56 protein-coding genes and 1 tRNA gene (2 of these 57 cut by a window edge) are annotated in these 56,758 nt (G+C 59.6%); 34 read left to right on the top strand and 23 right to left on the bottom strand.

What is annotated here, in order from left to right:
- The 8 genes from trbE to K408_RS37530 all read left to right on the top strand — a co-directional run.
- Window positions 1-877, top strand: the 3' portion of a protein-coding gene (gene trbE / locus K408_RS0103005; RefSeq protein ID WP_006018731.1) for a conjugal transfer protein TrbE. Its footprint begins 1,565 nt before the window's first position; 877 of the gene's 2,442 nt are visible here — the last part of the coding sequence; its start codon lies beyond the left edge, outside the window; the stop codon is at window positions 875-877.
- Window positions 874-1,602 carry a P-type conjugative transfer protein TrbJ gene (gene trbJ, locus K408_RS0103000; RefSeq protein ID WP_006018732.1) on the top strand — a complete coding sequence of 243 codons (729 nt, stop codon included), beginning with the start codon at window positions 874-876 and terminating at the stop codon, window positions 1,600-1,602. The genes trbE and trbJ overlap by 4 nt, the downstream gene beginning before the upstream one ends.
- 26 nt (window positions 1,603-1,628) lie before the next feature.
- Complete coding sequence (gene trbK-alt / locus K408_RS0102995) at window positions 1,629-1,973, top strand: putative entry exclusion protein TrbK-alt (protein WP_338076544.1); 345 nt, start codon at window positions 1,629-1,631, stop codon at window positions 1,971-1,973.
- The gene (gene trbL / locus K408_RS0102990; protein WP_006018734.1) at window positions 1,970-3,193 is read left to right on the top strand and encodes a P-type conjugative transfer protein TrbL; all 1,224 of its coding nucleotides are present in this window, start codon (window positions 1,970-1,972) and stop codon (window positions 3,191-3,193) included. Before trbK-alt ends, trbL begins: the two co-directional genes overlap by 4 nt.
- 100 nt (window positions 3,194-3,293) lie before the next feature.
- The gene (gene trbF, locus K408_RS0102985) at window positions 3,294-3,977 is read left to right on the top strand and encodes a conjugal transfer protein TrbF (RefSeq protein ID WP_006018735.1); all 684 of its coding nucleotides are present in this window, start codon (window positions 3,294-3,296) and stop codon (window positions 3,975-3,977) included.
- A complete protein-coding gene (gene trbG / locus K408_RS0102980; protein ID WP_006018736.1) occupies window positions 3,974-5,008 on the top strand; it encodes a P-type conjugative transfer protein TrbG in 1,035 nt (344 codons plus the stop codon). Before trbF ends, trbG begins: the two co-directional genes overlap by 4 nt.
- A complete protein-coding gene (locus K408_RS0102975; RefSeq protein WP_006018737.1) occupies window positions 5,005-6,216 on the top strand; it encodes a TraB/TrbI/VirB10 family type IV secretion system protein in 1,212 nt (403 codons plus the stop codon). Before trbG ends, K408_RS0102975 begins: the two co-directional genes overlap by 4 nt.
- 8 nt (window positions 6,217-6,224) lie before the next feature.
- Entirely contained in the window at window positions 6,225-6,464 is a 240-nt protein-coding gene (locus K408_RS37530) for a DUF2274 domain-containing protein (RefSeq protein ID WP_006018738.1), read from the top strand.
- On the opposite strand, the gene K408_RS0102970 is transcribed toward K408_RS37530, so the two are convergent.
- The 5 genes from K408_RS0102970 to K408_RS0102945 all read right to left on the bottom strand — a co-directional run bounded on the left by K408_RS0102970 (window position 6,437) and on the right by K408_RS0102945 (window position 12,371).
- Complete coding sequence (locus K408_RS0102970; RefSeq protein WP_013500405.1) at window positions 6,437-7,393, bottom strand: LysR family transcriptional regulator; 957 nt, start codon at window positions 7,391-7,393, stop codon at window positions 6,437-6,439. The genes K408_RS37530 and K408_RS0102970 overlap by 28 nt on opposite strands.
- A gap of 59 nt (window positions 7,394-7,452) precedes the next feature.
- Window positions 7,453-8,082: an acyl-homoserine-lactone synthase gene (locus tag K408_RS0102965; protein ID WP_006018740.1), complete on the bottom strand. Its 630-nt coding sequence runs from the start codon at window positions 8,080-8,082 to the stop codon at window positions 7,453-7,455.
- A gap of 81 nt (window positions 8,083-8,163) precedes the next feature.
- Window positions 8,164-8,892 (bottom strand): LuxR family transcriptional regulator, encoded by a 729-nt coding sequence (locus K408_RS0102960; protein WP_013500406.1) that lies wholly within the window; start codon window positions 8,890-8,892, stop codon window positions 8,164-8,166.
- A gap of 330 nt (window positions 8,893-9,222) precedes the next feature.
- Window positions 9,223-10,815, bottom strand: a complete 1,593-nt coding sequence (locus K408_RS0102955; protein ID WP_006018742.1) for a GMC family oxidoreductase — start codon at window positions 10,813-10,815, stop codon at window positions 9,223-9,225.
- A 308-nt stretch (window positions 10,816-11,123) separates the two neighbouring features.
- Window positions 11,124-12,371 carry a CaiB/BaiF CoA transferase family protein gene (locus tag K408_RS0102945; protein ID WP_006018744.1) on the bottom strand — a complete coding sequence of 416 codons (1,248 nt, stop codon included), beginning with the start codon at window positions 12,369-12,371 and terminating at the stop codon, window positions 11,124-11,126.
- A gap of 187 nt (window positions 12,372-12,558) precedes the next feature.
- Between K408_RS0102945 and K408_RS0102940 the strand changes: the two genes are divergently transcribed.
- From K408_RS0102940 to K408_RS0102925, 4 genes are read left to right on the top strand one after another with little or no spacing between them, the layout of a single operon-like run.
- On the top strand, window positions 12,559-13,719 hold the full coding sequence (locus K408_RS0102940; RefSeq protein WP_006018745.1) for an ABC transporter ATP-binding protein: 1,161 nt from the start codon (window positions 12,559-12,561) through the stop codon (window positions 13,717-13,719).
- Entirely contained in the window at window positions 13,679-15,040 is a 1,362-nt protein-coding gene (locus K408_RS0102935; protein ID WP_006018746.1) for an ABC transporter substrate-binding protein, read from the top strand. The genes K408_RS0102940 and K408_RS0102935 overlap by 41 nt, the downstream gene beginning before the upstream one ends.
- Window positions 15,041-15,072: 32 nt before the next feature.
- On the top strand, window positions 15,073-15,945 hold the full coding sequence (locus K408_RS0102930) for a carbohydrate ABC transporter permease (protein ID WP_006018747.1): 873 nt from the start codon (window positions 15,073-15,075) through the stop codon (window positions 15,943-15,945).
- Complete coding sequence (locus tag K408_RS0102925; RefSeq protein ID WP_013500408.1) at window positions 15,942-16,928, top strand: carbohydrate ABC transporter permease; 987 nt, start codon at window positions 15,942-15,944, stop codon at window positions 16,926-16,928. The genes K408_RS0102930 and K408_RS0102925 overlap by 4 nt, the downstream gene beginning before the upstream one ends.
- An 87-nt stretch (window positions 16,929-17,015) precedes the next feature.
- Here the strand turns inward: K408_RS0102925 and K408_RS0102920 are convergent, their stop codons facing one another.
- Window positions 17,016-17,744 (bottom strand): FadR/GntR family transcriptional regulator, encoded by a 729-nt coding sequence (locus K408_RS0102920; RefSeq protein ID WP_006018749.1) that lies wholly within the window; start codon window positions 17,742-17,744, stop codon window positions 17,016-17,018.
- Window positions 17,745-17,946: 202 nt separating this feature from the next.
- Here K408_RS0102920 and gor point away from each other — a divergent pair, with 202 nt between their 5' ends.
- From gor to glcF, 7 genes are all read left to right on the top strand, one after another.
- Window positions 17,947-19,332 (top strand): glutathione-disulfide reductase, encoded by a 1,386-nt coding sequence (gene gor, locus K408_RS0102915; RefSeq protein WP_006018750.1) that lies wholly within the window; start codon window positions 17,947-17,949, stop codon window positions 19,330-19,332.
- 215 nt (window positions 19,333-19,547) lie between these two features.
- On the top strand, window positions 19,548-21,104 hold the full coding sequence (locus tag K408_RS0102910; protein ID WP_024337243.1) for a class I adenylate-forming enzyme family protein: 1,557 nt from the start codon (window positions 19,548-19,550) through the stop codon (window positions 21,102-21,104).
- Between the two features lie 25 nt (window positions 21,105-21,129).
- Window positions 21,130-22,584, top strand: a complete 1,455-nt coding sequence (locus tag K408_RS0102905; protein WP_006018752.1) for an NAD-dependent succinate-semialdehyde dehydrogenase — start codon at window positions 21,130-21,132, stop codon at window positions 22,582-22,584.
- Between the two features lie 127 nt (window positions 22,585-22,711).
- Entirely contained in the window at window positions 22,712-23,581 is an 870-nt protein-coding gene (locus K408_RS0102900) for a VOC family protein (RefSeq protein ID WP_006018753.1), read from the top strand.
- An 87-nt stretch (window positions 23,582-23,668) separates the two neighbouring features.
- The gene (locus tag K408_RS0102895; RefSeq protein ID WP_006018754.1) at window positions 23,669-25,105 is read left to right on the top strand and encodes an FAD-linked oxidase C-terminal domain-containing protein; all 1,437 of its coding nucleotides are present in this window, start codon (window positions 23,669-23,671) and stop codon (window positions 25,103-25,105) included.
- Window positions 25,106-25,120: 15 nt separating this feature from the next.
- On the top strand, window positions 25,121-26,311 hold the full coding sequence (gene glcE, locus K408_RS0102890; protein ID WP_006018755.1) for a glycolate oxidase subunit GlcE: 1,191 nt from the start codon (window positions 25,121-25,123) through the stop codon (window positions 26,309-26,311).
- A gap of 16 nt (window positions 26,312-26,327) precedes the next feature.
- On the top strand, window positions 26,328-27,635 hold the full coding sequence (gene glcF / locus K408_RS0102885; protein WP_006018756.1) for a glycolate oxidase subunit GlcF: 1,308 nt from the start codon (window positions 26,328-26,330) through the stop codon (window positions 27,633-27,635).
- A gap of 27 nt (window positions 27,636-27,662) precedes the next feature.
- Here glcF and K408_RS0102880 read toward each other — a convergent pair whose 3' ends face one another.
- From K408_RS0102880 to K408_RS0102860, 5 genes are read right to left on the bottom strand one after another with little or no spacing between them, the layout of a single operon-like run.
- Complete coding sequence (locus K408_RS0102880; RefSeq protein WP_006018757.1) at window positions 27,663-28,703, bottom strand: ABC transporter ATP-binding protein; 1,041 nt, start codon at window positions 28,701-28,703, stop codon at window positions 27,663-27,665.
- Window positions 28,700-29,641: an ABC transporter ATP-binding protein gene (locus K408_RS0102875; RefSeq protein ID WP_024337244.1), complete on the bottom strand. Its 942-nt coding sequence runs from the start codon at window positions 29,639-29,641 to the stop codon at window positions 28,700-28,702. The genes K408_RS0102880 and K408_RS0102875 overlap by 4 nt, the downstream gene beginning before the upstream one ends.
- Window positions 29,642-29,701: 60 nt before the next feature.
- A complete protein-coding gene (locus tag K408_RS0102870) occupies window positions 29,702-31,399 on the bottom strand; it encodes an ABC transporter substrate-binding protein (RefSeq protein ID WP_024337245.1) in 1,698 nt (565 codons plus the stop codon).
- Between the two features lie 33 nt (window positions 31,400-31,432).
- Entirely contained in the window at window positions 31,433-32,335 is a 903-nt protein-coding gene (locus K408_RS0102865) for an ABC transporter permease (RefSeq protein WP_024337246.1), read from the bottom strand.
- Between the two features lie 3 nt (window positions 32,336-32,338).
- Window positions 32,339-33,307, bottom strand: a complete 969-nt coding sequence (locus tag K408_RS0102860; protein ID WP_245265867.1) for an ABC transporter permease — start codon at window positions 33,305-33,307, stop codon at window positions 32,339-32,341.
- A gap of 360 nt (window positions 33,308-33,667) precedes the next feature.
- On the opposite strand from K408_RS0102860, the gene K408_RS0102855 reads away from it, so the two are divergent.
- The 7 genes from K408_RS0102855 to K408_RS44065 all read left to right on the top strand — a co-directional run bounded on the left by K408_RS0102855 (window position 33,668) and on the right by K408_RS44065 (window position 39,892).
- Window positions 33,668-35,320, top strand: coding sequence for an FAD-binding oxidoreductase (locus K408_RS0102855; RefSeq protein WP_024337247.1), 1,653 nt, complete (start codon window positions 33,668-33,670; stop codon window positions 35,318-35,320).
- A gap of 12 nt (window positions 35,321-35,332) precedes the next feature.
- Window positions 35,333-36,013, top strand: a complete 681-nt coding sequence (locus K408_RS0102850; protein WP_006018763.1) for a glutathione S-transferase N-terminal domain-containing protein — start codon at window positions 35,333-35,335, stop codon at window positions 36,011-36,013.
- Between the two features lie 35 nt (window positions 36,014-36,048).
- On the top strand, window positions 36,049-36,390 hold the full coding sequence (locus K408_RS40890) for a non-heme iron oxygenase ferredoxin subunit (RefSeq protein WP_006018764.1): 342 nt from the start codon (window positions 36,049-36,051) through the stop codon (window positions 36,388-36,390).
- 184 nt (window positions 36,391-36,574) lie between these two features.
- Window positions 36,575-37,909 (top strand): aromatic ring-hydroxylating oxygenase subunit alpha, encoded by a 1,335-nt coding sequence (locus tag K408_RS0102845; RefSeq protein ID WP_237863165.1) that lies wholly within the window; start codon window positions 36,575-36,577, stop codon window positions 37,907-37,909.
- A gap of 9 nt (window positions 37,910-37,918) precedes the next feature.
- Entirely contained in the window at window positions 37,919-38,419 is a 501-nt protein-coding gene (locus tag K408_RS0102840; protein ID WP_006018766.1) for an aromatic-ring-hydroxylating dioxygenase subunit beta, read from the top strand.
- Between the two features lie 146 nt (window positions 38,420-38,565).
- Window positions 38,566-39,747, top strand: coding sequence for an NAD(P)/FAD-dependent oxidoreductase (locus tag K408_RS0102835; RefSeq protein ID WP_006018767.1), 1,182 nt, complete (start codon window positions 38,566-38,568; stop codon window positions 39,745-39,747).
- Window positions 39,748-39,823: 76 nt separating this feature from the next.
- Window positions 39,824-39,892 carry a DUF2274 domain-containing protein gene (locus tag K408_RS44065; RefSeq protein WP_244438006.1) on the top strand — a complete coding sequence of 23 codons (69 nt, stop codon included), beginning with the start codon at window positions 39,824-39,826 and terminating at the stop codon, window positions 39,890-39,892.
- Window positions 39,893-40,205: 313 nt separating this feature from the next.
- On the opposite strand, the gene K408_RS0102830 is transcribed toward K408_RS44065, so the two are convergent.
- The 4 genes from K408_RS0102830 to K408_RS0102815 are packed head-to-tail and all read right to left on the bottom strand — an operon-like array spanning window position 40,206 to window position 43,125.
- A complete protein-coding gene (locus K408_RS0102830) occupies window positions 40,206-40,637 on the bottom strand; it encodes a type II CBASS E2 protein (protein ID WP_006018768.1) in 432 nt (143 codons plus the stop codon).
- A gap of 45 nt (window positions 40,638-40,682) precedes the next feature.
- Window positions 40,683-41,882 (bottom strand): nucleotidyltransferase domain-containing protein, encoded by a 1,200-nt coding sequence (locus K408_RS0102825; protein WP_006018769.1) that lies wholly within the window; start codon window positions 41,880-41,882, stop codon window positions 40,683-40,685.
- Entirely contained in the window at window positions 41,879-42,895 is a 1,017-nt protein-coding gene (locus K408_RS0102820; RefSeq protein ID WP_006018770.1) for a CBASS cGAMP-activated phospholipase, read from the bottom strand. The genes K408_RS0102825 and K408_RS0102820 overlap by 4 nt, the downstream gene beginning before the upstream one ends.
- Before the next feature lie 5 nt (window positions 42,896-42,900).
- The gene (locus tag K408_RS0102815) at window positions 42,901-43,125 is read right to left on the bottom strand and encodes a DUF2188 domain-containing protein (RefSeq protein WP_006018771.1); all 225 of its coding nucleotides are present in this window, start codon (window positions 43,123-43,125) and stop codon (window positions 42,901-42,903) included.
- Between the two features lie 134 nt (window positions 43,126-43,259).
- Between K408_RS0102815 and K408_RS0102810 the strand changes: the two genes are divergently transcribed.
- Both K408_RS0102810 and K408_RS0102805 read left to right on the top strand, forming a co-directional pair.
- The gene (locus K408_RS0102810) at window positions 43,260-43,574 is read left to right on the top strand and encodes a helix-turn-helix domain-containing protein (RefSeq protein WP_013500416.1); all 315 of its coding nucleotides are present in this window, start codon (window positions 43,260-43,262) and stop codon (window positions 43,572-43,574) included.
- A 10-nt stretch (window positions 43,575-43,584) separates the two neighbouring features.
- On the top strand, window positions 43,585-44,466 hold the full coding sequence (locus tag K408_RS0102805) for an ImmA/IrrE family metallo-endopeptidase (RefSeq protein ID WP_006018773.1): 882 nt from the start codon (window positions 43,585-43,587) through the stop codon (window positions 44,464-44,466).
- A 445-nt stretch (window positions 44,467-44,911) separates the two neighbouring features.
- Here the strand turns inward: K408_RS0102805 and K408_RS0102800 are convergent, their stop codons facing one another.
- Complete coding sequence (locus K408_RS0102800; protein WP_006018774.1) at window positions 44,912-46,282, bottom strand: tyrosine-type recombinase/integrase; 1,371 nt, start codon at window positions 46,280-46,282, stop codon at window positions 44,912-44,914.
- A gap of 211 nt (window positions 46,283-46,493) precedes the next feature.
- Window positions 46,494-46,578, bottom strand: a tRNA-Leu gene (locus K408_RS0102795).
- A gap of 154 nt (window positions 46,579-46,732) precedes the next feature.
- Between K408_RS0102795 and K408_RS0102790 the strand changes: the two genes are divergently transcribed.
- Window positions 46,733-47,272 carry a disulfide bond formation protein B gene (locus K408_RS0102790; protein ID WP_024337248.1) on the top strand — a complete coding sequence of 180 codons (540 nt, stop codon included), beginning with the start codon at window positions 46,733-46,735 and terminating at the stop codon, window positions 47,270-47,272.
- A gap of 3 nt (window positions 47,273-47,275) precedes the next feature.
- On the opposite strand, the gene K408_RS0102785 is transcribed toward K408_RS0102790, so the two are convergent.
- Window positions 47,276-48,361 carry an AbrB family transcriptional regulator gene (locus tag K408_RS0102785; RefSeq protein WP_024337249.1) on the bottom strand — a complete coding sequence of 362 codons (1,086 nt, stop codon included), beginning with the start codon at window positions 48,359-48,361 and terminating at the stop codon, window positions 47,276-47,278.
- A 95-nt stretch (window positions 48,362-48,456) separates the two neighbouring features.
- Window positions 48,457-48,738, bottom strand: a complete 282-nt coding sequence (locus K408_RS0102780; RefSeq protein ID WP_024337250.1) for a PsiF family protein — start codon at window positions 48,736-48,738, stop codon at window positions 48,457-48,459.
- A 200-nt stretch (window positions 48,739-48,938) separates the two neighbouring features.
- Here K408_RS0102780 and K408_RS0102775 point away from each other — a divergent pair, with 200 nt between their 5' ends.
- On the top strand, window positions 48,939-49,409 hold the full coding sequence (locus K408_RS0102775; RefSeq protein ID WP_024337251.1) for a hypothetical protein: 471 nt from the start codon (window positions 48,939-48,941) through the stop codon (window positions 49,407-49,409).
- 81 nt (window positions 49,410-49,490) lie between these two features.
- Here K408_RS0102775 and K408_RS0102770 read toward each other — a convergent pair whose 3' ends face one another.
- Complete coding sequence (locus K408_RS0102770) at window positions 49,491-50,039, bottom strand: TetR/AcrR family transcriptional regulator (RefSeq protein WP_024337252.1); 549 nt, start codon at window positions 50,037-50,039, stop codon at window positions 49,491-49,493.
- A 103-nt stretch (window positions 50,040-50,142) separates the two neighbouring features.
- Between K408_RS0102770 and K408_RS0102765 the strand changes: the two genes are divergently transcribed.
- Both K408_RS0102765 and K408_RS0102760 read left to right on the top strand, forming a co-directional pair.
- Entirely contained in the window at window positions 50,143-50,592 is a 450-nt protein-coding gene (locus K408_RS0102765; protein WP_024337253.1) for a PaaI family thioesterase, read from the top strand.
- Between the two features lie 112 nt (window positions 50,593-50,704).
- Entirely contained in the window at window positions 50,705-51,361 is a 657-nt protein-coding gene (locus K408_RS0102760; RefSeq protein ID WP_024337254.1) for a DsbA family protein, read from the top strand.
- Between the two features lie 79 nt (window positions 51,362-51,440).
- Here K408_RS0102760 and K408_RS0102755 read toward each other — a convergent pair whose 3' ends face one another.
- The 3 genes from K408_RS0102755 to K408_RS0102745 form a co-directional block, all read right to left on the bottom strand.
- Complete coding sequence (locus K408_RS0102755; RefSeq protein WP_024337255.1) at window positions 51,441-51,647, bottom strand: hypothetical protein; 207 nt, start codon at window positions 51,645-51,647, stop codon at window positions 51,441-51,443.
- 81 nt (window positions 51,648-51,728) lie between these two features.
- Complete coding sequence (locus tag K408_RS0102750; RefSeq protein ID WP_024337256.1) at window positions 51,729-52,799, bottom strand: carboxylesterase family protein; 1,071 nt, start codon at window positions 52,797-52,799, stop codon at window positions 51,729-51,731.
- 24 nt (window positions 52,800-52,823) lie between these two features.
- Window positions 52,824-53,795, bottom strand: coding sequence for a S1C family serine protease (locus K408_RS0102745; RefSeq protein ID WP_024337257.1), 972 nt, complete (start codon window positions 53,793-53,795; stop codon window positions 52,824-52,826).
- 289 nt (window positions 53,796-54,084) lie between these two features.
- Between K408_RS0102745 and K408_RS0102740 the strand changes: the two genes are divergently transcribed.
- On the top strand, window positions 54,085-55,503 hold the full coding sequence (locus K408_RS0102740; protein WP_024337258.1) for a M20 family metallopeptidase: 1,419 nt from the start codon (window positions 54,085-54,087) through the stop codon (window positions 55,501-55,503).
- 288 nt (window positions 55,504-55,791) lie between these two features.
- Window positions 55,792-56,758, top strand: partial view of a peptide ABC transporter substrate-binding protein gene (locus K408_RS0102735; RefSeq protein WP_024337259.1) — the 5' portion only. 824 nt of this gene lie beyond the right edge of the window; only the first 967 of its 1,791 coding nucleotides appear in the window; its start codon is at window positions 55,792-55,794; its stop codon lies off the right edge, out of view.

Here is a 56,758-nt window from a genome sequence, read left to right as displayed (position 1 = left end):
GCGCGGATGGGCGACGGAATGGATCGGCGCGATCCTGGCACGGGAAAAGGTCGAGATCACCCCGGAGGTCAAGGATCATCTGTGGTCGGCACTGACATCTCTCGCTTCGGCGCCGAGGGAGGAGCGGACCCTGACGGGCTTGTCAGTCCTGCTCCAATCGAACTCTCTGAAACGCGCCTTGCAACCTTATTGCCTCGGCGGACCTTCCGGGCGCTTGCTCGACGCCGAATTCGAGCGCCTTGGCGAAGCCTCGGTCCAGGCGTTTGAGACCGAAGGTTTGATTGGAACGGGTGCTGCGCCGGCCGTGCTGTCGTACCTCTTCCATCGCATCGGGGGCCGTCTCGACGGCCGGCCTACACTCCTTATTGTCGATGAAGGTTGGCTTGCCCTCGATGACGAGGATTTTGCGGGGCAACTCCGGGAATGGCTGAAGACGCTTCGGAAGAAGAACGCGTCCGTCATCTTCGCCACACAGTCGCTTTCTGACATTGATGGCTCCGCGATAGCACCGGCGATCATCGAAAGCTGCCCGACGCGCCTGTTGCTGCCGAACGAACGGGCGATCGAACCGCAGATCACCGCCATCTACCGCCGCTTCGGACTCAACGATCGCCAGATCGAACTTCTGAGCCGGGCAACGCCAAAGCGCGACTACTATTGCCAGTCTCGTCGCGGCAACCGGATGTTCGAACTTGGCCTTGGTGAGGTTGCGCTCGCCTTCACCGCAGCCTCTTCCAAGACAGACCAGGCAGCCATCGCGCAGCTCCTTGCCGAACATGGACCTGACGGCTTCGTGCCCGCCTGGCTCCAGCACCGCGGCGTCGCCTGGGCCCTCGACCTGATCCCCAACCTCGTCAATCTGGAGAAATCGCAATGAGACCTCTTGGCCTATTGGCGACCACGGCCGCCTTCGCGCTGCTGCTTGGCGTCACGGTGCCTGCACGGGCGCTGATCGTCTTTGACCCCACCAACTACGTCCAGAATGTCCTGACGGCCGCGCGGGAGCTCCAGCAGGTTAATAATCAGATCACCTCGTTGCAGAACGAGGCACAGATGCTGATCAATCAGGCAAGGAATTTGGCAAGCCTGCCGTATTCATCGCTGCAGCAACTGCAATCATCGATCCAGCGGACCCAGCAATTGCTGGCCCAGGCCCAGCGGATCGCCTACGACGTTCAGCAGATTGATCATGCCTTCTCGACAAGTTACGCGCCAGCGACCAGCAGCCAATCGAACCAGTTGCTGATCTCCAACGCTCAGTCACGTTGGCAGAATTCCTATGCCGCAACGCAAGACGCGCTTCGCGTCCAGGCGGGCATTGTTGGCAACCTCGACACCAATCGCATCCAGACATCCGCGCTCGTAACGTCAAGCCAGGGTGCCAGCGGCGCGCTGCAGGCAACGCAGGCTGGCAATCAGATTCTCGCGCTGAACGCGCAGCAGCTCGCCGACCTCACCGCCGTCGTGACGGCGCAAGGTCGGGCGCAGAGCCTTGAAGCGGCTCAGCGCGCCTCGGCCCAGGATCAGGGACGAGAACAGCTTCGTCGGTTCCTGACTCCGGGACAGGGCTATCAGTCATCCAACGTACAGATGTTCCACTGATGACGGACATAAGGGCATTCAAGGCGTTGTCGCTGCTTACGACAATCGGCGTGTTGGTCGTCACTGCCTGCACGATTCAGCTTCGCGGTGGTGACGAGCAGCCCGCGCTGCCGAAGGCCGCGCAGACGACAGATGCAACCAGCTCTGACCTCGCACGCTGCCGCAGCGTCACTGCGGAGGAAACGGCAGGTTATCAGCATTGCAGGCAGGTCTGGGCCGAAAACCGGCGACGCTTCTTGGCCAAGAAATCTGGTGCCGCGGTTCGTGGCCAAGAAGAACCCGCCGCTGCGTTGGCGCCGGCCCCAAAGGATCAGAGCCGGATCCCGCAGGGATATCTGCTACCGGCGACACCTGAGGCGAGCAAGCCATGACGGGTACGGGGATTATCGACCAATTCCTGGAAACGTTCACGCGATATATCGACAACGGCTTCGGCCTGCTCGGTAGCGACGTCGGCTATCTCGCAACGACCCTTGCCGCGATCGACATCACGCTTGCTGCGTTGTTCTGGAGTTGGGGGCCGGACGAAGACATCGTCGCGCGCCTCGTCAAGAAGACGCTCTTTGTAGGCGTCTTTGCCTATCTAATCGGTAATTGGAACAGTCTGGCACGCATCGTTTTCGAGAGCTTTGCCGGCCTTGGGCTAAAAGCATCAGGCGCAAGTCTCTCCGCGTCGGACTTCCTTCGGCCGGGAAAGATCGCTCAAGTCGGACTTGACGCTGGCCGACCGCTGCTCGATTCGATCTCCAATCTGATGGGCTACATCAGTTTCTTCGAGAATTTCGTCCAGATCGTCGTTCTCCTGTTTGCCTGGATCGTGGTGCTGCTCGCCTTCTTCATTCTGGCGATCCAACTCTTCGTCACCCTGATCGAGTTCAAACTCACGACGCTGGCCGGCTTCGTGCTCATTCCCTTTGGGTTGTTTGGCAAGACAGCCTTCGCGGCAGAGCGGGTCTTGGGCAACGTCATCTCTTCAGGGATCAAGGTCTTGGTCCTGGCCGCCATCGTCGGCATCGGCTCGACTTTGTTCTCGCAGTTCACCGCTGGCTTTGGTGGCAATCAGCCGACCATAGAAGACGCGATGACCCTGGTCCTTGCGGCGCTCTCCTTGCTTGGCCTGGGCATCTTCGGTCCTGGAATCGCCAACGGCCTGGTGTCGGGTGGGCCTCAGCTCGGTGCCGGTGCCGCGGTTGGAACAGGCCTTGCTGCCGGTGGCATTGTTGCGGCGGGCGCGGGTCTTGCCGCCGGCGGTGTTGGTCTCGCTGGCGGCGCGATTGCGGGCGCCGCGCGCGGTGGTGGCGCTGTCATAAGGGGAGCGTCAGCCGCCTATCGAAGCGGCGGCCTTGCTGGCGTCGCTGAGGCGGGCAGCTCGGCTGCCATGAGTCCATTGCGTCGTGCAGCGGCTGCCTTCGGGGGCGAGCAAGCTGGCGAGCAGGCCGCAAGCGCTTCGGCCGAAGGGCTGCCCGATTGGGCGCGCCGCATGAAGCGCGCCGAGACTATTCGGCATGGTGCCTCGGCTGCTGGTCACGTCCGCTCGGGCGATCATGGTGGCAGCGGCTCCTCCGTCGATTTGTCCGAAGGAGAGCGCTGAGACGCATCACCGCACTTTCGCCACCCGCCACGCGGCAGCGCCTCAAACCCAGACACTACACGGCTCAAAGCCGATCACTTGATCTCAGGGGCAATCATCAATGATCAAACGACCATTAGTTCACTACGGGCGCATGCCCGAACCGATCACGCCTTATCAAAAAGCAGCCCAAGTTTGGGACGAACGCATTGGATCCGCCCGCGTGCAAGCCAAAAACTGGCGGCTGATGGCGTTCGGTTGTCTCATACTGTCAGCCGGTCTCGCTGGTGGGTTGGTCTGGCAATCAAGCCATGGGTCGATCACGCCCTGGGTGGTCGAAGTCGACCATCTTGGCCAAGCCCAGAGGGTTGCGCCGGCCAACTTCGACTATCAACCGACTGATGCGCAGATCGCCTACCATCTGGCGCGCTTTATCGAGGATGTCAGAGGTCTGCCGGCCGACGGCATCGTTCTACGCCAAAACTGGCTCCGGGCCTATGATTTTACGACCGATCGCGGCGCCGCTGCGCTCAACGACTACGCGCGGAACAATGACCCCTTTGCCAAGCTCGGTAAGGCGCAAATCTCCGTCGACGTCTCGAGCGTCATTCGCGCGTCGTCGGAAAGCTTTCGGGTCGCATGGACCCAGCGCACCTATGACAACGGTTCGCTGAGCTCGACCGAACGCTGGACCGCAATTCTCACCATCGTGATCGAGATGCCCCGCGATGCCGAACGCCTGCGCAAGAATCCCCTTGGCGTTTACGTCCGCGCCATCAACTGGTCAAAGGAGTTGAGTCAGTGACCAAGACGCCGTTTGACGTTTATTCGAAGCGCCCCGCCCCGGACTGCGGGATCGGTCCCACTTGGCCCGCGTTCTTGACCGCGAAGCGAGCAGTTTTGTTTGCTCTCCTGCTTGGTTCCTCGGCGCTCGGTGGGTGCGCGACCTACATTCCTCCGGAGATCAGCTATGACGCCGAAGTGCCTCCGTTACCGGCTACGCCGGTGGCTCTCGACGACAGATCGCGACCGCTTCACATTCCACCCCTCTGGAAGCCGGCTCTCGGCGGCAAGTCGGGAGGGAAGGAAGACGCTGAACCTGTGAGCCGGGTTGAGACAGCAAATAGCGCGGCCCGGGTCGAACCGCGCAAGCGAGGGTATTTCAACGCAGCGCAAATCTACGCCTACAGTCCTGGGGCGCTCTATCAGATTTACGCCGCGCCGGGGCAGATCACGGATATCGCGCTCGAGGAAGGAGAACTTTTGACGGGATCAGGGCCGATCGCGGCCGGAGATACCGTACGCTGGGTCGTGGGCGATACCGAGAGCGGGAGCGGCGACACACGGCGCGTCCATATCCTGGTCAAGCCGACCCGAGCCTCGATCGAGACCAACCTGGTGGTCAATACTGACCGGCGCACCTACCTGATTGAGCTCCGCTCTCGCGAGCGGCCGTACATGCCATCCGTTGCTTGGTACTATCCTGAGACGGTACGCGAACGGTCGCGTTCAGCTGCTCTGAAGCCCGTTCTTCCGGACCCAGCGCAGCGTATCTCCCGCTATTCCATCGAAGGCGACAGTCCTCCCTGGCGGCCGCTAGCCGCATATGACGATGGCCGCAAGGTCTACGTCGAATTCCCGCTCGGCATCGTGCAGGGCGAAATGCCTCCGCTCTTTGTCATCGGCCCAGACGGCAAGACAGAACTCGTCAACTATCGCGCCTACGGCAATGTGTTGATCGTCGATCGGCTGTTTGCGGCCGCCGAACTCCGGCTCGGCGGTGAGCACCAGCAGAAGGTCAGGATTGTCAGGACCGACGGGAGACCGTCGTCATGAACACCCGGAATGAAAACGATCACGAGCAAGCAGTTCCGCCGGAGACACAAGCGGAGCAGTCCGAAAGTTTCCGCTTGAGAGCGGAGCATCCGCGCGTGACGCGGTTGTCGCGGAAGGTCTTGGCTGGCGGGAGCGCGGTTGCCCTGCTTGTTATCGGCGGAGCAGTGTTGTGGTCACTTCAGAGCAATCGTGCTCGAAATCAGGCGGCCGATGAGCTTTACAGCACCGACCATCACAATGTTGCCGACGGCATTACGACCCTGCCGAAGGACTATGCTGGCGTTCCGCGCCAGCCAATCCCGCAGCTTGGTCCGCCGCTCCCCGGTGACCTCGGTCGACCGATCCTTGCCGCTCAAGGCCAGTCGCCGACGAGCGGCGCTGATCCGGACCAGCAGCGCCGGGATCAGGAGACCGAAGCAGCCCGCATCAGTCATCTGTTCGCTTCGACCAATGGACGAGAAGTGCGTCCGTCCGCGACTGCGGCTGTTGGAAGCGAGCGGGTCGTGCCACCGAACGCAACGAGCACCGGCGACGATGGATCTGTGCAAAACGGTCAGGACCGGAAGCTTGCCTTCGTCAACGCCTCTGTGGACCGTCGCACGGTAAGCCCTGACCGCATCACCAGGCCGGCCTCACCGTATGTCGTGCAGGCTGGGACGGTCATTCCGGGTGCCCTGATCACCGGGATCCGATCAGACCTTCCGGGCCAGGTTACAGCGCAGGTAACCGAAAATGTTTTTGATACCCCGACCGGCCGCTTTCTGCTTGTGCCTCAGGGAGCGCGTCTGATCGGCATCTACGATAGCCAGGTCACTTTCGGCCAGTCCCGCGTCCTGCTCGTCTGGACCCGGCTGATCATGCCGAACGGACGTTCTATCGTTCTCGAGCGGCAGCCTGGCGTTGACGCTGCCGGGTATGCAGGCCTCGAAGACCAGGTCGACAATCACTGGGGTGAGCTGTTCAAGGCTGCGGCCCTATCGACGTTTCTGGCGGTCGGGACCGAACTGGGTGCCGGCTCGGACACCAACAGCAACGACAGCGCAATTATCCAGGCCTTGCGACACGGCGCCTCGGACTCACTGAATCAAACCGGACAACAGGTGGTTCGGCGCAGTCTCAACATCCAGCCGACCCTGACGATCCGCCCGGGTTTTCCGGTTCGTGTCATCGTCAACCGGGATCTCCGCCTCGAGCCTTACACAGGATGACAACCTCAATGACGAAGCTGAAGATCGCCGCCGTCCCAGACGACAAGCCGGTGAAGGTGACCGCGGAGTTGCCTGCATCCGTCCACCGGGACCTTGCTGCGTACGCGGAGGCAATCGCGCGTGAAACGGGTCAGCGCGCCGATCCAACAAAATTGATCGCGCCGATGCTGGCGCGGTTCATGGCGGCTGACCGAGGATTCGCCCGTCTACGACGCGCGTGTCAATCGCCGAGAGATGGGGAGGAATAGCGCTCCGCCAGCATTTCGAGAAAGCGGTTGAGGGCTGGATTCTCGTTGTCAGCGCACCAGTGTGCAGAAAAGCCGATATGGCTTGATCCTGTCCCGTCCCGTAGTTCGCGATATTTCAGTCCGGCGAAACTCGCGCCCATATCGGACTCCATGACGAGGCTAATGCCTAGTTTCATACTGACGAGACCCTTGATCATGCTTCGGCTGACGTCGTGTCGGTCGATCTTGGGCCGATCGTCCGTAGATACAAATTTCGATATGATGAGATCTTCAAACTCGCGGCTGGAATCGTGATGGCTTAGTAGTACGGTTTCGTCGCGAAGATCGGTCCAATAAACCGCGTCGCGCGCCGCCAAAGGGTGATCCTCAGGCAATGCAACGAGGACGCGTTCGCTCCAGACCCTGAGCGTCTTGTTGTCCGATGATGGCGTGTCGCTCGTAACGATGAGAACGTCGAGTGTTCCGCTCCGGAGCGCGTTCATAAGCAAAGTGCGCGGCCGTTCGGCTATAGCGAGTTCGATCCGAGGAAATCTCGTTCTAAAGTCGAGGAGGGTAGTCCGCAGATTGCCTGCTGAAATCGACGTGCAGAAGCCGACCGAAAGGTGGCCAGTTTCGCCACGACCAATTGATCTGCCGGTTGCAACGAGTGTATCAACCTGCTCCAGCACCATTCTTGCGATCCGCACGACTACTTTACCAGCAAGTGTTGGCTGGACTCCCGCGGTCGACCGCTCAAACAAGCTGGTCCCGACTAGGCGCTCGAGTTGGCCAATGGAGCGGCTCACGACAGAATGTGGAATGGAAAGTAATTCAGCGGCTTGCCGAAGACTTCCACAGTCGTTGGCAACGACTGCAAACCGAAGCAGGCGCAGGCCGATGACGGGCATTCCGGTCGTGCGCTGCTGGTTGTCAATGTTGTTGATTTCCATCATGCCTGTAGCCCGTCAGTAGGCGAAACTGCGTCCCAGGGGTCCGCTGTGCGACCGTTCTAGGCGACGCGCAATACAGGCGCCCAGAGCACTGGCCCGGAAAGTCCGCCTGCCCCACGGAGTTTCGCGAGCGCCGCACTGGAGATATCCAGATATCCAGCGACGGCGAGAGTGTTCCCAATCTTAGAGGGAGCGCCGATTCGACGTAGCGGCCACCCAGCGCGCCGCAGGATCCTTTCCATTCGGGCGTCGGTAACGGTAACAATATCGCTCAGATGCCGCGAAAGCCCAAATTCCACCATGCCAGCAAACAACTCGTAGGTGGCACAAGCTATTCCGTGTTCTCCTTTTGGTGTGTCGAGTCTAGCGTCGATCGCAAAGCGGCTGCTTTCCCATATCTGCGGACTCATGGGCATCGGCTGACCATTCAGAAGCGCGGGAAATGTGTCGCGGAGCATCGTCGGTCCCTTGGTTGGAAGCAGGCGGACGCAGCCTTGTACCCGGCCGTCGTCCGAGAGTTGGGCGAGGTATGCCGGATGCAACGAGTCGAACTTGTCAACTTCCATGTCGCCGCTAATTTGAACGTCCCAGTCCATCCGGACCTTGAAGACGCGATGTCGTAGTTGGTGTATTGCAAAGAGCGTATGGGAGAATTCGCCGTACCAAGGCTCCGTGATGAGCTGAATCATGACATCCTCCAAGGTTGCCATGATTCTTTGAGGCGAAGTTACGCTAAGAAGCATCACCCCTAGTTGTGGGAGGAGTTCGCCTTAGTTTTGCTGTTCTCGTTTGGCAGCGGCCACGCGTAGTGCCGCTTGAACAACGGTTCGCACTCCCAATTTTGCTTTCGCGTTGTTCAGGTAAGAGATAGCAGTGTGATGCGATATTCCCAGAATGCGTCCGATGTCCCAAGCGCTCTTGCCGCGGGCGGCCCACTCCAGACATTCGAACTCGCGGGCGGACAAAGCTGCTCCATCAACACGAAGATCGCTCGCGAGTTTGCGGCGAACGTGTGAGTGGAAGAACATCGCCATCAACTGAAGCATTCGAGGGTTCGACGTGACGAAGCGTTCGAATTGAGCTTCCCGTTGGTTGCCGGCAAAGGTGACGGCGGCAACGGGGCCGTGTCCGTCATGGATAGGAACGGTGAATCCTAGCCGAATGCCATATTGGGAGGCTTCGTCCAGCAACCGCTTCTGTGCCGGCGAAAGATATCGTTCGGTCGATCCGATTCCCCAGCGAAACGGCTCGGTGTCCCGTAGCGCCTGCATGATAACCGGATCGATCCGTTCGTAGTGGCTCCTTAGGTAGTGTGAAGTCCACTCCTTTGGGTATGTCGACATAAGACGGGGTGTCCCATCGAGCTTTTGCGGTAGCGCGAGGTACGCAAAGCAAGACAGGTCGAGAGCCGCGGCTGTGACGGCCATGGCTCCCGAAAGCTCTGCTTGATCTTCAGCGCTCGAAAGATGATCAATGAAGTCTTGAAATATGCGATGCATGTCGAGCTAGGTTAGGTGGCGTCGGTACTTGATCTCCGGCACGGCTGTCCCGGTTAAACCTTCCTTATCGAACGGTCAGAGCAGCACGGACATCGTTGACGATTGCGGGTGATGTCCAAAAGGGTACTCAAATCCATAAAAGAAGCCCGGGACCCGTCATCGGACCCCGGGCAGTCTAGGGAGGACGCCCTCAGGCGCTTGCTGCCATTTACTGACACCTTCGCGTCAGACCGCCGACAACGAGCGGGACCACGGGAAATCAAGCGATGGCCTGTGCGATGAAAGGCAGGGTTTCAGATTGTTCCTGCCATTGAGGGAGAGAACATTGGGTCACTTCCCGGCAATCAACTCTGCAGCTTTCTCCGCCATAGCCATGATCGGCAGATTGGTGTTTCCGCTGATCACGGTCGGCATAAGTGAACCGTCGATAACGCGTAGATTGTCGATGCCCCGAACCCGAAGCTTGCTATCGACCACGGCGTCGCGATCCTCACCCATGCGACATGTTCCGACCGGGTGGTAGATCGTTTCTGCGCGGGCTCGTATCCACTTTTTGCGGGATTCCGTGCTGGTAAACGGATCGATATCGAGTTTGCGCTTAATGTGTTTTCGGAGCGCCGGCTGATCGATGATCTCGCACATCTGCCGAACGCCTTCTTGCATGCTGACGAAATCACTTTCATCGGATAGAAAGCGGGGGTCGATCGCCGGCGCGACGAAGGGATCGGCCGACCGCAGGCGCAGCGTTCCACGACTCTTCGGACGAAGCTGGCATACGCGAATGGCAAAGCCGTGCGGGACGCGCTCGCCCTGCGGCGGGTTTCGCAGCGCGACGATGAGATGAGCCTGCCACTCAGGCCACGATGAGGTTTTATCGGGCCCCCAGAAGGCTCCGGCTTCGACCCCCTGTGAGGTGCCGGGCCCCGTGCCTCGGAGCATATATTGTGCGCCGGCCAAGGCACCTCTGAACAATCCGATGTACGGCGTCAGTGTGATCGGCTGCGACGCCTCCAATCGAATTGCGCAATCCAAATGATCTTGCAGATTGCTTCCAACGCCGGCGGAATCGAGCACCGGCTTGATGCCGAGTGAACGGAGGTGATCGGCCGGTCCAATTCCTGACAGCATCAGTAATTGCGGCGAACCAATGGCCCCGGAAGTCAGCAAGACTTCTCGTTCGGCCGAAACGGTGACCTCACGCCCGTTGTGGTCAATGACAACACCCCGAACGCGCGTGCCTTCGACCGCGAGGCGCCGAACCTGAGTGTTGGCCATGATGGTCAGATTGCTTCGTCCTTTCCCCTGGTCGAGAAACTTGAAAGCACCTGAACGCTTGCCGTCTGAAATCGTAAGTTCGTAGAAGCCTGCGCCCATCTGAGACGGACCATTGAAGCCGTTGTTCTCGGGGAGGCCTGCCGACTTGGCGCTCTCAATAAATGCCTTCGAGATTGGATGCTGCAACACGCCATAAGAAAGTCGGATCGGACCCGAATAACCTCGGTCCTGATCGGGCTGGGACGTTACCTGGGCGGCGTCCTCGATTTTTCTAAGGTAGGGGCGGAGGTTTTCGTACCCCCACCCACGACAGCCTTGCGCTTCCCATGAGTCGTAATCCTGAGGATTTCCCCGGATCGCAATCATGGAGTTGATGGCGGACGACCCTCCCACCACCTTGCCACGGGGAATATAGATCTTGCGATTGTTGAGTTCGGTCTGCGGTTCGGTCCAAAATTGCCAGTTATGCTTCGGACTCGTGTAGAGCACGCGAATGCCCGCCGGCATGTGAACGAAGATTGAAGAAGAGGGACGTCCGGCCTCGAGCAGCAACACCTTGACGTTGGGATCTTCGCTCAATCGAGCGGCGAGCACGCATCCTGCCGATCCTGCGCCGACAACGATATAATCGTATTTCGAGAGCTTCATCCTCCGTCCCCTATTTCAAAAGCCGACGATCGGTTCGTTTTTGCGACCAGTTTCGCCAAGGTCAGGCCTTCCCGACTTGCAAAAGCCATCGCCAAACTATAATTGGTCCTACCAATCAGGTCGATCCAATTATAGCGACGAAGGCCTGGTAGTCAACGGAGAGCTCGTCTCATGTTTCAATACCGGAGGATCGTGGCCGCGTTCCTGCTCCTCGGCGCAGGGCTCGCCGTTTTGCTGCTCGCTCCTGCCAAACCTGCCATCCAGCCGGACCAAGAGACGATTCGACGAGTGATATGGGCTCTTGGCCCCTAGCCGACTTCGGGACGTCCGATATCGATGATCCGTCGCTCACTTAGATCTTGGATGGCCGCCGAGTCGTACTTCAGTATCGACTTGAGGATGTTTGCAGTATCCTCGCCTCGCCGCGGCGGTCCTTTGGCATATTCGATCTTCGTTCCGGAAAACTTTATCGGATTGGCGACGAGAGGGGCTGTTGTTCCGGAAGAATGAGGAAGATTGACCTGCATCTCCCGATGGATAACCTGAGGGTGAGCGAACACCTGATCCAGCCGGTTGATCGGTGCGCAAGGCACGCCCACGGGCTCCAGAATGGAAATCCAATGCTGGGTCGTCTGCTGTATCAGATGCGCATCGAGTAGGGGGATGAGTTGATCACGATTCTTAAGCCGGTCGGTGTTAGTGACGAAACGGCTATCGGTTGCCAGGCCGCTTAAACCAGTAGCTGCACAGAACTTCCGGAATTGCTGATCATTACCAACGGCGAGCACGAAGGAACCGTCGCTGGTTCTGAAGACCTGATATGGAACGATGTTTGGATGCGCGTTGCCGAACCGTTTCGGCGGCGTGCCGGTCGTGAGGAAATTCAAATTTTGGTTGGCGAGAACCGCGACCTGGACGTCCAGCAGTGCCATGTCGATATGCTGTCCTTCTCCGGTGCGTTCGCGATGCAGTAATGCGGAGATGACGCCGGCGGCGCTATACATGCCAGTGAGAATATCGACGATCGGAACCCCGACCTTCTGCGGACCCCCGCCTGGCTTGTCATCACTCTCTCCGGTAATGCTCATCAGGCCGCCGATGGCCTGAATGGCCATATCGTATCCTGCGACGTCCTTCATCGGGCCGGTCTGGCCATAGCCGGTGATGGAACAGTAAATGATGTCAGGCTTGACCCTTTTAAGCGCCTCGTAGTCGAGGCCGTAACGCGCCATGTCGCCGACCTTGTAGTTCTCGATCACGAGATCGGCTTGCTGGGCAAGTGCGCGCACAATGGCGCTACCCTCGTCAGTCGATATATCGACGCATATCGAATGCTTGCCGCGATTGGCGCTCAGGAAATACGCGCTTTCGGTCGTATCAATTCCACCGTCTTTCCGCAGAAAGGGCGGGCCCCACTGCCGCGTATCGTCGCCGGTGCCAGGGCGTTCGATCTTCCAAACCTCGGCTCCTAGATCAGACAGCAACTGCGCTAACCAAGGCCCCGCGAGGATTCTCGAAAGATCCAGCACTCGATAACCTGCCAACGGTCCAGCCATCACGCTTCCTTGAAGTCTGCGGGTCAAATAGCCGCGCGCCGTGCGAGGCCGCACTAACTATATGTGGAGCGACCAGATTGGTCAAACCAAATGCTGCTTGACACCGCGCATCACGCGACATTTGGTCCTGCCAAATTGGTTTAACCAATTAATGAAAATACCGGGAAGAACGTGAAGGTCTGGCTGTATGGCGCGAGTAACTCTCCAGAATGTCGCGAAATCCTTTGGAGGAGATCGAGGGCCATGGGCCGTTCAGGACTTTTCGTTGGATATTGCCGATGGCGAACTGGTCGTGTTCGTCGGCCCGTCCGGCTGCGGCAAGTCCACGACGTTGCGAATGCTCGCCGGTCTAGATGACGTCACATTCGGCAAGATTCTGATCGACGGAAGGGACGTCACCGCGCTTCCGCCGAAAGATCGCAACATTGCGATGGTTTTTCAGAACTACGCTCTCTATCCACAGAAGACGGTCTTCGAAAACATGGCCTTCGGCCTTCGGGTCCGTAGGACGCCACAGCAGGAGATCGATCGTCGGGTGCGCAGCGCGGCATCAAGTCTCGGATTGGAGGCCCTGCTGGAGCGCAAGCCACGCCAATTGTCGGGTGGTCAGATGCAGCGCGTAGCGCTTGGTCGCGCGTTAGTCAGAGATCCCGACGTATTCCTCCTCGACGAACCCCTCTCGAACCTTGATGCGAAGCTGCGGGTCCGGACGCGAGAAGAGATTGCGACGCTACACGCCCGATTGGGCGCGACGATGATATTTGTTACCCACGATCAGGTCGAGGCCATGACGCTCGGCGATCGTATCGTGATCATGCGTGACGGATTCATCCAACAGGCGGGCAGTCCGCTTGACCTTTATGATCGGCCCGCGAACGCCTTCGTGGCGACTTTCATCGGGTCTCCAGAGATGAACCTGATTGATGGCGGGTTGATGCGCGACGGGGGCGCGCTCGTAATGCGCTCCGGCGGTTTGAGCGTCAACTTGCCTGCCCAGTCATTCTCCGAAGCGGAAAGGGATGTCACGCTTGGCATTAGGCCCGAGCACATCGAGCGCGCGGAAACCTCCACGGCTTTTGAGCTGGTAGTCGGCTTGGTCGAGCAAATCGGCGCGCAAACCTATGTGCTGGGTAAGATCGATGGCAACAAAATCCGCGCGGTATTTGCTCGGGACGATGCGCTGAGGGCGGGCGACCGAATTTTTGTGAATTTGTCTCAAGAGAAGTTGCACCTGTTCTCGCGCGAGAGCGGCAAGACACTGAGGCGGACCTCGACGAAAGGCGAAAATGGCAACGGGAGAGAACTTCATGGACAAGCTCAGCTTAGGCGCGCCGAGTTCCAAGGCTAACGTGAGCGACATCGATCGGCGGCGTTTTCTCAAAACGACGGCTGGTGCAGCGGCTGGCATCGCGGGCTCACTTTCCGCGCCCTATGTCAACGCACAGTCCGGGGTAACGCTTCGCATTTTGAACGCTGAAACGACTGCTGCGAGCCAATCGGCCTTGCGCGATGCGTGCAATGAATACGAGAGCAAGTTCGGCGTAAAAATCGTCGTCGACTCGACGCCGATTAGTGGTGGTTATGCGAAGTCGATGGCGGCCATCAATGCTGGCGCTCCTTACGATATCGCCACGGCGGGATACATTGCGCACATCTTGCAATACGCGATGGCGGGTCACATCGTGCCGTTGACGGATCTTGTCAAAAAATATTCGTGGGGGAAGCAGGGAACCTGGTCATATAAGGGAGAAAATTGGTTCTATCCCTATGACTACAATTTGGTGACGGTTTTCTACAGAAAAGATCTGTATCAGGAGAAGGGCCTGAAGGTTCCCAACACATGGGCCGAGTTCCTTGAGAATTGCCGGGCGCTGACTGTCGCGAAGGATGGCAACATAGAGCGAGGGGGGTGCGTCATACCGCTCGCGAGTGACAGTGCCACCAACTGGGCGAGCTTCGGCAACTTGTTTGCAGACGCGCCGAAGTTTTATGACGACAAGTGGAACGTCGTTCTCGATGCGCCGGGGAATGCCGGACCGACCGGCCGTTTTCTCGATCTATATGCCGATCTTTATAAAACGATGCCGGCTGGCATGAACACGGTCAGCTATGCTGAGCTGATGAGTCTTTTCGCGACGGGAAAGGTTGCGCATACCGTCTATTCGGGCCGCGTAGTCGAGGCGCTGGAAGCTCGCAATCCGGACCTCGCAAACAAGTATGGTATTTTCGCTTCTCCAGACAGTGCTGGTAAGCAGAACGCACTGTCCTTCGCCTTCGATGGCTTTATTCTTTACAAGACTAAGCAGACTGAGGCGGCCTTTAAGTTTCTACAATGGTTTATTGACGCGCACTATATTCGCTGGCTGCACTCCGCCTGGATGAATTTCCAACCGGCGCGATTGGACATTTACGAAGATCCACGGTGGAAAAATCATCCGATGATTCAGAAGCATTGGGCGACGATGGAGCAGATGAAGTCGTTCATTGATGAAGACAGCAAGACGGTTCTTAACTCAATAGATATGACGGGTCCGTCGTTTGATCTGCGACCGTGCAAGGTCTTTGATGCGAACATTATGCCGGAGATGCTGCAAAATCGGGTTCTTAAGAACATGTCGTCAAGCGACTGCGTGAAAGCCGCCGCCGATCGAATCCGAAAAATTGGCTGAGCATCGGAACTGGTGAATAGAGGCCCGAGGCTATGCGACAGGACTGGCGAATCATCGGTTTGTTCATCGGGGGTGTACTGGTACTCGGTACAATTGTTGGCGGACCTCTCCTCTATTCGATAAAGCTCTCCTTCTACACAGCGGCGTCGTTCATCGACCCGCCGCAGTGGGTGGGACTTGGCAATTACGTGAAGGTTCTTAGTGAGCCGCTGTTCTGGGGCTCGCTGTTAAACGGTGTCACGATCGCCATCTCGGCGATCGTGCTGCAAGTCGTTCTCGGCGTCACCATTGCGCTCGTCCTCAATAGGCAGTTTGTGGGGCAGACTGTCGTGCGGGCGCTGTCAATCGTGCCGTATTTTCTTCCGACGGTCGTCGCCTGCCTCATCACGCAGTGGATTCTTGATCCCAACTACGGCCTTCTCAAGAGTGTCTTCGCGTCATTCGGATATGGGATGTTCGATTGGGGAGGTAATTCAACGAGCGCGAAGGCGACTATTGTCCTTGTTAGCGTTTGGATCTGGACGCCGTTTGTCGTGACCTGTGTTCTTGCCGGCCTTCAATCCATTCCGGCTCAACTGTATGAAGCGGCCCGGGTCGATGGAGCAGGGGTTATGAAGCAATTCTGGCATGTCACGCTGCCAGGATTGAGGTCAGTGTTGATCGTGGTCATCCTCCTGAGAGGGATCTGGATGTTCAACAAGTTCGACGTGATCTGGCTTCTAACGAAGGGCGGACCGCTCAACGAAACCGAGACGCTTCCCACGTTGGCCTACCGAAAAGCGTTTCTCGAGTTCGACTTGGGAGGGGGGGCCGCTGTCGCCACCATCTCGTTCTTGATGTTGGCGAGCATTATCTTGATTTACCTCAGGGTTTTTCCGATCGACGAGGCCAAGCAGGGACGATGACGATGTCGACTCAAAATCAAGCCCGCTCTGCTGCCGCTGTCGTCGTTGGTTCACGAGCGGTGCGGATGTTGCATAGCTCTAGCGGCTCAGGAAGAGAAATCTCAGACTCCACACCTTCAGTCTCGCACGGGAAAACGACGCGGTATTACGGCAAGTCGCTGAAGCAGATTGCCGGCCGCGTCGGTTTGTATGCCGCGGTTGCGCTAATCTGCATCTATTCCTTCTTCCCGATCTACTGGATGATCCTCTCCAGTCTGAGGTCGCCCGAAAAGCTATTTCTGGATTCATCCTTGGTTTTCTGGCCACCCGATCTAAGCTCTTACAAGTCACTCTTGCAGCTTACGAACTATCCGGCGAATTTCGTTAATAGCGTCATGATGGCTATGGCTACGATTGCCGTGGCGACGACGCTGTCATCATTCATTGCTTATGGAGCGACGCGTTTACGGTTTCGGGGCAAAACGACGTTGGTCGCGTCCATGCTGTTCGCCTACATGTTTCCGCCATTGATGTTGGTTATTCCGATGTCCGCCTTGTTCCGAATAGCTGGCTTAGCCGATAGCTTGTGGGGCCTGCTAATCGCTCACCTGGCGATTTCGCTGCCGCTGGCGGTGTGGCTGCTATGGGGCTTTTTCAAATCGATGCCGTTCGATCTGGAGGAAGCGGCAATGGTGGACGGCTGTTCCCAATTCGGCGCCTTCATCAAGGTGGTCCTTCCGCTTTCGGCCCCCGGCTTGATTACGGTCGGCATCTTCTCGTTTTTGCTGTCCTGGGCGGACTACGTATTCGCGCTCATCCTCATCATGAGTGATGATCGCAAGACATTGCCCGTGGGCTTGGCATCAATGCTTGGCGCGCAAGATCTGCGTTGGGGTGAGATACTCGCCGGCGCAACCCTTATTGCTCTGCCGTTGTTCGTTATCTTTATGTTCTGCTATCGATATTTCGTCGCAGGGCTGACGGCGGGTGCGCTCAAAGGTTAGGCACTGTTCGAGCGAAGCACGTCCTCGTGCTTCGCGCTAGACCGTGGGTATTTCGCGTAGAGATGGCGGACGGGGTGCCCGGCAAGACTAACGTTTTGTGACTTTGGTTTCCCCTAGAAGCGATTGCCATGCCTCCACTGTTCGCGAGAGGTGAGCGTTCATCTGTTGTTCGGCTAGGCCTACCCGCCGCTCTTCGATCGCTTCCAAGATGGTGCAATGGTCCTCATAAGATTGTCGACCTCGATTTTGGTCGGCAAAGTAGACCTTCCGTCGATGCCTGGACAGTTCGTAGAACGATCTCGCCACGCGCAGCAAAATGTCGTTCTTGGTTGCAGCAAAAATCGCAAGATGGAACGCCTCGTCCTCGCGCTCTATGCTTTGCTTTTTGGATAGGCGCTTGTTGGTCTCTTCAAGTATGGCGGTGATCTCGCGAATGTTGTCCGCGGTCCTGCGTGTGCAGGCCAACCTGACCGCCTGCCCTTCGAGCATGCGCCGGACCTCCATGACGTCGGCGATTTCCTTGGCCTCGAATGGAACTCCGGATTCAGCATAAAGCACTAGAGCATCGATGCTGCTCTCTTCGATCTTTCGCAGATAGATTCCAGAATTTGGGCGCCGTTCTATCACTCGCATGGTTTCAAGTGCGGCCAGAGCCTCTCGAACCGCGCCGCGACTGGTGTCGAACTTTTCCGCAAAGTCGCGTTCTGATGGCAACCGTTCGGAGGGCTGATAGCGGCGCTCACGGATGAAGGAAAGGATCTTTCCGATGGCGTTCGAAGGAGCCTCAAGCTTGTCGGTTCGATTTCGCTCAGTCATCTAAAATATCCTGCCTGGTCCTGCCGACCACTTGATTTCGATTTCCTCGGTAGCTAATCATGGCCGACCAAATTGGTCGACCAGTACTTTGGAGGAACCTTGAGGATCTCGGTCGAATCCGCCCTGCTTCAGTAGATATCAGGTTGAGGAAATTGAAGCATCTGAAACGCGCCAAATCCACCTAAAGAATTGATTTCCCAGCATGGATAGCTTTGAGACGGATCTGTTTGTCATAGGTGGCGGCTCGGGCGGCGTGCGCGCCGCGCGGATCGCCGCTGGCCATGGCGCCCGCGTCATGATCGCCGAGGAATATCGGATGGGCGGCACTTGCGTCATTCGCGGGTGCGTACCGAAGAAGCTATTCGCCTACGCCTCGCATTTCAGCCACGACATCGCGGATGCCGCGGGCTTCGGCTGGACCGTTCCGCCGGCGACGTTCGACTGGGCCACCCTGATCGCCAACAAAGACAAGGAGATCGCCCGGCTGGAAGCGGCCTACACCACCAACGTGGAGAAATCTGGCGTGCAGGTGATCAAGTCGCGCGCCGTGTTCGAGGACCCGCATACGCTGGTGCTCGACGGCGGCAGGAGGGTGCGCTCGAAGTATATCCTGATCGCCACGGGCGGCGCACCGAACCACGGCAAGGCCATTCCCGGCATCGAGCATGTCATCTCATCGAACGAAGCATTTCATCTACCCGAATTGCCGAAGCGTATCCTGATCCAGGGCGGTGGCTATATCGCGCTGGAGTTTGCGTGCATCTTCTCGGGCCTGGGTTCCCTCGTGACTGTGGTCTATCGCGGCGACAACATCCTGCGTGGCTTCGACGACGACGTCCGCGCCCATGTCCGCGATGAGATGGAGAAGAACGGCATTACCATCCTGACCGGTTGCACGGTCGACGGGATTGAGAAGCACGACGATTGGTACACGTCGCACCTGTCGAATGGCTCCAGCATCGCGTCCGACAAGGTGATGTTCGCCATCGGCCGTCACCCCGCCGTCGCAAATCTCGGGCTGGAGAAAGCCGGCGTCGCCATCAACCCGGATAACGGAGGCATCGTCGTCAACGAAGCCTCGCAGAGCTCGGTGCCACATATCTATGCGGTCGGCGACGTCACCCATCGCTTCAATCTGACGCCGGTAGCGATCCGTGAGGGCCACGCTTTCGCCGATACGGTTTTCGGCAAGCGGGCGGTCAAGGTCGATCACATCGATATTCCGACCGCCGTGTTCACGCAGCCCCAGGTCGGCACCGTGGGCCTCACCGAGGCGCAGGCGCGGGCGCAGTTCGCTATCGTTGATGTCTACAAGGCGGCGTTCCGCCCGTTGAAGGCGACGCTGTCCGGCAGCGAGTCGCGGGTGTTGATGAAACTGGTGGTTGACGCGGGGAGCGACCGCGTCGTGGGTTGCCATATCGTTGGATCGGACGCGGCCGAATTGGTTCAGGTCATCGCCATTGCCGTAAAGATGAAGGCTACCAAGGCGGACTTCGACGCCACTATGGCGCTGCACCCGACCTCCGCCGAGGAACTGGTGACTATGCGTACCCGCACTGCACGTTACGTGCGCGACGCGGCGGCTTAGAAAGCTCAATTTCGATCGATTGTGCAAATTCAGGCCGTTGGCGCGCGCGTTATGCGGCGCCGCTCAAAACGCACTTGACAATACGATTGTGATCATACCAAACTGGTCCTACCAGTATCGGTGAAAATCCAGCAACAGACTAACCTCGCCATCCGCAGCCGCTTGTAGTCGAGGAGCTGGATGCGGAAGTTCTGGCGAAGAAGATTGGGCCCACCATGGAAGTGGATTATTTGACTAGCCTGCCGCGACGCATCCACCTCATTGTGGATGAGGGGGCCAAAGCAGGAGCATCCCGGCCGGCTCTTACTGACGAGCGGGGCATCGTTTGGTCCTATCGGAGACTGATCGATACGATCGAGGCCGTTGCAGGTGACTTGGCGCGTCTAGGGATCCGTCCCGGTGATCGGGTCATGGTGGTGGGCGAGAACTCAATCGGCGCCATCGTCCTGATGTATGCGGCGAGCCGGCTTGATGCATGGGCAGTGATGACGAGCGCACGGCTCGGCCCGCACGAACTGGACGCCATTGAGGGTGATTGCAAGCCCAGACGCGTATTCTATACGCATGGAATATCGGCGGAAGCAGATGCTGCGGCGTGCCGGCGCGGCGCGGAAGCCGAAGCGTTCACGGGGATTGGAGCGATCAAGGTCGGTAAGTTGGAGGCGAGCGCCGTTCCCGAGGAGGTCTATGAGGATCCCGCCCGTCAGGTTGCAGTTCTCATCTACACGACGGGGACTACCGGTCGCCCGAAGGGAGTGATGCTCAGTCATCGCAACCTCGCTTACGTGGCGGGCCGGGGCAAAAGAACCAACACGCTCTTTCCCGAGGACGTCACGCTTTGCGTTATGCCGATCTCTCATTCGTACGGGTTGACGTTGCTGCAAAGTATGTTGTTTGTCGGCGCACACCTGCGGATCATGCCGAGGTTCTCTCTCACGCAAGCAATCGACGCCGTCGTGAATGGTTCGTTGACCGCCTTCAATGCCGTCCCTGCGATGTTGTCGCGGATCATCGCTTACGTCGATCAGAACAATATCAAGCTCACGCCCAATAACCTTCGTTATGTCTATACCGGAACGGCACCGCTCGATCTGTCTCTGCGACAGAGCGTCGAGCGAGTGTTCGGCGTGGTGCTTCATAATGGTTACGGGCTGACCGAGACGTCTCCGACCATCAGTCGGACGCTGTATGCCATGGGAAGCAACGAAATCAACATCGGACCGCCAATCCCGGGAATCGAAACCAAGATCGTCGGACCTGATGGGCGGGAAGTACCCGATGGCGAAGCGGGCGAACTGCTCGTTCGCGGGCCCAACGTGATGTTGGGGTATTATGGTCAGCCGGACATGACCGCGGAGGCGATCGATCGCGAAGGATATTTGAAAACCGGAGATATCGTCAGCCGGTCGCCCGGCGGTGAACTGGTGATCCAGGGGCGGTCGAAGGAGCTAATTATCAGATCCGGCTTCAACGTCTATCCGCCCGAAATCGAGGCTGTCCTCAATACTCATCCGGCGGTTCTAAATTCCGCGGTAGTCGGGCGATCAATCGAGGGCAACGAGGAAATTATCGCCTTCGTCGAGCCAACGCCTGGAAGTACCATCGAAGTGGCCGAGTTGCTCGCGCTCGTGGAGCGGCAGCTCGCACCATACAAGAAGCCGCAGCAGATCATTGTCTTGCCGCAACTTCCGGTAGCCCCGAACGGGAAGATTAGAAAGCACGACTTGAAAAAGCGCGCCGAGGAGTCGCTGTCAGCGGCTACCTCAGTTTAACGAATTATAGACCGGACGGACGGAAATGGTGACAAGTCGCGAGCAGATGTACCCCGATACAAAGTTGTTCATCGATGGATCCTGGCGCGATGGAACGAGCGGAAAGGTCGAGCCCATCCTGAATCCGGCGACGGGAAAATTGATCGGAACAGTTGCGCACGCGTCTATCCCCGATCTCGACGACGCACTTGAATCGGCCGTGCGCGGGTTCGAATTGTGGCGGAGGACGTCTTCCTTCGAGCGATACAAATTGATGCGTGGGGCTGCCGAAAAGCTCCGCGAGCGAGCCGCCTCAATCGCGCGTATCATGACGCTCGAGCAAGGCAAGCCGCTGGGCGAGGCGAAGATGGAGGTGTTGCTCGGCGCAGACATCATCGACTGGTTCGCGGAGGAGGCGCGTCGATCCTACGGTCGGACCATTCCGTCACGTTCCGGCGCCGTACAGCAGGTCGTGATCCGCGAGCCAGTTGGGCCTGTCGCCGCCTTCACGCCGTGGAATTTTCCGATCAACCAAGCCGTCAGAAAGATATCAGCTGCGATGGCGGCCGGGTGCTCCGTGATTCTGAAGGGACCCGAAGAAACGCCGGCAAGTTGTGCAGCTCTGGTCAATGCTTATGTCGATGCCGGCTTGCCCTCCGGTGTCCTCAATCTCGTTTTCGGTGTGCCGTCCGACATATCGGAATACTTGATTGCCCACCCTGTCATTCGCAAGATTTCGTTCACGGGTTCGACGCCAGTCGGGAAGCGGCTTGCGGCTCTCGCTGGAAGTCACATGAAGCGCGTTACGATGGAGCTAGGTGGACATGCGCCTGCGCTAGTCTTCGAGGACGCAGATGTCAAACAAGCGGCAAAATTGCTGTCCGCGGCAAAGTTCAGGAATGCCGGCCAGGTTTGTGTTTCTCCGACCCGGTTCATGGTCCATGAACGGGTCTACGACGACTTCGTTGAACAATTCACCGCTGCTGCCAAAGCTCTCGTCGTCGGGGACGGCCTCGACGAAGCGACCCAAATGGGACCACTAGCTAATCTCCGTCGAGTCGAGGCGATGGACGCGCTGGTCTCGGACGCCGTTCAGCGCGGCGCGCGCATCCGGACAGGTGGAAGGCGCCTGCGCAACGATGGCTTCTTCTTTCAACCGACGGTTCTGACGGACGTGCCTCTGGACTCGCGCATTATGAACGAGGAGCCATTCGGCCCTGTTGTGCCAATCGCGTCGTTCTCGACATTCGAGGATGCCATGGTCGAAGCGAATCGGCTCCCTTATGGCCTTGCTGCATATGCGTATACGAAGTCAGCGGCGACGATCGGCGCGCTCGGCTCGATCGTGGAGAGTGGAATGGTGTCGATCAACCACCAAGGCCTTGCCTTACCGGAGACTCCCTTCGGAGGAATCAAGGACTCCGGATACGGTTCGGAAGGTGGTACAGAAGCGATGGACGCGTATCTCAACACTAAGTTCCTGACCCAGATGCACGGTTAGCATGCGCGATCGGCAATGCTGATACGCCGTCGCGGAGCATGCGTCGCGCAGGTCAAACCTCGCGACGGTCCTTCGCCGCGCCAGACTCTAGGGCCCAAAGATCCAACGCCTAAAGCGAGTTAGCGAAGTGTTGTTGACCATCGACCGCGTTCAGATCGCGACGCCGGATGCCAAAAGTGCCGCGGAGATGTGGCGTCGCCGATTGGGGGCGGAACAAGTCTCTGCGGATCGGGTCCGGGGATTGGGCGCCAAACGAGTGACATTGCGTGCCGGGACCGGCGAGATTGAGTTGTTGGAGCCGGAAGGCAACGGCGTTGTCGCGGACGAACTGGCAAGACGCGGGCGATCTCATCTATTCGGCGCCGGCGCGACCTCACTCGACCCGCGTGCACTGGTGCATCATGCCACGTCGGTCGGAGTTGAGCATCAGCACGAAAATGGCCAGGATTTTCTCCGGTTCGAAATCGAGGGGAAGCCGGTCCATTTCGTAATCTCTCCCCCGCGTACGGTGGAGCCGACCGGCGGGATTGATTTCCTTTATGAGGTGACTTTGCTCGCGGCCGACCAGGCAGCCGCGGTAACGCGCTTCGCCGAAGTCTTTCGTCTTGATACACGGAATTTCGTGACGATTACCTCGGAGCTCTTTGGCTATACGGGCGTCCTCACTCTCTTCGCGCCTGATCGCCTCGACCGATTTGAAGTCATCACGCCGACGGACTTCACCAAGACGCTCGGCAGGTATCACGCCCGCCAAGGCTCGTCTTTCTATATGGCGTATGCCGAAAGCCGAGAGATCGGTCGCATCGAAAGATCGGCGAAGGCGGACGACGTGGGACACACGCTGGATCCGCGCGAGGAGAAGCGGAGCGGTCGAGATCCGGAGCAACTCTGGCTTCATCCTCCGGCCCTTGGCGGAATGATGCTAGGGCTATCGCGGCCGACGCTTGGTTGGCGCTGGTCGGGCCACCCTGAGAGGGTCGTGGCGTTAGTGCAATAGAAGCTCGATGGTGGATGCGTCGGGCTTATGTCGATTGCATCAGGCCGCGACTGACCCATCGGAAAAATATCCGATGACGAGGATACGATGAGCAAAATTAGGTTCACCGAACCAAATCGAGAAATCCTCGCGCGCCGAGATTCAATCATAAACGATCTAACCCGCCTTGTTGACCCCGCTGGGCTAATAACGTCGACGGACGAGTGTCGGGCTTATGAGACAGATGCGTTGACGGCCTATCGCAAGATGCCGCTCGCCGTCGTCCTACCGAAGACGACCGAAGAGGTGAGTGCCGTTTTGAAATACTGTCACGACACCGGCGTCAAGGTCGTGCCGCGCGGCGCAGGTACGTCTCTCGCCGGCGGGGCAATTCCGAGTGAAGACGCCGTCGTTCTCGGACTTTCAAAGATGAATCGGGTGCTCGCGGTCAACTACGATGACCGCTTCATCCGCGTCGAAGCGGGAGTCACAAATTTGAGCGTAACGGCGGTGGTGGCGGAGAACGGCTTCTTCTATGCGCCAGACCCTTCCTCTCAACTTGCCTGCACGATCGGAGGCAACATTGCCAACAACTCCGGAGGCGCGCATTGCCTGAAGTATGGAGTCACGACCAATAACCTCCTCGGCGTAAGGATGGTACTGATCGATGGATCGATCATCGATCTCGGCGGTGACTATCTCGATAGCGCTGGACTCGATCTGCTGGGCCTGGTCGTCGGCTCCGAGGGGCAGCTCGGGATAGTGACCGAAGCGACCCTCCGAATTCTGAAATCGGCCGAGGGAGCGCGCCCGGTTCTGTTCGGTTTCCCGTCTTGCGAGGGAGCGGGCAAGGCGGTTGCGGACGTCATTGCCGCCGGTATCATTCCCGTAGCCATCGAATACATGGACAAGGCCGCCATCGAGATCTGCGAGGCCTTCGCCAAGGCCGGCTATCCGCTCGATGTCGAGGCCCTTCTGATTGTAGAGGTCGAAGGGTCCGACGCCGAGATGGACGCGACGCTGGCGGACATCACCGCCATCGCTCGTGCGAATGGTGCGACGACAGTGCGCGAGAGCAGGTCGGCAATTGAGACGGCGGCAATCTGGAAGGGGCGGAAGTCGGCTTTCGGTGCGACCGGGCGAGTCGCTGACTATTTGTGCATGGACGGCACGGTGCCGACCGGCAAGCTGTCGTACGTTTTGGCGGAGATCTCCAAGATCGTACAGCGACACGGATTGCGTGTCGCGAATGTTTTCCATGCCGGTGACGGCAACATGCATCCGCTCATCCTCTACAACGCGAACGATCCGTCGCAGCAGTCGAAGGCGGAAGCAGCGGGAGATGACATTCTCAGGCTCTGCGTTGAAGTTGGTGGGTGCCTGACGGGCGAGCACGGTGTCGGTATCGAGAAGCGTGATCTAATGCGCTGCCAGTTTGACGATGCCGATCTGGCTCAACAGATTCGGGTGCGCGCCGCGTTCGATCCGCGATGGCTGCTCAATACGGATAAGGTGTTTCCCCTCGATTTTCGATGTCAAGGTTAGGGTGACGGGAGTGTGATGACCGATTGCTATAAGCCGCGCGACGAGTGCGGACTGTCGTCTGCCATCAAGGATGCGGCTACAGCAAAGATGCCTCTCGTCGTGCGCGGCGCCGGCTCCAAGTCGGCGATGGGCCGACCGCTGGGTGGATACGCTATGCCTCTAACGACCGAGCGCATGCGCGGAGTTTCACTTTATGAGCCGACAGAGCTCGTCATCGGTGCTTTGCCTGGAACGCCGGTTTCCGAAATCGATCGGATGCTCGCCAAGCACAACCAGATGCTTCCGTTCGAGCCGATGGATCATCGTGTGTTGTTCGGGACGAGCGCAGAGCCGACAATCGGAGGTATTGTCGCCGGGAATGTTTCGGGTCCGCGTCGTGTCGCGGTCGGAGCTTGTCGCGACAGCCTGATCGGCGTTCGCTTGGTCACGGGCCGCGGAGACATCGTGAAATCCGGCGGGCGCGTGATGAAGAATGTCACCGGGCTCGATTTGGTCAAGCTGACCTGCGGTGCGTGGGGCACGCTCGGCGTTTTGAGCGAAGCCATCTTCAAGGTGTTGCCGAAGCCGGCGCGTTCCCTATCGCTGGGATTGCGCGGCTTGGACGACATGACAGCGATTTCGGCGCTAACCGCAGCGCTCGGGTCGACTTTCGCGGTCTCGGCGGCGGCGCATATCCCGGCGAGTATTGGGTCGGACTCGACTACGATCGTTCGACTAGAGGGGTCCGAGGGCTCGGTAGCCTACGGATCCCGCGAACTTGCCAGGCTCTGGTGCTCCTTTGGGCTGCCCGACCTGATCGAAGGGGATGAAAGCGCAAACTTTTGGTTGCGCATCCGCGACGCGCACTGGCTGGCTCAGCCAATGGATCGTTCCATTTGGCGGTTGTCCTTGGCCCCCTCCAAAGCGCCGCGTGCTCTTGCTGACATCCGGCGAAAACTCGGCGTGCGGTATTTCTACGACTGGGGCGGTGGTCTCGTGTGGCTCGCGGTCGTGGGCGCTGACGATGCGGGAGCGTCGGTCGTTCGGGAAGCTATGGTCAATACCGGTGGGCACGCCACACTCGTACGGGCTTCATCGGAGATTCGCCGCAGGATCGATGTGTTCGAGCCGCTTCCTCCTGCGGTGCTCAAGTTGACGCAGGAAATCAAGAAATCTTTCGATCCTGACCGCGTTCTAAATTTCGGCAGGATGTACGCCGGTATCTGAGGCGAGGCGGACTGGTATGCAAACAAACTTCTCGCTGACGGCCTTGGCCGATGCACATGTAAGCGAGTCAGAAAAAATCCTCCGTGCCTGTGTGCATTGCGGCTTTTGTACTGCGACATGCCCGACATATCTGCTTCTTGGTGACGAAGCGGACAGTCCGCGCGGGCGCATCTATCTGATCAAGGACATGTTGGAGGAGGAAAAGCCGGCGACCCCTCAGGTCGTCGAGCATATCGATCGATGTCTGACGTGTCTTTCCTGCATGACGACCTGTCCGTCCGGCGTGCACTACATGCACCTGGTCGATCACGCGCGAGCCCATATCGCCCGAACCTATACGCGTCCTCTGCCTGATCGGTTGCTTCGAGGCATGTTGGCGAAGGTGCTGCCGTTTCCGGGCCGACTTAGGTTGGCTTTACGCGTGGCTACCGTGAGCAGGCCGATCAGAAAGTGGCTCGCCAATCTTCCCGGCGGCGCGCAACTCGCCGCGATGATTGAACTTTCGTCGTCATTCAAGCGAAGAAGGCCGACCCGAAGGTTACCGGGCGCGACCGTCGATAGGCCGCGCGGTCGGGTTGCGCTTCTGAGCGGATGTGCCCAGCAGGTCCTCGGCCAGAACATCAACGAGGCTGCAATCCGGTTGTTGACGCGTCACGGTATCGAAGTAGTTCAACCGATCGACGAAGGGTGCTGCGGAGCTCTCGTGCAGCACTTGGGATACGAAAGTCGGGCGCTGGATGCGGCTCGACACAACGTGGATGTATGGACACGCGAAATCGAGAACGGCGGCCTCGACGCCATCGTGGTTACGACGTCCGGTTGCGGAACGGTCATTAAAGATTATGGCTTCCTACTTCGCAACGATAACGCCTACGCTCAGAAAGCCGTACGGATCTCGGCTCTAGCGCGGGACATCACAGAATTCTTGCATGAATTACCGCTTCAAGACGGTGTTCGGACTACCGGCCAGGTCGTGGCTTACCATTCGGCATGCTCGATGCAGCATGGACAGCAGGTTAGAGATCAGCCGAAGTCACTTTTGAGGCGAATGGGGTTTGTAGTGAGAGAAGTACCGGAAGGCCACATATGTTGCGGCTCCGCCGGAACATACAACGTACTGCAGCCTGAGATCGCCAATCGACTGCGCGCACGAAAGGTCACCAACATTGAGAAGGTCAAACCGCAAATCATTGCGAGTGGAAATCTCGGCTGCATAACGCAGATTGGTGCTGGAACACGCATTCCAGTCGTCCACACGGTGGAGTTGGTCGATTGGGCGATGGGCGGCCCGTTGCCTGACGTCCTAAAGGGGTGCTTGGGCTAGGTGCGGACAAGCGACCGCTCTGACGTCCTAGTTTGGATTGCCATTTCCGTCCATCGCGGCTTCGATTGCCTTATTGGCTGCTGTCTCATCATACAGATGGCAGGCGATCTGCCGATTGCCGTGCAACCGCAGCGGCGGAATTTCGCGGCTGCAGACCGGCATGGCGGACTGACAGCGAGGGTGAAATGGACAGCCGGGCGGGGGGGTGGCGACGCTCGGCACCTCGCCCTGAAGGAGCACGTGATCGCGGGCGCGCTCGATTTGCGGGTCCGGCACCGCTACCGCATCGAGAAGAATGCGCGTGTAGGGATGGAGCGGTTCGCCGTAGAGGTCGTCGCGCGTCGCGATCTCGACGATGCGTCCGAGATACATCACTGCGACCCGATCGCTCATGTGTCGGACGACGCCGAGGTCGTGCGAGATGAACAGATAGGACAAGCCGAACTGCTCCTTGAGGTCGGAAAACAAGTTCAGAACCTGGGCCTGCACTGAGACGTCGAGAGCTGAGACCGGCTCATCACAGATGAGCAGTTTCGGACGCAGTGACAGGGCGCGCGCGATGGCGACCCGCTGACGCTGGCCGCCGCTGAGTTGGTGCGGATAGCGGTCGAGGAAGCGAGTACCCATTCCGACCGTATCTAGGAGTTCGGCAGCCTTCGCGCGGCGCTCGTGGCCCGATCTGCCGACGCCCTGAATCGCCATCGGTTCGGCGATCAGGTCGGCGATTGTCATGCGGGGATTTAGCGACCCGAACGGATCCTGGTAGATGATCTGCATCTCACGCCTTAGCGGTCGCATCTGGCGATGACTGAAGCCCGTGATATCGCGTCCGTCGAACACGACCCGGCCGCCGCTCGGCGGCGTCAGTTGTAGTATGGCCATGGCCGTGGTGGATTTGCCGCAACCGCTTTCGCCGACGAGCGAGAGAGTTTCGCCGCGCTGGAGTGTGAGGGATATGCCCTTGACAGCTCGAACGGAGGGGGCGCCCGTTACGCCGAAAGAGGTTGTGCTTGCATAGTCGACGCACAGGTCCGAGACCTCGAGAATATTCGTTGCTACGTCGTTCATAGCGGATTCCAGCACGCGAACAGATGGCCGTTCCGTGTGCGTTCGTCGCCGCTAAGCGGAGGGCGTTCGTCGCACCGTTCGGTCCGACGTGGGCAGCGCGGTGCGAAGGCGCAGCCCCCGGTTCCGTCGGAGGGGGCGGGTGGCTGCCCAGCGATCGACTCGAGCCGATGAGCGATCGGACCGACGATCTTGGGCACGGAGGCGAGGAGGGCGTGCGTATAAGGATGGCGCCCATCGCGATAGAGGTCGTCGGCCGCCGCTGTCTCGACGATGCGGCCGGCATACATCACGTTGACCCAGTCGGCGTAGCGCGCCACGACGCCGAGATCGTGCGTGATGAGAAGCAGCGCCCCGCCCAATCCGCGGGTAAGGTCAGTGAGAAGCGTCAAAATCTGCGCCTGCACGGTGACGTCGAGTGCTGTCGTCGGCTCGTCCGCGATGATGAGTCTTGGCTCGCAGGAGATCGCGATAGCAACCATGACACGCTGGCGCATACCCCCACTGAGCTGGTGAGGATAGGCCTCGGCTTTGGTCTCTGCATCCGGGATGCGGACCTTCTTGAGAAGGTAGATCGCCTGCGCTTTGGCGGCGCTCCAGGACATCCGGCGATGACGCACCAGCGGCTCGGCGATCTGGCGCCAGATGCGCAGGCTTGGGTTCAGCGCTGTCATCGGCTCCTGGAAAACGATGCCGACCTCGTTGCCTCGGATGTCCCTGATCTGTTTCGGTGACTGCGTCTGCATATCACGGCCGGAGAGGCGTATTTCGCCGGCCGTGATCTTGATCGGTGGCATTGGTAGTAGATGGGTGAGCGACATCGCCGTGATGCTCTTGCCCGCGCCGCTTTCGCCTACGAGCGCCACGACCTGGCCGGAATAGGCTCGGAACGAAACGTCTGCAACAGCGACCAACTCCGTCTTGCCTGACCAGATGCCCATGCAGAGCCCGCGCACATCCAGTATCGGGGGCCCCGACTTTTTCAAACTTCCGGGCATCGATCAGAAGCCCATCGACTTCTTTAGATCCTGATCGATCCAAGCGCGCGCCCAGATCGGCGCATCACGCCGAGCGGAGACCGAAATCTCGCCATAATAGTTTTTGACCCACGGCCACCATACCGTGAACGAGCGCGGCCTGGGCAGAAACAGGAATGGCGCTCGCGCGGTCATCTCATTGGTGAGCGCGGCGACGGCCTTCTTGACCTTGTCCGGGTCCCTCTCCTGCTGGATGGCGTCGAGCGCCGCATCGACCTTCGGGTCGTTGACGCGGGCCGTATTCCAGACGGACGAGGAGCGGAACAGTTTCTCGACTGAAGCGGTCGGATTGCTCATACCTGCGAAATGCCAATAGCCGGGGCCGTGCTTGCCGGATGTCATCAGACTGAGGAACGCCCCATACTCCTTTGGCTCGATGATCATCTTTACACCGATTGCCGACAGATATCCGGCTACAATCTGTGCCTTCTTCAATTGGTCAGCGTAGGTCGGAACTTGAGCCTTGAACTCGAAACCATTCGCAAGACCCGCTTCGGCTAGGAGTTTCTTGGCCTTGGCCGGATTGTATTGGAGAACCTCCCGTGCCTCCTCCGGCATCTTTTCGGGCGGCGTGAAATAGCCTTCCCAAGTTTCATCCAATGGCAGGTGTGGGAAATCAGCGTGGCCGCCATAGATCTGCTTCGCGATGGCGGCCCGGTCGACCGCGAGATTCAAGGCGAGACGTACCTTCGGGTTGTCGAAGGGTGGTGCATCGACCCGCATTGCCAGCGCCTCACCCGCATAGTCGGGGTGTTCGATGACTTTGATTTTATCTTGGATCGGCGCCAGTGACTTGAGTTCGTCCCAGTTGATATTCGCCATGACATCGATCTTGCCGGTGCGGAAGGCGGCTAGGCGTGTCTGTGAATCCCCGATCGTCCGCATCACAAGGTTATCGACGAATGGGATCTTGTAAGGTTTGCCGTCGATCGTCTCGCGGTCCCAGTACTCCTTGTTAGCCTGATAATCCCCGAAGGCCCCGGCCTCATACCGCGTCAACCGGAAGGGACCCGTGCCGCAGGCATTCTGCCAGTTGCCAGCACCGCCGTTAGGGGCCTCCGTGATCTCTTTGGGATAGATGCCGGCGTAGTAGCCGTAGCCGAGACGGTATTTCCACTCCGAGTTGTACTCCTTTAGGAAGAAGGTCACTTGGTGCGGTCCCGTCTCCTCGGCCCTGTCGATGAAGGAGAAATAGACTTTGTTCGCCTTCGGGCTAGCGATGAGACGGTTATACGCGAACACGACATCCTTGGCGGTAAAGTCGCGCGCTTCCATGATGCCTTTGCAGGCCTGCCATTTCACGTTCTTGCGCAGGTTGACAACGATTGAGAGCGGTTTGTCGACGACCTCCCAGCTCTCTGCGAGTTCGCCGCGCAGCACGTCGTCGGAGAGCCAGGCCTCGCTGAAAAAGTTGTTCTTTCCGCCGCCACGTACGCCCTTGCTTAGGTCGCCCACCATCAGCTGCTCCATATAGGGCCCCGCATCAATCGATACCTTCCAGTTCCAGTCGGCGGGATCCCACGACAACGCCGAAATCCCGGGGGAGTAAGGAGAGATGGTCAGCGTGCCACCGTATTTCGGCTCCTGTGCGCTCACGGCTTGGGTCGCAATTATAGCCCCGAGCGCGGCTGCCGCCATTGTTCCGAGATGTCCGCGTGCCATTCCTTGTTCCTCCTTAGTGTTATGGTTGTTCGCTCAATTGCGGACTATTCCGCGCGGATCGAGAAGATCGCGGAGAGAGTCTCCGAAGATGTTCACGCAAAAAACGATCAGAGTTATCGCGAGGCCAGGGGCCGCGACCATCCAGACGTTCTCGAACATGTAAGGGCGGGCATCGCTCAGCATACGGCCCCACGCGGGTGCCGGCGGCGGCACGCCAAGACCAAGGAAGCTGAGACTCGATTCGACCAGGATCACGCCGCCGAGCCGCGTGGTGTAAAGCACGATGAGGGGCGCGGCGATCGTCGGCAGGATGTGCCGGAGAATAATGTGCCAGTTACCGGCGCCGAAGGAATGGCCCGCCTGCACGTACAGCTGCTCGCGCGCCGACAGTACCGCGCCCCGTACGATGCGCGAGCCGGCGACGCCGTAGAGGATGCCGAGGAGGGCGATGATCTGCACGATCCCGGGGCCGAGAACCGCGACGCCCGCGATCAGCACGATCAGGTCGGGAAAGCTCTGCCAAGTATCGACGAACCGCTGAACCAGGGCGTCGAGACGTCCGCCGAAATACCCGGACAGAACTCCGAGCGTGACCGATATGGCGAGCGATAGCAGCGCGGCGGTGATACAGACGATAACGGAAGTACGGGCTCCGTAGATGACCCGACTGAGGATGTCGCGACCGAGTTCGTCTGTCCCTAGTGGGTGAGACCAGGACGGCCCCTGCATCAGCGATGTAAGGTCGATCGCGTCGAAGTCGTACGGTGCGAGCCAGGGTGCCAGGAGTGCGCAGAGCACGATCGCGGCGAGAAGGCCGGCGCAAACCGTTCCGAGAATGTCCTGTTTAAAAAGGCGACTGAAGAAAGTCCGTACGGGCGCTGCCCAGGCGCCTCGGTCGGGACCTGCGTCGGTCTTCAGGGTCGAATTGATAGCCATGCGTCAGCCCTGACGAATCTTGGGATCTAGGAGGGCGTAGCTGATGTCGACGAGCAGGTTGATCGTCATTACGCCGACGCCCACGAGGAGAAAGATGCCGGTAATGACCGGATAGTCCCGCTGCGACACCGCCATCAGGAGTAGTTGGCCCATACCGGAGATCACGAAGATCTGCTCAATTACGACCGCGCCACCGATCAGCAGGGGCAACTGCAAGCCGACGATGGTTATGACCGGCAGAAGCGCGTTTTTGAGGACATGGCGCAAAACGACCGTCCGCTCGTCGAGACCCTTGCTCCAGGCCGTGCGGACATAATCCTGGCGCATGACTTCGAGGACCATCGTACGGGTCATCCTCATCGTCACTCCGGATAAGGCGATGCCGAGGACGATCGCGGGCGGCACCATCTGGCGGAGGCTAAGGAGGGGATCGTCGGTCAGCCCAACATATTGCGTGGTCGGCGCGATCCCCCAGAGAATCGCTGGCAGGATCACCACCAACGTCCCGAGCCAAAAAGGCGGCACGGACAGGGCTGTGATGGCAAAGACACGGCCGAGATAATCGACCGGCTTGTTTTGCCGGATCGCCGAGATGATGCCGACCGGCAGCGCGATCAAGAGGGCGAAGATCATGGCCAGCACCCCTAAATAGAGGGTAGTCGGTATGCGTTCAGCGACGAGGCTAGTGACGCTCTCTCCCGTCCAAAGCGAGCGACCGAAATCTCCGTGGAGCACAATTGAGCTGATCCAGTGCCAATATTGTACAAGGACCGGCTGATCGAGCCCGAGTGCCTTGATAAGATCTTCGCGGGTCTTGACGCTGGCCGAGATATCGTTCTGGGACATCATCATGTCGATCGTGTCTCCCGGTATCAGGCGAATGGCCGAGAACACAATAACGCTCGCTAGCAGGAAGGTCGGCACGAGGGCGACAAGGCGACGAATTAGATATCTCAGCATGACGCGGTCCATTGGAGGGCGCGCTCACCATGCAGATTGGCTTGGTCCGACAGCACCACGCTCTTGTCCCTCTCTATGTGAAAAAGGCCGCTGAACGCCCGCTCATCAAAAAATGAGGTGAGTTCTCTATTTGCAGATCAGTTGCAATCTGGCACATCCAATCTGGTCATACCATTCAAGCGTGCTCTTGGCGGCGGTGTCAAGGCGAATGTTGTCGCGGTGGCGTAGCTCCGGGGTGCTTATCTACTCCGAGAACCATTGACCGACCGAATTGGATATGCCAATTTGGTCCAACCAGATCGCGATGTTTCCCGAAACGCATGCGCACCTGGATGATTTAATTGACGTCGAAATCTCGAAGGAGGACGCGCCGTGGCGAAGGAAAAGAGCGGCTACTATGGTCAGCGAAGGAAATTCTGGTCGTGGGGATATGAAGGTGAAGATAATTCCCAAGAAGAAATCCGTACCATGCGAGATCGCGTGGAGCAGCGGCTTGGAATTAAAGACATCGAAGTTCTGTCAGACCCGACTCTAGATGAGATTGAACTTTATCCGTCGCGCATAAAGATCCCACGAACGCTGGAGGATTTCTGCACCTCGGAAAAATGGGACAGAATTGTTCATACGTATGGTAAGGGTTTCAAGGACATGACCCTTATCTACCGGCGCGATTTTAAGAAGGCTCCGGACGTCGTGGCCTATCCGCGCGACGAAGAAGACATCGCCGCTATCTTCGACTGGTGCGGGGAAAATGGTTATGCATGCATACCGTATGGCGGCGGATCGAGCGTCACCGGCGGCTTCTGGGGTCCCGAGCGCGACGCCTTTCCCGGCGTCGTCGTAATCGACTTGGGCAACCTCAACAAGATTCTCGAAGTCGACCCCGTGTCACGCTGCGCGCGGATCCAGGCCGGCATTCTCGGTCCGGCTCTGGAAGAGCAACTGAAGCCGCATGGCCTCACCCTGCGCCATATTCCGCAATCGTGGGAATTCTCATCGCTGGGCGGTTGGATCGCGACTCGCTCGTCCGGTCACTATGCGACCCATCTCACGCATATTGACGACATGGTAGAAAGCCTGCGCGTGGTCACGCCGGCGGGAACGATCCAGAACCGCCGGCTGCCAGGCTCGGGTGCGGGACCCAATCCGGATCGGCTGTTCATCGGGTCTGAGGGCTCGCTGGGCATCATCACCGATGCATGGATGCGTTTACAGGGGCGTGTGAAATTCCGTGCGAATGCATCGATCTCATTCAAGACGTTCTATCAAGGTGCCAAGGCCGTCCGTCAGATCACCCAAGCAGGACTATTCCCGGCGAACTGTCGTTATCTGGACGAGCAGGACGCCAAATTCTACGGCGCTGGAGACGGCACCGATTCGGTCCTGTTGCTGGGCTTCGAATCCGCCGACCATCCGATGGACGCGTGGCTGGAGCGCAGCCTCGAAATCTGCAAGGACTTCGGTGGCGTCGTGAAGCAACGCGCGGGAACTGCGGACAACGCGCTGGAGACCAGCCGTAGCGGGCCGCAGGGTAGCTGGCGGCACCAGTTCAGGTATCTGCCCCGGCTGATGCATACGCGCGCCGCGATGGGAATCGTCAGCTTCACGTTCGAAACTGCCTACACTTGGGATAAGTTCGAAGAAGTCGATACCGAGATCATGCGACGCATGCGGAAAGCCCAGAAGGAAAATCTTGGCGGCGGCATCGTCTGCCGTAGGTTCTCCTTCCTGTATCCGGACGGCCCGGCCCCTTACTATTCGGTCATGGCTCCTTCGACACATGCCAACAGCCTTGAAGCCTATACGATGCTCCACGACGTGGCGTCAGATGCGCTACTTGAACTCGGCGCCACCATCACGCACCATCATGCTGTCGGCAAATCGTTCCGTCCTTGGTACGACAAGGAAGTCGATCCGTTGTTCCGCCGTGTGCTGGCAGCCGCCAAGACCGAACTGGACCCGAAGTGGATGTTGAATCCTGGGCTTATCGTTGACAAGCCAGCAGGGCTAAAGATCGTCGGATAGGAGTCCTCTGCGATGATTGATCTATACTTCTGGCCAACCCCGAACGGGTATAAAGCAGCCATAATGCTGGCAGAGTTGGACTTGGAGTATCGTGTAGTTCCGGTTGATATAACGGCAGGTGAGCAGTTTCATCCGGAATTTCTGAAGATCAATCCAAATAACAAAGTGCCGGCCATCGTGGATCACGATGGCCCGCACAACAAGCCATATGCAGTTTTTGAATCCGCGGTCGTTCTTATCTATCTCGCGGAAAAGTCCGGTAGATTTCTCTCTCAGGATCCTGAAAAGCGCTACGATACGCTAAAGTGGCTTGTATTTCAGAATACGACGATGGGTCCAATGCTGGGCCAAGCGCACCACTTCATGGTGTATGCGACTGAGAAGATCGATTACGCGATCGAACGTTATGATCGGGAAGTTGGTCGAATATACAACATTCTCGAGAAGCGCCTTGGCGAATTTGAATATCTCGCCGGCGAGTATTCCATCGCTGACATCAGCACATTCCCTTGGGTTCGCACGCGAAAGCTGCATCGACGTGACTTGTCGGAGTACCCGAACATTGATCGATGGTACCAGGCGATCAAAGACCGTCCGGGGGTTAGGGCGGGCATAAATACGTTGTCCGACAGCAAACAATGGGAAGCGAAGCCGGGCACCGAGGCCTGGAAGAATATGTTCGGAAAGAACTGAAGTTCGCAACAATCCAAAAGCGAGCGTCGACTCGAATGACTAACTGGGTAAAAGCCGCTCTTACGAAAGATGTGTCGGATGACAGCATTCAGCAGCTCAATATCAACGGATGCAAAGTTGCGCTCTACCGCTGCGGCGAAGAGTATTTTGCCACGTCTGACGTTTGTACTCATGCCTATGCACTTCTGTCCGACGGTTGGCTCGATGGTTACGAGATCGAGTGCCCGCTTCATGGCGCCCGCTTCGATGTTCGAACGGGCGCGGCGTTGACCTCACCAGCAGAAACGGCCCTGGCAACCTATCCTGTTCGTGTCGCCGGTGATGCTGTGGAAATCGATGTCACCTCGGCACCGTCTAATCCCGACGCGTCAACCTAACTTAACGGCAAGGGGGGCGACGATGTCGCCATTTTGTGTGACGCCCCCATCTCGTCCGAAATAGCCGCTCCGCTTTGCTACAAGAAAAATAGAGGAGGTCGAATTGACCAGCTTCAGGTCGGAAGTACCCAGCCCTGTGAGGCCGAGCGACGGTGGTGTCAGAGGTGGGCCAATCACACCCGAAATGGTTTCGAAGCTGCTGGACGATCGACCCGATGACGGAATATTTCGGGTAGATCGGACGGTGTTCACCGACCAGGATATTTTTGAGCGCGAACTTACTCACGTTTTCGAGGGGACTTGGGTTTTCGTCGGGCTGGAAAGTCAGTTACGCAAGCCGAATGACTTCGTGACGACGTACATCGGGCGCCACCCCGTCCTGATTACAAAGGACGGGACTGGAGAAATTCGATGCTTCTTTAACACCTGTCGCCACCGCGGGGCGATCGTTTGCCCCTTTAAGAAGGGCAATCAGAAATTCCATGTTTGTCGCTATCATGGGTGGTCGTACGATAGTGCCGGCAAGAATGTTTCGATGACCGATGAGAAGGATGGCCAGTATCCGCCGTCCTTTCTTGCGGATGATCATGGCCTCAAGCCTGTTCCCAAGATTGCAAGCTATCGAGGGCTTCTGTTTGCAAGCGTGTCGCCCGACGTGCCGACGCTAGAGGAGCATCTTGGTGACGCGCGCGCGTTTATCGATCTCGTTGTCGATCAGGGCATCGAAGGGCTGGAGTTCGTTGACGGAAACGTAAGCTACACGTTCGACGCCAATTGGAAGCTTCAGTTCGAGAACGGGCTTGATTATTACCACTTCGCTTCAACGCACAGTTCGTATATCGACGTTCTCAAGAAGCGTGAAGTGCGGAGAGGACCGCTAGAAGTAAAGCCGTGGAATCCGACAGAGACCGACCCCGACGCGCAAGGAAGCTTCAGCCTGGCGAGGGGGCACGCGATGATGTGGTCCATTCATGCGTCAAGGGTTTATAAGCTCCGCCCTCTCAATCAGGATGGCAAACTTCTGTCGACGGTTCAGGGGCAGACTCGGGAAGACAAGCTCAAGTGGATGTTTCGTCAGCGCAATCTCACGATTTATCCTAACCTGCAGATCGTTGATATCGGCACGCTGCAGTTGCGGACGTGGCGGCCATTGGCTCCGGACAAGACGGAGATTACGTCTCACTGTCTTGCCCCAGTTGGTGAAAGTGACGAGGCGCGCCGCGTTCGCATCCGTCTGTATGAGGATTTCTTCAATCCGAGCGGTCTTGCGACGTCCGACGACAACGTCATGTACGAGCTTTGCCAGACCGGCTACGGAGCTCGTTTCGCTGGTCCTACGCAGGGGTATGCGCGAGGCTTGAGGCCGAAGTCCGGCGAGGCACTCAACTACTCTTCCGAATTGCAGGTTTCACCTGATCGGTGGACCTATGGAGCGCCCCTGTTCGGCGATGAGACATGCTTTCATTCCGGTTACCGGGAATGGCTGCGCCTTATGACTCGTGATCCCTCGGAAGGCTAGGTTAGCGACATGTCAGAGGATGATTACCTGAAGATTGCTACTCGCGTTCTCTTCACGGAGGCAAGACTTCTGGATCAGAAGAAATTCCGCGATTGGGTCAAGCTCTACGCTGACGATGCGATTTTCTGGGTGCCGGCCTGGAAGGACGAGTACGAGACGACGTCCAATCCGAACCGCGAGCTTTCAATGATATATCATGAGAACTCATATGGGCTGAGTGACCGAATTGACAGGATACAGTCGCGAAAGTCCATCACGGCGATGCCGCTTCCGCGCACGGTTCATTCCTATACGAACATCATGGTCGATGCGGCCTCGACGGATTCGATCGAGGGAAATGCCTGCTTCACGGTTCATACGTACGATCCGCGCGCTTGTAAAAGCCATACCAACTTCGGACGCCTTGAATTTCGGCTGCGCCGTCTTGGAGAGGCTTGGCTGATCGGATTCAAAAAGATTTCCCTTACGAACGATCAAATGGCCACTGCGCTCGATTTCTACAGCGTCTAGCAAGTGCGTCGCAGATGAATATCAGCAGAATCTGCCAACTAGCCTTCGGCTGAAGGTATTGAATGTGAGAGTGCTCGGCGCCTGTCAACGGCGGATAAGGAGGACGGGCGCGCCGAATGTGCCCTTCCCCTACAGGGAGCGCTAAAATGCGTTTTGTGATTGTCGGAGCAGGCCTCGCGGGGCACACAGCCGCCGTGCATCTTCGCGAGTTGGCGCCACAAGCCAAGATCGATATTCTCGGAGACGAACTCGGCCTGCCGTATGATCGCCCGCCGCTGTCCAAAGAAGTCCTTGGCGAGGGCGCACCGCGCTATCTGGCAAACGCGGAGACCTATCATGAGAACGGTATTTCGTATCATCCCGGACAAACCGCGACGCAGATCGATCGAAACCGCTCCGAAATTCTAACCGCTTGCGGAAATGCTTATGCTTACGATCGGCTACTCCTCGCGACCGGATCGCGGGCGAGAAAATTGCCGGATAGCGTCGGGCAAAGCTCGAAAATTCTCTATCTGCGAACGCTTGAAGACGCGGTTCGCTTGAAATCCGTGCTTCGGGAATCGCGTCGAATTGCTGTGATCGGCGGCGGGTTCATTGGGTTAGAGGTTGCTGCCGCCGCTCGAGCGATGGCCTGCGAGGTTTTTCTGTTTGAGATGACGGATCGGATACTATCTCGCGGCATGCCTGCTATCCTGAGCCGTTGGGCTGAGAAATTGCATCGCCTGAACGGAGTCCAGTTCGAATTTGGCTCAAAGATCGATTCAATTCATCATCAGGATGATGGTTCGTTGCGATTGCGCTGGAATGCATTCGCAGATGTCGACGCAGTCGTTGTCGGGATCGGGGTTCAACCCAACACCCAACTTGCATCGGACGCGGGGCTGGACGTCGATGATGGTATTGTCGTGGATGATCGCTGCCAGACATCTGATCCGGCGATCTTCGCTGCGGGAGAGGTGACGTCACACCCCGTCTTAGGCGGCGCGTTTCGTCAGCGACTTGAGTCCTGGAAGGTGGCCTCGGGCCAATCGCTGGTCGCGGCGAAATCCATGGCAGGGATTGACTCGCATTATGCGGAGCCGCCGTGGCTATGGTCGGACCAGTTTGGACACAACATTCAGTCGTTAGGAGTGCTGCAAAATGCTGACCGCAGTGTCGTGCTGGACGATCCTGAAACGAACAATTGGACGGCAATCTTCCTCGATAGTCACGATAAAATTGCCGGCGCAATCGCGGTGAACAACGGCCGTGATATTTCGATGCTAAAGCGTGCCTTGCTTCATGACGGAATCATTCCAGAGAAACTGCTCAATAGAGCCGCCAGATAGCGCTCCTATTACGTGTTCATCATGAGAACCGAGATACCGAGCGATATGCTTGGCTTCGACCAAACTCATTGCGCCTATGTTGGCGCGGTTCATGGCGACGGACAGAAGCTTTTTTGAAGGCTCGCCGAGTGCGTCATTTCGCTAAGCGAGCCGAAGGGTAGCCCTCGGAGAGCATCCTCAGGAAAGAGTCAGAGCGGGGTTCCCATTGTCGGCTCTCCAATAGGCCGAATAGTAAAGCCGGTTTGGGCCCGCGCCATGCGCAGTTTTCGTTGCCTATTCCGAAGCTCTAGCCGGGACCGCGTTCGCAGCCGCGCCTTCCCGATCCGGCTAAGCTGGTCCCGCCGATGTTCAAGTGCGTCATGGCGGCGGATAAGGGGCCGGAAGGCGAGAGGAAGTTGTCAGTTAAGGTAGATAGCATCAAAGCAGAAGGGGACGCCGCATGTATTGTAATATAGCCGTCAGATCCTCGGTTGCCGCGTCGCGCGACGCACCCGTCGACCATAACGCTCGTTATCCGTCGGATCGGGGTGCTTGCCGCCGCCCTTCCAGTCGTCGGAGATCAGCCAGTCCTCGAAATAGTAAAGCCACGTTGTGGCCCAGGGTACGAATGTCTGATCGATCCGCATCGTGCCGGTCCACTCGCGCGTTCCTGGCAACGTGAGGCACAGGCGCAGGGGATCATGATAGACGTGCGGCAGGGGCCGCTCACCCGCCAAAGCCGAAAGCTCGGGGTCCGTGACGAAGACGCTTGGTGTTTCGCCCCGCTGAAATGTAATGCGCATGGAGTATTCACGGCTAAGGGGCGTCGGCCTGTCACGATAATCCCAAATAAAGCCAGTCGCGTGCAGCCGGCCTGTCCCCGTACAGATGGGATTGGCGCGCAGAAACATAAACTGCTGCGCGGGCGTCAGGTCTGGGCGGTCACGCGAAAACACCTAGTCACCGAAGAACGTGTTGGAGCGAACCGGCGTCGCATTGGCCGCGCTGGACAGCGTGAGCCCGACCGTCGGCGCGACGTAGAGCTTCTTGGCCGTGCGTGCCTGCGAAATGCTGTCGGTGCGAGCATCGATAACTTTGCGAACGACCGAACTCCCGAGGCTTCCTTCCAAGCTCTTGCCGATAACGTCGATGCCCTGCAAATCCGGAAGGGCCTCGAAGTCCGCCAGTGCCTTCGCATGCCACTCGTAGAAGGCGGCGGCGCGAGCCGGCTCAGTATTCCAGCGCTCGGCGAAGTTCTCGCCGACCGTGGTTTCGTTGGCCACCACATAGATCCGCCGACCATTGACGACCGGCTTATCGATGAAGTGTGGCATCAACCGAATGGTCGCGATCAGAACGTCAAGTTCGGAATCGAAAACAAAGCTCTTGACGCAATACTCATACGACTGTGCCGCGAGCGTGGTGATGATGATGGAGATCGGTGCGATCTCCTCGACGACTTCCAGGAAATGCACATCACGATGCCGCTTGAGGATCTGCACCGTCCGCCGCAGGATGCCTTTGGCGGTGCCATGCACAGGGAAGGGCTCGACGGCCGCACGGTCCTCGGCAGCGAGAGCCTTTTGCATCCGCAAGGTGGGGATTAGGGCTGCCCTGCGTTCAAAGAGCGCCTTGTAGCCTTTCGGATTCGTCGGTTTGAATTCCCGCAGCTTCTTGTCGGGAACCAATTCGCCGCCGTTGGCGCATTTGGCATTGTTGATCGTCGGCGAGATGTCGAGATGATATTCGCGTGCGTAGTTCAAGCGCCAGCAGCGCTTCTTCTCTTCGAGCATGGCAGCGTAGCGCGCGTTCTCCTTCAGGCGATCGCCGACAATGCGTTTCAACTCTGCCGGTGGCCGGTCAGCGGTAAAGCGCAGCACCTTGCAGATGAGATCGACGTCGAAATCTTCGCGCCCGATCGGTTTGACCGTCGTGCCGAGGCCGGTCGAGCCGTGAGCATAAATATCGATCCACTTCAGAAGAGGGTTGTCCGACCCGGAGAGCCATTCCGCGACAGCCTCGTAGCTCGTCCGCGCAGCCTCAAGCTGAGCAGCGGTCAACTCCAGCGCTTGGCAAATCTGATCGAGGAGCGAGTAAACCTCGGCTTTGCGCAAAAGCAGATGCGTCTGGGGAGGCGCCGTGAACATCTGATTCATGGCTCAATTCCTTTCACGGTGTAGATAGGTTTGAACGATTCGGCAGTTTCCGTCAGAAAAACGGGTTCAATGCGAGGACGCTCCTTACGAGCTGATGAGGCGCCCATGCCTTTGAGTTGCGCGATCTTGCGCGTGTCATCGAGATTGAAGAAATCCTTCGGCACATCCGGGCAGCACCGGAAAATCGCCTCACGTTCGTATTGATGGCCGGTAAGCAACTTCGCCATACCAAGCGCGCCATGCGACTGGCCGTCCATGAACAGGCGGGTCACATCCTTTGCGAGACCGCCCCAACCAGGCGCCTCGCCGATCATGTAGACCTCGTTGACGCAGCCCAGGCTCAGCACTCGCAGACTGCTGGCCGGCCAGTCGAGCAAAGTGACGGCCTCGACCACCGCCAACGCGATCGGGTTGTTGGCCCATACGCCGCCGTCGAGCAGACCGACATCCTCGGCGGTCCGGTGGCGCTTGTAGTAGGTGGGCGCGGCGGCCGTCGCCATCGCGGCATCGACGGCGAGGCGCTTGTAATCGGTCTTGAGGCGGGGATGATGCGCTGTCTTGAAAATATAGACACCGCGATGGTCGGCATCCCATGCGGGAATCACCAGTCGCGTTCTCGCATCCCCAATGCGCCTGCTGCCGAGAACTGTAGAGAGTTCGCTCCGCAGCAGATCAGCGTCATGCTTCGGGGTGACGATGTGCTTGAGGCGACGCCACGCGTCGCCGGCGAAGCTCGCCAGAGCGCCGCCCGACTGTCCAAAAATGTGTGGGCCGCGACGGACATAGAGGTCAAGGAGATCACGCGCGGGAAGACCCATCGCCAATCCGATCGCCAGAATGCCGCCCGTGGACGTTCCTGCGATCAGATCGAAATACTCTCCGATGGGCCGGTCGAGATCCTCTTCCAGAGACGTAAGAAAGGACGCCGGCTGCGTTCCCATGATGCCGCCGCCGTCAATCGAGAGAATTCGACGAATCGGCGGTTTATCTGAAGGAACTGCAACCTGCGTCATGTCGCTTAGCCCTTCGGAGGATAGGGATCGTGCCCGTAGGAATTCTTGTCGCGAATCCGACCGTCCGGCCGATGAATGACGACTTCGCTCTGCTGGTTGATCGCGATCTCCCGTGCAGCCCGTTCGGCATCTCCCTGGGTCGGATGGATCGAGGTTGCCCTCTCATTCCTTTCGCCACGCACGGCCCATTCGTCACCGTGCGGAACGACATGCTGATTCTTGCCTGCCATGCTCACAACTCCTGATTCCTTGACCTGATTCGCAAATCGTAATAAGTAGCTATACGCTCTGTCATAGCCTGAGCCGAAGAAATAGCCCCGCGGGGCTGTCGACGATCTAGACATGGAACTCTATACGATCTGTCATGGCCGAGTCAAGCGCACCAAAAGACTTCGCCTCTCGCCTGCGCAAAACGCGCGAAACGCGGGAGCTAAGCCAATCCGAACTGGCCAGGGAAGCCGGCATGCAACCTTCGGCCATCGCCCATTTTGAGGCTGGGCGCCGCAAGCCGTCGTTCGACAACGTGCGAGCGCTCGCGAAGGCGCTGAAGGTCTCGGCCGACTACCTACTCGGGGCGCAAGCCGCGACGACCGCCTTTCGCGACGAAGACAAGCTGAGCGCAAAAGATCGACTTTTTATTCAGAACATCATCGACACAATGATTAAGGACAAGAAATAGGGGGCGAAACATGGCGGGCTTTCGGTTGAAGATGGCAACCCAGCACGGCGAAAAGGTCGCTGAGGAATTTGGCTTCAATCAGTTTCCAGTTAGACCTCGAGAGATCGCCAAGGCCAGGGATATTGTCATCCAGGCGAAACCAGCCGAAGTGACGGGCGTGTCCGGCGCGATCATCTTCGCCGGTGATTCGGCCACCATCATCTACTCCACCGAGCACGGCAACGAAGGCTTCGAGAATTTCTCCATTGGCCATGAGCTGGGGCATTGGTTCCTGCCGGGCCATCCCGAGGAGATTATCAAGGCCGGCGGCGCGCACATGTCCCGCGCCAATTTTACACAGAATACGTCGATCGAGCTGGAGGCTGACCACTTCGCCAGCGGCCTTCTCTTGCCGTCCAATCTCACACGCAACCTGCTCTCCAATTATCAGATCGGCCTCGACGGCATTCTCAAGCTGGCTGAGAAGGCCCATTGTTCGATCACGGCTGCCGCGATTCGGGCCGCGGAGTGCGGCAGCTATCCGATGGCGATCATCGTCAGCAAGGGCAACGAGATCGCATATGCGTTTACCTCGGAGTCTTTCAAGAATCTCGGCAAGCTAGCGTTCTTGCGAAAAGGCGCTCCTTTGCCCGACGGAGCGACGCAGAGGTTCAACGCGGATGCGGCGAATGTCCTTCGCGCCGAACGCGCCGTTGGTGAAACCGACTTGGCGACATGGTTCGACGGCCCGGGTCGGATCACTCTTGATGAAGAGATCATCGGCCTTGGCAAATACGGCTACACCTTGACCGTGTTGACCAGCGAGGGGCTGCCCGAAGCCCCTCTCGATGAGGAGGATGAGGATGCTGAATTGGAGCGAAGCTGGACACCCCGCTTCGCTTATGGCCGGTAGCCACATCCGACATTGGGCCGATTAGCAGGGCCATGCTGCGGGCCGTGGGATTGCCCTCGAACTAATACGGGTGTTGCACCCCCCGCAACCATCCCCTCTTCGAAACAGTATTATGACCCTTCCGGTAATTTCGGCTGCCGGAGATGATATTTCGGACGTGGCCGTAGTCCAGGAAGGTCGAAAATGCTTTATCTTTCAGCGGGGGCTGACTGACACTCTCTCCGTCGCACTGCTTCTCCATTGTATCCGGCCGTTCGAAGCCACGGCAAAGCATTGGATCTAGGCGACAACGGCTGTTGCGGTTATCTCAGGCGGACAAGCGCAACGCGATGCAACGGATGCGAAATCGATCCTTCCAGCACGAGATGCACAAGCGTCGACGATTATCACATGAGCTTTGCGACGGGTTGAATTGGGCAACTTAACAGGCCTGATGATAGGCGACTCAAGCCTGCGCGCCTCCCTTGATCGGCATCACCTTCTTGGGATCGAGCCAGTGGTCGATCCGATCAGCCCAATGCTGCATCAGCTTCGTGCGCGAGCCGATCAGCGCGAGGGGTCCGTGCTTCTTGTAGAGACCTTCCACAGTAGAGTTATCGAGATGTGCGAGCTGCAGCTCGACGACATCGCCATCCCATGCCTTGGCGTCCTTGATCTCTTCGTGGTGAGATAGAGTCGAGAACGTGGTCCGGAATCCGTGGGCACAATGATCAGTCTTGGTATCAATGCCAAGCAGCCGCAAGCGCTTGTTGAGCGTATTGTTTGATAGCGGCGCGTCCTTCGAGCAGGAAAACGCGTACCGGCGATGGCCGGTCAGCTTCTGGACGCTACGCAGGATCGCGAGTGCCTGTCGTGACAAGGGCACAACATGGTCCCAACCGGTCTTCATCTTGGGAGCTGGAACAGTCCAGCGTTTGGCATCCCAATCGACCTCGCCCCATTCCATTTCATTGACCATGCCGGGGCGGGGAATGGTCAGCGCATTGAAGCGCAAGGCAAGGCCAACGACGTCACCAAATCTCGCTCTCGTCCACGGTGCGCTGATAAGTTTGAAGACGCGCGTGACGTCGCGTGGTTCGGTGACACCGGGACGCGGCGTCGAAATGTTGGCAATCATCTGTCCATTCAGGTTGCGGAATGGATTGTAGCCGTCGCCTTCGACGTCGGCATAGTCGCAGATCTGCTCGCCGATGCTGCGCACTCGGTCCCGGGTTTCCAGCCTTCCCTCTGCTTCATATGAACGCATGAAAGCGAGCACGTCGGGACGCTTGATGTCCTGCCTGCACAGCTTGCCGAAGCGAGCCTTGACGTAGCCGACGCGCAGCTCGAGCACCTCGACGGTCTTGGGGTCGCGCACTGCGACGATCCTGCCGCGCTTGACTTTCTCCACCTTCTTCTTGGCGAGCCACTCATCGGCCCATTGCGCGAAAGGCCGGGCGGCGGCCTGCTTGTGCTTGTCGAGCTGCTTCTCGATGCTCGGGTCTTTGCCTTCCTTGAGCAGGTCTTTGGCCTTGTCGCGCTCGCGCCGCGCGTCTGCGAGCGAGAACGTGCCATCCCTGCCGTTGCCGTAGGGGCCGATGGAGTAGGTTTTCTGGCGGCCGTGGAAACGGTAGTCCATCCGCCAGAGCTTGGAGGCAGCGTTGCCGGGCCTGCTCACGTCCGGCGTGACGAAGAGATAGAGCCAGCCGCCGGTCACGTCGGAAATCTTAGCGGGACTCCACGCGCCATTGTCGAATTTCGGTCGGGCGGCGCGGCAGTCGACGTCGGTCTTAATCTGCTTGGGATTGGCGCACGCGCCGTCGTTCTTGCCGCCCATCGGCTCAATTCCTTCATTCGGCAAAGCGAAAGTCGCCGTGAACGTTTGTTCTCCCGATACCAGCAAAAATACCAGCAAATCGGGCGGCTGGGATCGGAGGAGAACAAACGGTGACGAACTAGAACGTACGCGGAAGTGCCTATTTTTCAAGGCTTTCCGAGCACGGTGCGGACGGTTGCGGACGTTTCGGAACGGGCTTGAACAGCCTGGTTGGTGCCCCTGGCCGGAATCGAACCAGCACTCCTTGCGGAACTCGATTTTGAGTCGAGCGCGTCTACCAGTTCCGCCACAGGGGCCCTCGGTCGGCCCATGAGGGAGCGTCGCGAAGCGGGCGGACTATAGCCATGGACAAAGCGGGGTCAACCCGCGCCAAAGTGATGCCGGACGTTCTCGACAGCCGCGGGGACCGGGGCTAGAGGCTGGAGCGCGAGAGATGCGAGAGAGGCTGCCGTGACGACCCAGAGTGCCGCAATACCTGCATTCAAGCCGGCCAGCGCCGGTCCCGCGCTGACCGCCTCGCTGCTTGTCACGCTGATCGCCGCAGCCGCGCTCGCAGGTGCCTGGTTCTTCCAGCTCGTCTTGGAGATACTGCCCTGCCCACTCTGCCTGGAGCAGCGCTATGCCTATTACCTCGCGATTCCGCTCGGTGCGCTCACGGTGCTGGCGGCGAGGAGCGGCGCGCCGCGACCGCTGCTGCTGGGGGGGCTCGCGATTTTGGCCCTGGCGACGCTCGCCAATGCAGGGCTGGGCGTCTATCATTCCGGCGTCGAATGGGGGTTCTGGAAGGGGCCGACCGACTGCTCCGGTCCCGTCGTCAATCTCGGCAGCGCGGCTGATCTGCTCTCGAAGCTCGACACCGTGAAGGTGGTGCGCTGCGACGAGGTGCAGTGGCGCTTCCTGGGTCTCTCGCTCGCCGGCTACAACGTGCTGATCTCGCTGCTGATGGCTGCGATCGCCGCCTGGGGATTTGTGCGCACGGCGAAGCGGTAGGACTCAATCGTCCACGTCGTCCTGCGTGCGTCCGAACAGATGCACGATGCCCGGCGTTGCGATCGTCACGAACACGAAGCGCGACAGGTGATGGGCGCCGACGAAAATCGGGTCGATGTGCAGCGTCAGCGCCAAAGCCAGCATCGCATCCATCGCGCCAGGCGCGAAGGCGACGACGACGTCGGAGAGCTTCACCTGCGTGGTCAACGCCACGATGCCGACGAAGATGGCGGAGACGACGATGGCCACGGCGAACGAGCCCAGTGCCGCGCCGAGGTGGCCGGCGAGCGTCTTGACCCGCATTCGCGCGAAACGGCTGCCGATCAGGGCGCCGATCCCGATCAGCGCCACGCCGCGCACCCAGTCCGGCAGGCCGCCCTCGACCCATCCGGCACCATGCAGCACGCTGGAGGCGATCATCGCGCCGAACATCCAGCTCGCCGGAAATTTGATCAGCCGCAAGACGAGCGCTGCGGCCAGCGACGCGGCGGCCAGTTCGAGCAGGTCGAGCGGCGACGCGATGGTCGTCGTCAGCAATGGTGAGGCAGAGGGCGCGACGTCCGCAATCGCCAGCACCATCGGCAGCGCGGCGGTCAGGATGATGACGCGCATGGTCTGCACCACCGCGATGCCCGGCAGGTCGGCGCCGCGCTCGACCGCCAGGATGGTGATCTGCGACAGCGCGCCGGGGCTGCCGGCCAGGAAAGCCGAGGTGCGGTCCCAGCCATGGATGCGCTGGAGGTAATAGCTCGAGCCGAACGTCGAGCAGAAAGTGGCGAGCGCAAGCAGCCCGATGGTGAGGGGATAGGCGCCGACCTGCTGCAGCAGATGGCGCGAGACGACCGAGCCCAGCGAGATGCCGAGCAGCACCAGCACGGTCTGGGTCAGGATCGGCGGCAGCGTCAGCTGGCGGCCGGCGATTGCAGCCATCCCGACCGCGATCATCGAACCCGAGATCAGGCCGCCCGGAAGGTTGGCGGCGAGAAACACCAGGCCGCCGGCGGTGCCGATGACGAGCGTCTCCAGCGTGCTCAGGATCACGGCACGGCTCGGCCATCCGAACGTCAGCGAGGCGGTGATTTGCTTCACGCCACCTTATCGCCTATCGGCGGGAGGCGCACAATTGCAGGCTCGTCATGCCGCAATGCGCGAGCCTCTCACAGGTGCTCGCGAAGGATCCGGTCTTACTTCTTGTCTGCCGCAGGAGCGGCTGGAGCGACAGTGCGGGCCTTCGCCTCCTTCTTGCACTCGCGGCGGAATTTCTTGCGCTCCTTGCCCTTCAGTCCCTTGGTGTCCGCCTGCTTGGAGCATTCGAGCGACTCGGCCGAGCGCTCCATCGCCGTCTTCTTCTCGGTGGTGACAGCGGCATCGGTTTTGGCAGCGGGCGCGGCCGTCTGCGCAGACGCGGCGCCGGTGATCAGCAAGGAGGCGAGAGCGATGACGGCGAGGCGAAAGGAAAAGATCATGTGGTGCACTCTTTTCGCGAGAATGCGAGGGGCGGGGAACGTCGGCTTGGGTTGCTGAACGCGGCATGAATGGTTGAGTAGCGGGAGTCACTATATTTTGCCGACGCAGCTCATCGCATCCTTGTCGAAAGCGGACGACACGCTAGGATAGAAATGTTCGTTTTACTTCCGTCGGGGAAGATCAAGCAGGAGACCCAGGTATGACCATTCAGACGAAATTGTTGTGCGCGATTGCAGCATCGGGTGTCGCGACATTGCTGGCCGGCGCGCCAGCGCAGGCGCTGACCGCGCAGGAGTGCAGCGCGAAATACCAGGCCGCCAAGAAGGACGGCTCGCTCGGGACCATGAAGTGGAATGATTTCCGCAAGGCCCAGTGCGGGGCAGACGCAACGTCTGCCGCGGCTACTCCGGCTGCTCCTGCGGAGCCGAAGCAGGCAAAGAAGGATGGGGAGCCTGCCGCCGCGCCGACGCTGCCGGCTGGCCCTGCGATCTATCCGAACGCGGTCGATCCGAAATATGCCAAGGAGACCCCCGGCAAGGCGCGTCTGCACACCTGCGTCGACCAGTACAATGCCAACAAGGCCAACAACGGCAATGGCGGCTTGAAGTGGATCCAGAAGGGCGGCGGCTATTACAGCGAATGCACCAAGAAGCTGAAGGGCGCGGCCTGAGCTCCTATCTGACACATGATGGCCGGAGCTACGCTCCGGCCATTTCGTTTGATTTTTGCTGCACGGTTTTCCAGATCGTGCTCAGTCGAGCAGCTTCTCGGCCGATCTCGCCACCAGCTGCGACCGCCTGCGCGGACCGTGCTCGACGAACAACAGGCTCTGGCCGAAGATGAAGCAGTAGAACAGGAAGGCCTGCGCCTCGGCCTGCTCGGCTGCAAGGCCGGTTGCGCAATAGAGCTCGGCCACGTGCTTGAGCCGAGCTGCGTCCACGCTCGCCACCGCGGCCGCAGCGTTCTCGTCCGAGCGAGCCCATTGCCGGATCGCAAGCTCGATTGCCATCCCTTCCGGATTGAGCCGCTCGGAGTAAAGCTGGATGATCGCGCTTAGCCGCTCGCGGGGCGCTTGCCCGTTGAGACCTGTCTGCTGCGCGATTGCGGCGACGCGCCCCTCGCGCCAGACCTCCAGCATGGCGTTGAGCAGCGCGGCGCGGTCGGCGAAGCGTCGGTAGAAGCCGCCCTTGGTGACGCCGAGGTTCTTGGCGAGCACCTCGACCCGCACGCCTTCAACTCCTGAACGGGCGAGCTCGGCAAATCCGGCCTCGACCCAGACATCACCCTTGCCGTCCCTCATGAGGAAGCCTCGCCGATCTTGATACGGTGCCGTATTGCTAGCGCGACAAGGCTTTGATACGCTACCGTATCAACGAAAAGCTGGAGGGATTGCGATGGAGGAGATGGCCGCGTTCGAGCCGAAAAACCCTGAGTGCCTCACCGCCGCGACGGCGATGTTTGCCGCCCAACCGGCGATGCGCACGCTGGGCCTGTCGGTCGTGGATCTGTCGCCGGGTCGGGTCGAACTGGCGATGCCCTATGCAACCGCCTTCACCCAGCAGAACGGCTTTGTCCATGCCGGCATCATCACCGCAGGCCTGGACAATGCCTGCGGCGTCGCCGCCTTTACCTTGATGCCGCGCGAGGCCGACATCCTCACCGTCGAGTTCAAGACGACGCTGCTCGCGCCGGCCCGGGGCGAGCGCTTCGTCTTCAGGGCCGAAGTCATCAAGCCCGGCCGCACGCTGACCTTCTGCGAAGCCAAGGCCTTTGCCCAGCATGACGGCAAAACCAAGCTGATTGCGGCCATGACCGGGACCCGGATGGCGATCATGCCTCGCCCGGCAGCTTAGTTGAGCCGGGTCCGATTCGCGTGGCAATCGCGTCCGCGGCATTCTATATGACCGGTAACAATTCCTGGTCCCCAATCGTACTTGCGACAGGGGAACCGACGCGGGACGAGATATGGCTGGATCTGGGAAAGAGCGCCTCATGCCGACGCGGCGCGCCGCCTTGACGCTGATCGGAGCAGGCAGCTTAGCGGCGGGCGGCATCACGTTGGCGCGCGCCGCGAGCGACGATGAGGTGCTGACCGAAGCCAAGGTGTTGCGCGATCCGGACACGCCCGTCGCCGGCAATCCCAACGGAAACGTCACCATTGTCGAATGGTCCGACTACAATTGTCCCTATTGCCGCAAGCTCGAGCCCGAACTGCGTCAGGTCGTCCAGGACGATGGCAAGGTGCGGCTCGTGATGAAGGATTGGCCGATCCTCGGGCCGGTCTCGGTCACGGCCGCGCGGACCGCGCTCGCGGCGAAATTCCAGGACAAGTACCATCAGGCCCACGACGCCATGATGGGCGTCAGCTCGCGCCTGACCGAGGCGCGCATCAACGAGCTGCTGGCAGCTGCCGGTGTCGACATGGACCGGTTGAAGCGGGATCTTGCCGGTCACGCCAAGGACATCGACGCCATCCTCAAGCGCAACAACGAGCAGGCCGAAGCCTTCGGCTTCCGCGGCACCCCGTCCTTCATCGTCGGCAAGTATCGCGTGCCCGGTGTGCTCACCATGGCCCAGTTCGAGCAGGTCATCGCCGACGCGCGCAAGGCCAAGATGAACTGACGCGCAAGGCGTCCGGGTGTGCAAAAAAGACGCCGCCGCGGAACTCGCGACGGCGCCTTCTTCAGGTGATCGGTCGGTATTATTTCGACGAGATCCGGACCCAGTCCTTGTGCGCGCGGTCACGCAGCGCGTCAAAGTCGGCCTTCGCAACATCCCAGTTCACGATGGTGCGATTGGTGGTCGCCACCTCGCCGTTGGCGACCGACGACGTCTGCATGGAGTCATAGACGTAGACGCCGCCCGCAAGCAGCAGCGCGCCCAAAATCATTCCGAAAAAAGTCTGCATGGCGAACCTCCGGTGACCGGCAACAACGTCGGCCCGGAGTGATGGTTCCGCGGCAGTACGGCGCAGGTAAGGACGGATCGTTCACGTCCTATTCAGCCAAGCCATCAGCTCCGCGTTGATCTCGCGCGGATAGGTGTGGCTGAGATCACCGATCTCGCGATAGGTGACATCCGCGCCCGCAGCGGAGAGCGCCGCCTGCGTCTGGCGTGCGGTCTGCACCGGAAACATCCAGTCGAGCTTGCCGTGAGTGATGAAGACCGGCAGGCCTTGCAGGCGCGTTGCGTCCGCCACCTCCGCCAGCAGCGGATGGAAGGTCGCCGCAACAGGCGCGAGGTGAGTGAAGGGCGAAGCGCTCTCGAGCCCGCTCACGTAACAGAAAGTGCCGCCATCGCTCATGCCGGTGAGCAGCATGCGCGTGGGATCGATGCTCCAGCGTCCACGTACCGTCTTGAGGACGCGCATGAGGTTCGGCGTGTCGGTGTCGTCGCCCATCAGCGCCCAGGTCGGGCCGGTCGCTGTCGGCGCCACGAGGATCGCGCCAAGGCTGCGCGCGTCGCGCAGCCAGCTCCACAGAAAGCCGCGCCCGTTGCCGCTGCCGCCATGCAGCGCCATCACCAGCGGCATGGCGCGATCGGGCACGTAATATTCGGGGACATAGACCGAGAAGCCGCCGCGGCTGCCGGGCTCATTGTGATCGTGGAAGATGCCGGTGTGCTCGCCCGCGCCGACTTCCAGGCGCGACAGCACATCATGGTTCTCCCGATTGGCGTCGTTCAGAAAGAAGCTGCTCACCGGCGGAAACTGCTCCGCCAGCGGATAGAGCGCCTCCTGCGCGCGCGGGACATGGCGAAGCGCGCGAAAGACGGCGACGAGATCGCCATTGCCACGCTCGACCTCGCGAATTCCGGCAAAGGCGGCGAGCGTCTCGTTGCAGGCGGCGTCGAGCCGCTCGCGGATGCCGGCGAATTGCTCCGGCCAGTCGCCGATCGCCGCACGGGCCGCTCGCAGCGCCTCGTCCGGTGTGCCGATTGCGTTCATCACGGAGGCGAAAGCCGGCGGGTGCAAATGCCGCTGGAGGAAGCCGAGCGCTTCCAGCGCATTGAGCAGCGGCGGCAGCACGGCCACGATGTCGTCCACCACGACCTCGGTCATCGCCCGCTTCCTCAAGCCTCGTGATCAGTGCAGCTTCGGCGCCTTCAGGAGCTTGAAGCGGTCGGTCGAGGTCACCGCGACGTCGAAGGTGACGCCCTCGTGGTGAACGGTCAGCGGCACGTCGACGCCGGCGGGGCCGAGCGCCCACATCTTCCTGTAGAAGGCGCTCTGGCTCGTGACTTTCTCGCCGTCCACGGCGAGGATGACATCGCCGGTCTTGAGCTCGGCGCGGGCGGCCGGGCCGTTGGCGGAGATCCCGATCACCACCACGCGGTTGTCGATCTCGGTCGAGAAGAGCCCGAGCCAGGGCCGCGCCGGCTTGTTGACGCGGCCGAATTTGCGCAAGTCCTCCAGGATGGGCTTCAACAGATCGATCGGCACGATCATGTTCACGTGCTCGGCCTTGCCGTCGCGTTCGCGCTCCAGCTGGAGGGAGCCGATGCCGATCAACTCGCCGCGCTCGTTGAGCAACGCGGTGCCGCCCCAGTTCGGATGCGCGGGATAGGTGAAGATGGCTTCATCCAGCAGATATTCCCAATAACCGGCGAATTCCTGCTTGGCCACGATCTGGCTGGCGACCGAGCGTGTGCGGCCGCCGGCGCCGCCGACCACGACGCGGTCGCCGATCCGGGTTTCGGCCGAGTTGCCGAGCGGCAAGGGGTCGACGTCGAGCCGGCCGAGCGCCTGCACCAGCCCGAAACCGGTCTCGGAATCGAAGCCGAGCACATGGCCTTCCACCACACGTCCGTCGGCGCGGTGCAGCCAGACCGACTCTGCCTCAGTGATGAGATAACCGATCGTGAGCACCAGCCCGTCGTCGATCACGACGCCGTTGCCGGCGCGCTCGGTGCCCAGCGTTTCGGCGCTGAAGGCGTCCGGCGGGACGATGGCGTGCAGGCCGACGACGGATGCGAGCGCGCGGTCGAGATCGAAACCATAGTCGCTCGCGCGCGGCTGGTTCGCCGGCGGCACTCTCCATTCTGTCAGAGCGGGCATGGAGTCCTCCTGGCTGAGAGCATCGCTCCGGAAGGGCTGGTGGAACGAGGCACGAAGCAAGCATAATTTAGGCCGGGCGATCCCGTCTTGAAAGCCTCGTTCCAAACTATTCGTGAGAACGCCGGGTGAAATCTTTGAAATGTGCGCAACCGGTTCGTGCGCTCGGCGAGCAGGCCGCGCCTATCCGACATGGCCCGCATGGCTGGTGTCCGGGGAGGTGCTAGGCGCCGTGCAGTGAAGCTGCTAACGCTTGCCGCTTCGTTTGGCCGAGACATCACGGACGACAAGCATGGACAACCGCAGCGACATCTGGCGTGGCATCGATACGATCAAGGGGCGTTTCATCGATCTCAGCGACAGGGTCTGGGGCATGCCCGAGGTCTGCTACACCGAGGCGCGGTCCGCCGCCGAGCATCTTGCCGAGCTGCGCCATCAGGGCTTCCGGATCACCGAGAACGTCGCCGGCATTCCAACTGCGCTGATGGGGGAGTGGGGCGAGGGCGGTCCGGTCATCGCCTTCATGGGTGAATACGACGCGCTGCCGGGCCTCAGCCAGGAGGCGGGTGTCGCCGAGCATCGCCCGGTCGAGACCGGCGGTCACGGTCACGGCTGCGGTCACAATCTGCTCGGTTCCGCCGCGCTGCTCGCTGCGACCGCGGTGAAGGACTGGCTGGCCGAGAACAAGGTGCCCGGCCGCGTGCGCTATTACGGCTGCCCCGCGGAAGAAGGCGGCGCGGCAAAAGCCTTCATGGTGCGCTCCGGCGCGTTCGAGGGCGCGGACATCGCCATCACCTGGCATCCGCACAGCTTCTGGGAGGTCGCGGTCACGCCGTCGCTCGCCAATACGCGCGCCGACTTCATCTTTACCGGCCGCACGTCGCATGCCGCGGCCTCACCGCATCTCGGCCGCTCGGCGCTCGATGCGGTCGAGCTGATGAATGTCGGCGTGAACTACATGCGCGAGCACATGCCGAGCGACGCGCGCGTGCACTATGCACTGCTCGACACCGGCGGCATCGCGCCGAACGTGGTGCAGGCCCATGCGCGCGTGCGATATTCGATCCGCGCCCGCGATCTTCCCGGCATGAACGAACTGGTCGAGCGCGTGTCCAAGATCGCGCAGGGCGCGGCGCTGATGACAGAGACCAAGGTCGAGATGAAGATCATCTCCGCGGTCTCCAATATCCTGCCGAACGCGCCGCTGGAACGGGCGCTGCACCAGGTGATGGAAGAGCTCGGACCCCCGCATTTTGACGACGCGGACAAGAGGTTTGCTGGCCAGATCCGCGCAACGCTGAGCGACAAGGATATCGACTCTGTCTATTACGCGATCGGCATGGAGCCGACGGACCGCCCGCTGGCCGACTTTCTGGTGCCGCTCGATGCCAAGCGCAACCCGCTGGTCGGCTCGACCGATGTCGGCGACGTGAGCTGGGTGGTGCCGACGGTGCAGGTGCATGCACCGACCGTTGCCATCGGGACGCCCTTCCACACCTGGCAGGTGGTGGCGCAGGGCAAGAGTCCGCATGCCCACAAGGCGATGGTGCAGGCGGCGAAGGCTATGGCGGGTCTCGGCATCAGGGCACTGACGGAACCGGAGCTGATCAAGGCGGCCAAGGCAGATCTTCAGAAGCGGACGGCCAAGACGCCTTACGTCTGTCCGTTGCCGGATCACGTCGCCCCGCCGCTCGACATGTCCAAGATCTAGATCCAAGATCTGGATCCAGACCCCCAGAATTCCGAGTTCATGTTCGCCTGATCGGGCGAACAAATTTTCCGCACTGCAGCGCGCGATCCGGGACGTTTTGATGCCGGATTGCCGAACGGATGGGCTGCGGAATGCAAGTTTTGCCCAACAGACAGCCAGAAGACCGTTTGCACACACACGGTCCCAGTTGACGTGCGCCCCATTCGGTGTGCCATCTACTGCCAGCCAAATGGGCTGCCGTGCTTCTCGGCGGCTGTCATCACTATGGGAACCAGACGGGGGACAACCATGCTGGATAAAGAACTGCGTTCGATGATCGGCCAGGTGAAGGATGGGCGGATGGATCGCCGCGCCTTCATCCAGCGCATGGCCGCTGTCGGTCTTACCGCACCATTGGCCAACCAGATTCTCGCGCTCGGCGGTGTCGCCATGGCGCAGAGTCCTGCTGTCTATAAGCCGACCAAGCGCGGGGGCGGCGGCCCTCTCAAGCTGTTGTGGTGGCAGGGGCCGACGCTGCTGAATCCGCATTTCGCGACCGGCACCAAGGACCAGGACGGGTCGCGGCTGTTCTACGAGCCGCTCGCAAGCTGGGACGCCGACGGCAATCTCAATCCGATTCTGGCCGCAGAGATTCCCTCGGTTGCAAACGGTGGTCTCGCCGCCGATGCCAAATCGGTGGTTTGGAAAATCAAGCCGGGTGTCAAATGGCACGACGGCAAACCGCTCACCGCCGACGATTTCGTGTTCACATGGCAATATGCCAGCGATCCCGCAACGGCCGCCGTCAGCATCAGCACCTACGGTCAGATCACGGTCGAGAAGGTGAGCGATCTTTCGATTCGCATCCTGTTCAAGACTCCGACGCCGTTCTGGGCAAATGCCTTCGTCGGCGCATATGGCTGCGTTCTCCCGAAGCATCTGTTCGCGGACTACAAGGGCTCGAAGTCCCGTGAGGCGCCGAACAATCTGGCCCCCGTGGGCACCGGCCCCTACAAATTCGTGGAGTTCAAGCCGGGCGATGTGGTCCGCGGGCAGCTCAATCCCGACTACCATATGCCCAACCGGCCGCATTTCGACACGATCGAAATGAAGGGCGGCGGTGATGCAGTCTCCGCTGCGCGCGCGGTGATCCAGACCGGCGAATTCGATTTCGCCTGGAACATGCAGGTCGAGGACGACGTCCTGTTGCGCCTCGAGAAGGGCGGCAAGGGCAAGACTGTCTACGCCACCGGCGGCGACATCGAGTTCATTGCGA

This window comes from Bradyrhizobium sp. in8p8, from assembly GCF_000426845.1.
GTDB lineage: Bacteria > Pseudomonadota > Alphaproteobacteria > Rhizobiales > Xanthobacteraceae > Bradyrhizobium > Bradyrhizobium japonicum_C.
Note: the sequence above shows the minus strand (reverse complement) of the source record. Positions and strands in the feature narration are given on the sequence as shown.

Coding starts and splice junctions, on each gene's coding strand:
- K408_RS0102825 (WP_006018769.1), bottom strand. CDS start 41,882: ATGAATCAGATGTTCACGGCGCCTCCCCAGACGCATCTGCTTTTGCGC.
- K408_RS0102865 (WP_024337246.1), bottom strand. CDS start 32,335: ATGGCTATCAATTCGACCCTGAAGACCGACGCAGGTCCCGACCGAGGC.
- gor (WP_006018750.1), top strand. CDS start 17,947: ATGGATAGCTTTGAGACGGATCTGTTTGTCATAGGTGGCGGCTCGGGC.
- K408_RS0102945 (WP_006018744.1), bottom strand. CDS start 12,371: ATGGCTGGACCGTTGGCAGGTTATCGAGTGCTGGATCTTTCGAGAATC.
- K408_RS0102845 (WP_237863165.1), top strand. CDS start 36,575: ATGGTTTCGAAGCTGCTGGACGATCGACCCGATGACGGAATATTTCGG.
- K408_RS0102830 (WP_006018768.1), bottom strand. CDS start 40,637: ATGTTTCTGCGCGCCAATCCCATCTGTACGGGGACAGGCCGGCTGCAC.
- K408_RS37530 (WP_006018738.1), top strand. CDS start 6,225: ATGACGAAGCTGAAGATCGCCGCCGTCCCAGACGACAAGCCGGTGAAG.
- K408_RS0102760 (WP_024337254.1), top strand. CDS start 50,705: ATGGCTGGATCTGGGAAAGAGCGCCTCATGCCGACGCGGCGCGCCGCC.
- K408_RS0102905 (WP_006018752.1), top strand. CDS start 21,130: ATGGTGACAAGTCGCGAGCAGATGTACCCCGATACAAAGTTGTTCATC.
- K408_RS0102745 (WP_024337257.1), bottom strand. CDS start 53,795: ATGCCCGCTCTGACAGAATGGAGAGTGCCGCCGGCGAACCAGCCGCGC.
- K408_RS0102930 (WP_006018747.1), top strand. CDS start 15,073: ATGCGACAGGACTGGCGAATCATCGGTTTGTTCATCGGGGGTGTACTG.
- trbF (WP_006018735.1), top strand. CDS start 3,294: ATGATCAAACGACCATTAGTTCACTACGGGCGCATGCCCGAACCGATC.
- K408_RS40890 (WP_006018764.1), top strand. CDS start 36,049: ATGACTAACTGGGTAAAAGCCGCTCTTACGAAAGATGTGTCGGATGAC.
- K408_RS0102860 (WP_245265867.1), bottom strand. CDS start 33,307: ATGGACCGCGTCATGCTGAGATATCTAATTCGTCGCCTTGTCGCCCTC.
- K408_RS0102880 (WP_006018757.1), bottom strand. CDS start 28,703: ATGAACGACGTAGCAACGAATATTCTCGAGGTCTCGGACCTGTGCGTC.
- K408_RS0102740 (WP_024337258.1), top strand. CDS start 54,085: ATGGACAACCGCAGCGACATCTGGCGTGGCATCGATACGATCAAGGGG.
- K408_RS0102820 (WP_006018770.1), bottom strand. CDS start 42,895: ATGACGCAGGTTGCAGTTCCTTCAGATAAACCGCCGATTCGTCGAATT.
- trbJ (WP_006018732.1), top strand. CDS start 874: ATGAGACCTCTTGGCCTATTGGCGACCACGGCCGCCTTCGCGCTGCTG.
- K408_RS0102770 (WP_024337252.1), bottom strand. CDS start 50,039: ATGAGGGACGGCAAGGGTGATGTCTGGGTCGAGGCCGGATTTGCCGAG.
- K408_RS0102895 (WP_006018754.1), top strand. CDS start 23,669: ATGAGCAAAATTAGGTTCACCGAACCAAATCGAGAAATCCTCGCGCGC.
- K408_RS0102975 (WP_006018737.1), top strand. CDS start 5,005: ATGAACACCCGGAATGAAAACGATCACGAGCAAGCAGTTCCGCCGGAG.
- K408_RS0102780 (WP_024337250.1), bottom strand. CDS start 48,738: ATGATCTTTTCCTTTCGCCTCGCCGTCATCGCTCTCGCCTCCTTGCTG.
- K408_RS0102835 (WP_006018767.1), top strand. CDS start 38,566: ATGCGTTTTGTGATTGTCGGAGCAGGCCTCGCGGGGCACACAGCCGCC.
- K408_RS0102965 (WP_006018740.1), bottom strand. CDS start 8,082: ATGATTCAGCTCATCACGGAGCCTTGGTACGGCGAATTCTCCCATACG.
- K408_RS0102840 (WP_006018766.1), top strand. CDS start 37,919: ATGTCAGAGGATGATTACCTGAAGATTGCTACTCGCGTTCTCTTCACG.
- glcF (WP_006018756.1), top strand. CDS start 26,328: ATGCAAACAAACTTCTCGCTGACGGCCTTGGCCGATGCACATGTAAGC.
- K408_RS0102815 (WP_006018771.1), bottom strand. CDS start 43,125: ATGGCAGGCAAGAATCAGCATGTCGTTCCGCACGGTGACGAATGGGCC.
- K408_RS0102935 (WP_006018746.1), top strand. CDS start 13,679: ATGGACAAGCTCAGCTTAGGCGCGCCGAGTTCCAAGGCTAACGTGAGC.
- K408_RS0102810 (WP_013500416.1), top strand. CDS start 43,260: ATGGCCGAGTCAAGCGCACCAAAAGACTTCGCCTCTCGCCTGCGCAAA.
- K408_RS0102970 (WP_013500405.1), bottom strand. CDS start 7,393: ATGGAAATCAACAACATTGACAACCAGCAGCGCACGACCGGAATGCCC.
- K408_RS0102910 (WP_024337243.1), top strand. CDS start 19,548: ATGGAAGTGGATTATTTGACTAGCCTGCCGCGACGCATCCACCTCATT.
- K408_RS0102765 (WP_024337253.1), top strand. CDS start 50,143: ATGGCCGCGTTCGAGCCGAAAAACCCTGAGTGCCTCACCGCCGCGACG.
- K408_RS0102925 (WP_013500408.1), top strand. CDS start 15,942: ATGACGATGTCGACTCAAAATCAAGCCCGCTCTGCTGCCGCTGTCGTC.
- K408_RS0102805 (WP_006018773.1), top strand. CDS start 43,585: ATGGCGGGCTTTCGGTTGAAGATGGCAACCCAGCACGGCGAAAAGGTC.
- K408_RS0102755 (WP_024337255.1), bottom strand. CDS start 51,647: ATGCAGACTTTTTTCGGAATGATTTTGGGCGCGCTGCTGCTTGCGGGC.
- K408_RS0102750 (WP_024337256.1), bottom strand. CDS start 52,799: ATGACCGAGGTCGTGGTGGACGACATCGTGGCCGTGCTGCCGCCGCTG.
- K408_RS0102800 (WP_006018774.1), bottom strand. CDS start 46,282: ATGGGCGGCAAGAACGACGGCGCGTGCGCCAATCCCAAGCAGATTAAG.
- K408_RS0102960 (WP_013500406.1), bottom strand. CDS start 8,892: ATGCATCGCATATTTCAAGACTTCATTGATCATCTTTCGAGCGCTGAA.
- glcE (WP_006018755.1), top strand. CDS start 25,121: ATGACCGATTGCTATAAGCCGCGCGACGAGTGCGGACTGTCGTCTGCC.
- trbL (WP_006018734.1), top strand. CDS start 1,970: ATGACGGGTACGGGGATTATCGACCAATTCCTGGAAACGTTCACGCGA.
- K408_RS0102940 (WP_006018745.1), top strand. CDS start 12,559: ATGGCGCGAGTAACTCTCCAGAATGTCGCGAAATCCTTTGGAGGAGAT.
- K408_RS0102870 (WP_024337245.1), bottom strand. CDS start 31,399: ATGGCACGCGGACATCTCGGAACAATGGCGGCAGCCGCGCTCGGGGCT.
- K408_RS0102775 (WP_024337251.1), top strand. CDS start 48,939: ATGACCATTCAGACGAAATTGTTGTGCGCGATTGCAGCATCGGGTGTC.
- K408_RS0102850 (WP_006018763.1), top strand. CDS start 35,333: ATGATTGATCTATACTTCTGGCCAACCCCGAACGGGTATAAAGCAGCC.
- K408_RS0102955 (WP_006018742.1), bottom strand. CDS start 10,815: ATGAAGCTCTCGAAATACGATTATATCGTTGTCGGCGCAGGATCGGCA.
- K408_RS0102920 (WP_006018749.1), bottom strand. CDS start 17,744: ATGACTGAGCGAAATCGAACCGACAAGCTTGAGGCTCCTTCGAACGCC.
- K408_RS0102875 (WP_024337244.1), bottom strand. CDS start 29,641: ATGGGCATCTGGTCAGGCAAGACGGAGTTGGTCGCTGTTGCAGACGTT.